The following is a 57,671-nucleotide window of genomic DNA, read 5'->3' on the forward strand; positions in this document are numbered from 1 at the left end:
CTGCTTGTTCCACATCCGAATCTTTGGCAAAACCTGACTTAATCGCGCCCTCAATAAAACGTGGTTGAATTTCCTCCCAGTATGCAGCACCCTTTGGTGTCGCTATTAATTCTCCAATCGTAGATAGTTCGGTCAGCTTTCCAGAAAATAATTTCACGCCATTTACGACTGTAGTTTGTTTGAGTACTTCGTCACGCGCATTTTTGCCTATTACGATATCATACTTTCCACTTTCGACATGCCATCCGTTTAATTGGATATTCCAATAGGCAAAAGAACGTTTATCCAGAACAAAGGTAGTGGTTTTAGTCTCCCCTGGGTTTAAGCTTATTTTGGCAAACCCCTTAAGCTCTTTCACCGGGCGGATGATGACCCCCTTGTGAGGCGCAACATATAGCTGTACAACTTCCTTGCCTTCAACTTTACCTGTGTTGGTCACGTCCACACTAACAGTAAGTGTCTCCGTTTCGGAATCCAGTGTAGTATGACTCAGCTTAAGATTGGAGTACTCAAATGTGGTATAGGACAATCCGTAACCGAACGGGAACAGCACATCGCACTTTTTGGTCTCATAATAACGGTATCCAACAAACACACCTTCACGATATTCTACATTATCATTTTCACCGAAATAGAACAGAAAGGACGGATTATCTTCCAGCTTCTTAGGAAACGTCTCTGCTAATCTACCTGAAGGATTGACTTTACCATATAAGATATTAACTGTAGCGGCACCTACAGCATCGCCGCCAAGATAGGTTTCCACGATTCCCTTCACTTGATCTGCCCATGGCATTTCTACAGGTGATCCGTTTTGAAGAACTACAATGGTATTGGGATTAACCGCCGCAACCGCTTCGATGAGCTCATTTTGACAAGTCGGCATTCTCATATGATTACGATCATAGCCTTCTGATTCAAAGGATTCTGGGAGGCCTGCAAACACAACTGCTATGTCAGCACTTTTCGCCGCTTCAACAGCTTCCGCTTGAAGGACTTCGTTTGTCCGTTCCTGATTATCTTCATAACCTTGGGCATAGGTGACCTCTGTTATTTCTGTAACAGCATCAAGTGCCGATATGATTTTGTATGAATTGATATGCGAAGAACCTCCCCCTTGATAGCGAGGGAATTTAGAAAATTTCCCAATAAATGCAACCTTGCTTTCTTTGGAAATAGGTAGTACACCTTCATTTTTCAACAGTACAATAGACTGCTCCGCTGCTTTTTGAGCTCGGGCAAGACTTGTTTCCAAGTCGCGTTCTTGCTTCACTTTCCCCTCTTTAGCACGGTACGTGACCTCAATAATACGCTCACAGAGATTATCAAGCTGCTTTTCATCGAGATCGCCAGACTTGACTGCTTCTACTAGCTTATAATCATTTTTGGAGTCTGCGGGCATCGTAAGTGCAGTTCCTCCCTTGGCTGCTTCAATCCGGTTGTGAACAGCCCCCCAATCCGAAACAACAAAACCATTAAATTCCCATTCCTTATATAGCATATCCTCAATATACTTGGTATGCTCTGCAGCAAAAGTACCGTTAATTTTGTTGAATGAAGTCATGACGGTCCAAGGCTGAGACTTTTTAATGGCGATTTCAAAATTAGTTAGGTATAACTCTCGTAGAGTGCGTTCATCAACGTTCGAGGACGAGGTCACACGTCTGTGTTCCTGTGAATTAGCGAAAAAGTGTTTTACGCTCGTTCCTACTCCCTTACTTTGAACGCCGTTTATATAAGCTGCTCCCATCTCTCCGGCCAGTAGCGGGTCCTCTGACATGTATTCAAAATTCCTACCGCAAAGCGGAGACCTTTTGGTATTAAGCGAAGGACCGAGAATAATGTCAACGTCTTCTGCCAGACACTCATCTGCAAGTCCTTCCCCTACCTCTTCAGCTAATGTAGTGTCAAAACTTGAAGCGAGAAGGGAACCTGTTGGAAAGCAAATTGCGGGTTTAGAGTTAAATAGATTCGTATCCTCACTCTTTATAGGCTCGATCCTTAAACCATGAGGACCGTCGGCTAATTGAAGTTTCGGTACGCCGAGACGGTCAACTCCTTTCGTGAACCAATTGTCCAAGCCCGAAGTAAGTGCCGCTTTTTCCTCAAGCGTCATTCGGGATACGATCTCTTTTATTTTTTTCTTTTCCAAGATAAATCCTCCTCTTACAAATCATACGTTGCGAGCCTATCTCCCTTATTCACATCCATCAGCTCCGCTGTTGATGCGAACAGTATGCGGAGTACAGCCTTCAGCAGTGATCGTTACGGTGATTGTACCTTTTGCGGTCGGACGCACAACTGCTAATACCTTGCCGTCAAAAGTTGTATGCTCATCATCGAAAAAATCTTCCTCAGAAGCTGGGTTTGCGCTGCCCAATCCCTGAAGCAAGCCTGGTCCGTTAACCTTGACCTTAACCTTGCGATCGGCGGTGTTATACAGGTTCCCATAGTCGTCTACAAGGCTGATCATCACGAAAGCCAGATCGCTGTCGGAAGCTGTAATTTCCGTTCGGTCAGCGTCTGCTTCCAACATGACGCCACCACTTGCCGAATGAAGCGTCATCCGCCCAATTTCTTGTCCACCAATGTAGGCTACCGCTGTAACGTCTCCCGGCTCATAGACGGTATCAAATTCTGCTTTGAAGCGGTTCGCTTCACCTGTAACAGCTTTCCCTACCGATTTGCCATTGACCAGCAGTTCGACTTCTTCGGCATCGGCATACACTTCCACTTTGATCGGTTTACCCTCGTATCCGTTCCACGACCAGCTAGAAATGGAATCACTCCAGCCCCAACTCGACAGAGTAGCCTTTTTGAAATAATGCTGAGGTCTCTGAACTGCGATGTATGGGGCCTTACGAAGACCAAACACGATTTCGCGGTAATACGATACCGATCTCCGATTACCGATAATATCAATGTCACCGACCCAAGCTGTAATCCAAGGATACGTGCTTTGAATATAGTGTGTAACTTCTTCCATATCATACTGAACTCTTCCGACGCCGGCTTCACCCAAGTAATCCCATCCCGCCCAGGCAAAGTCGCCGATCAGATGGTTATTCTTCTTTATAAGATTCCAGCTCTTATCAATCCTGTTTGAAAAAGTTTCACTTCCAACGATAATACGATTAGGGAATAAATCCTTATCCATTAGATATCTTGCATCTCCATAATTGTAGCCTGCAATATCCACGCTGGCGAAAGCCTCGGCTGTTTTCGTTGTACATAATTCACTGGCTACGATATTCGCCATAAGATCACCTAAATCATTCATCATCGTGTTAATGCCACCAGCTTCGTCGGCTTCGGGTTCCATTAATTCCTTCTGCTGAGCCAAATCGCTCATTACAGCAAGCATAAAATTCACAGAATTCGTTACAAATCGCGTAGAGTCCAAGGATCGAATTTTCTCCGACAGCTTACGGCCCCATATCGAACCGATCGGGCTACCGATCTCCGGAATTTCGTTACCAATCGAATACATGATGACGCTTGGGTGATTATAGTCCTTATTAACCATGGCTTCGATGTCTTTTTCCCACCAAACAGGGAAATGCAATGCGTAATCGTTCTCGGATTTGGAACTGGTCCACATATCGAAGCTCTCGTCCATAACCAGCATACCAAGACGGTCACATGCATAAAGAAGGGATTTACTCATGGGATGATGCGAACTGCGCAGTGCATTAAAGCCTGCTTTTTTCAGAATTTCGACCCGTCTCTCTTCCGCCCTGTCGATCGTCACTGCACCGATTACACCGTTATCATGATGGATGCAAGCTCCGCGCAGCTTGATGGTATCTCCGTTGATGCATAGCCCTCGCTCAGAATCCAGTGTAAGCGAACGAATCCCGAAGGACGTCGTCTCTTCATCCAACAACTCATCTCCGGCTGTTACTGTTGTTCTGCACATATACAAATTCGGTTGATCCACGCTCCAGAGCTTTGCATCCCTCACAAGCATACGCTGATGGAGTGTGGCCGATTCTCCTGCAAAAGTCGTAATTGGCGACCGATCGGACGCAACTACAGTGCCATTCGCATCGACAATTTCGCTTAATATATGCGTAGTTACGGTGTGTAAACCTTCATTTTCAATTACGGTTGCTACGCTTACTACAGCACGATCATCATGGATATCAGGTGTATCAATTTTCACACCGTCAAAGGCAATGTGAACCAGATTACCAACAATCAGCTTGGTATTGCGATAGATGCCGGCACCCGAGTACCAGCGGGAATCTTTATGTGTCGTGGCAATAACCTTGATTTCATTCTCTGTCCCGTACTTGAGGAAACGGTCGGCCTTTACATAAAAATGGCTATAACCAAACGGTTGCTGGCAAGCAAAGTCCCCGTTAATGTACACCATCGCTTGGTTGTATACGCCTTCAAATTCAATCGCAACCCGTTTGCTACGATACTCGGAGGGAACGAAAAAACGTTTCTTGTATTCGTATTCCCCGTCAGGATAACAAGCAATATTGCTACTACCGTCTTTCAATCTTTCATTTCCCCACATGGCATCATGTGGAAGCGTAACCAATTTTGTGGATGATTGGTCTTTGGCAAGCTCGGAAAAATAAGTCGTTCTCGGTCCAACCGTCCAGTCGGCATTAAATGATGTTCTAATCATAAAGTGTGTCACCATCTTTTCTTAAAAATTTTTAATTGTATGTCCTTTATGAAATAATAGTATCACCGAACCGCATAAGTACCTGGAACGTGCACGTATTGACGTTCGTCGTACTGAATAAGCCTAAGGTTCATATGAATACTTTGGTTCGTTGTATCATCGGTAAAACTATCAATTCTAAGCCCATTTTATTGGATCTGCCACTATATCCTCTACCATTTCACCGACTTCCGATTAGCACTTTGCCGACCATCCTATTAAAAAAACGGGCACGCAATTGCATGCCCGAATAAGATACAATATAAATGTTATTTACGTGCCTTTGCCCATTCGTTGAGTTGTCTTTGCTTCTCTGCGATGACTTTGTCCATTCCCGCCGATTTCAACTTTGCAATAAACTCCGGCAGAACTCTATCAGGTTCAACGCTCCCTGTTTCAAGTGGAACAGCATATTGGGAGATAACATTCCCCACAGATGCAAACTCGGTCTTAACAGGAGTAGAGTCGAAGGAGAAACCAAGCGCTTTGGATTTATATGCCGACTTGTTAAATTCTTTGATTTTTTCCCATGAGTCAGGGTCTTGCCCATTAAAAACATAAGATAAAAATTGGTTACCGAACAACCATCCTGTATTTAAATAATAACCTGAATTTTGACTGTTTACACCTTTGGGAAAATCAATGACCTTTTCGGATTTGACTACATAATGTCTTCCCTCAATTCCCCAAATCAACAAGTTTGCAATCTCTTTATCTGTGTACATTAGATTAAGGAATTCCATTGCTTTCTCAGGAGTTTTCGAGTTAACCGGGATTCCCCACATTACATTGGTTATCGTTGATGTTGTGGATACTGGATGTGAGAATGCTACGACTTCCATAGGAACGCTGCTGGTTTGCGTTTCACCTTCATATGTTTGAGGTTGGACACGGAGCAAGTATGCAAAAGCCTGTTTTGATCTGATTAAATCATATTTGGGCGTTCTATTAGTTGCGGCATCCTTAAGGATTAATCCTTCTTCATACCATTTTCTAACCATTTGAAGCTGACTGGCATATTCTTCTGTTTCGTAAAGATTAACCAGCTTCAAATTATTATCATAACCAGGCAAAACACCAATTTGGTCAGCAAGAGAGTCATACGTCTGATAGGTTGCGAGTATAGAAGCACCTATAGCTCCCGGAACCAATGGAGCAATATCCGGTTCACCAGCTTTAACCGTTTTTAATACACTCTCTATATCCTGTATAGTCCGAATTCCTGCACCATCAATTTTATACTTATCAACTAAGTCCTTTCGCATCGCAATACCATAAGTGGTGACCATGTCACGTAAGGTAGGAACGCCATAAATAGAGCCCTTAACTTTTGTAGCATCCAAATAGATTGGATCCAACACTTGGGTAATTCCTTTTCCCTGTTTTGTCAGAAGTTCATCTAGAGGAATAAGTTGACCTTTTGATACTAATGAACTGTAGTTGTAAATTGTGGGAATTAAATCAAGCTTTTCATTACTGGAAAACATCAAATTCGTTTGCTGCTGCCAATCCCCAAAGCCGATCGGCAATAGTTTAACCGTAACATTAATTTTCTTCTGGGCGATTTTGTTGATGGCATCTTGAACGAGAGAGATATCCTTCGGTGCAGCACCGAAAATTGGAAATGCGACAGTTAACTCCACTGTTCCATCTGCCTTAGTATCGGCTGATTTTGCCTTTTCAACATCATTACCGCTACAAGCGGATAATATCAGCATTAAGACAAGAAGAGCACTTACTAAGCTCATTCTTTTTTTCATTGTTATCCCCCACAATGTTTTTTTCCACTTCATGAAAGCGCCATCTTAACATGCGGTATTCAATGTAGGTATGTACAGTTTACATTGGTTTTATTCTTAATTTTTTGTCATATTTTTACTCATGTGGACACCTAGAATGAATCCGATTTTGTTCTCGTATTCTTTCTAGGTGTCCACTTTTTAGTCTAGCATCACTTACACATCATAACTAACTAAAAGTTTTTATCACTCCACTGTTTTGTTTACTGTTACCTTTGATGAAAACACCTTTCTTTTTATAATCATTTTCTCACCAACAATACAAAAGTCACCTTTTAATCGAATATCCTGAGATGAAGCTCCAATAAACACTTCTATCTTCCCGGGTTCCACGATCTGATCCATGTTTAAATCATGGAAGGCCAGTTGTTTCATATTTACCTTAAAAGTAACTTCTTTTGTTTCTTGAACATCCAGGCTAACACGAGTAAACCCGACAAGTTGCTTAACAGGCCTTACAACACTGCTGACAGAATCCCTCATATACACCTGTACAACTTCATCACCACTAAATGTTCCTACATTTTTCACCTTAAATCTCAGGCTCAATTCTCCATCGGACTGAACCGTACTGTCCAGACTCAAATCACTATATTCAAACTGTGTGTAGCTTAATCCATGACCAAATGGGTATAGCGGTGTGTTTTTGCTGTGATCAATAAATTCAGCCCAGTCATCTATTTCGACATAGAACGGCAATCTGCTGTTATACATCGGAATTTGACTTGTTTCTTTTACAATAGTTACGGGCAACTTTCCGCTAGGATTGCTTTTTCCTGTCAGAATGTTGATGATTGCTTCTGCCCCGGACTGTGAAGGAAGCCATGAATACAATACTGCTTTACTTTGTTCGCTTATAGAAGGGGTTGCTAATGGTCTGCCATCAATAATAATGGATATAACCGGTTTATTTAGCTTGAATACTTCTTTCATCATTTCCAACTGTGGTTTCTCAAGATGAATATTGCTATTATCTTTATTTTCTCCACAGGTCGCCTCAGGATCAATCATACTTTCTTTTCCACCTAATACAGCAATCACAATATCCGCCTGTAGGACAGCTTCTTTAACTTTATTTATCCCACCATCAATAGGTTGGAGAATATTACACCCTTGTGCATGTAGTACATTATCTTTTCCAAACTCTTCTTCCAAAAAGTCTTTAACGGATTTACAATTCGGATAGAATATTTGCGTGAATTCTTCCGTCGTTTCATACACTTTATTGGATGGAGTATGCTCTCTTCGACCTTGCTTTATTAAATTCATGATAATTTCTTTTTGTTCCGGTGTGGGTTGATCTTCAAATTCGATTCCCAACGGTTTGAACGCATCTTTATGTTCAGTAATGGCGCCAGCATAAGCTATTTTTAAATAGTGATCTTCTTCGGATTTATCGAAATCACTACTTTGGGTACTTGCAGAACCCACCGACGAATATCCTCCGAAAAAGTTTGTTTTGTTGTCTGAAGACGGGCCAATAACTGCGATTTTCAATTCCTTTTTTAATGGCAAAATATGATCTTCATTTTTGACCATTACAATGGATTTCTTCGCTATTTCTTGAGATAAAGCCTCATTCTCTACCTTGTTAATCTCTTCAAAGAAGTCTCCAACTGCATAAGGATTTTCGAAAAGGCCTAGCTTAAATTTGGTTTCAAGAACCCTTCTTACGGAACGATCAACATAAGACTCTTCAATTTCTCCTGAGTTCACCGCTTCAACTAAGTGCTTATAACAATAGTTATTAGGCTGTTCCACGTCCATTCCAGCCTGAAGCGCCAGAATAGCTGTATCTTTCGGGCTTTGTGCCACCCGATACCGTGAATTAGCATGACTGATACTGCCATAATCCGCAACAACTAGTCCATTAAATCCTAATTTATCTCTGAGGACGTCTGTCAGCAACCATTTTGACGTAGACACTGCTTGGTCATTCAAGATGCCATAACTATTCATGACACCCATCAGATTGGATTCATGTATTGCCGCTTCAAACGGGAAACAATACGTGTCCAGCAGTCTTCTTTCTGCGATTTGCTGTTCTCCACCGTTCCTGCCACCTTCGGCATTTCCATAACCGACAAAGTGTTTGGCTGCAGACATCACTTCATTGTCTCCTTGGATGCCGCTAACAAAGCCCACCCCCATTTGAGCAACTAGATAAGGATCTTCTCCATAGGTTTCGCCGATTCTTCCCCACCTTGGATCTCTACCCAAGTCAAAAAGAGGAGAGTGTACGGCCCTAAAACCATAGGACAGCAGCTGCCTTTTTACGACCTCACCCATTTTCCGAGCCAATTCAGGCTCCCAAGTTGAAGCCAGATTAAGAGATTGCGGAAAAGTCGTCGCTCCCGGTATCTGGGCTCCTGCTATCCCCTCATTATGAATGAGCACTGGAATGCCTAATCTTGTTTCTTCCATAAGATATTTTTGTATGCTTCTTAGTTTATTAATATCTTTCTTATTATCGCCAGTTAAGGAGACGTTAAGACAGCTTAGAGTGCCGATTCCGTCCTTCATACTTTCTTTCAGCTTAGCCAGACTGTCCTCTCCATCTTCTACAGTTGCACAAAATAACTGGGCTACTTTTTCCTCTAATGTCATCCTTTCAAGTAAGTTGGTGACCCTGTCATGAATCGACTTACTTGCATCTTTATAGATCATTTAAAAGCCTCCTACTATATTCTAACATTCGATTGATGTACATTCGTTAATTCAGCAACACCATAATTACTCTATTGGACTCCGTCTTTTGGATAAATCATCTAATATTCGCGTATATTGCTTCTCCAAGGAATAAAAGCAAAGCAAAACGGCCATAATTATATACAATACAAGCGGAACATAGATACCCATAACTATAATTATAGAATTTGCTGACTCCGTTTGCACAGCTGCTCCTTCTTGAAAATGTCCCCAGGCTAGAAGCCAGCCGATAAGCGCAGTTCCAAGGGCCGTACCTACCTTATTGCCCAGAGAATTAATACTATTGGTTAATCCAACGATCCGTTGACCATGCTTCCATTCTCCATATTCAATCGTACTGGTTATAAGCGGCATCATGACGACCATCAAGGGAATCATGGCGAACGATTGCAACGCAGATCCAATGACACCAATCGTAATGCTGTGTGGATCAATGATACGAACTACGCTACCTACAATACCTACAATTAATCCGACGACAGCTGTATTCCGTTGACCCCAACGTTTAATAATAGGGACGGAAATGGCAAACACAAAAAGATTTAGGAGAAGCGTTATTGCACCCAGGATTCCCACTAAATTCACATTACCCCAGATGTATTTGGCATAGTACATACCAGATGAGCTAGCCATGCCAAATGAGATATTAGTGAAGAATCCTACCAAAAAAGTGACCAGCCAATATTTGTTTGAAAAAAGTAATTTTGCACCTGTCAGTAGAGAAAGGGTCTTCTTGATCTCCCCTTCTTCCTTTAATTGTTCCGTGTTATATTTTTCCCTCGTAGATTTATAGGCAATAAAAATTCCGACAGATGAAATTAATGCTATTACCGAAGCTAAAAAGATCCATTCTTTTTGCCCTCCACCTAACATATTAACTACAGGAATAAAGGCAATTGTGACAACACCACCCGAAACAAATGAGGCGACGGCCCGAAATAAGCCCATTATAGAGCGATCCTCATTGCTTCTCGTTGTTAATGCCATTAAACTTGCATAAGGGATTGAAGTCGGAGTAATCACACAAATATAGAATAATAGATTCGTTATAACGATGTATGCTATTTTCCCGCCGTCGCTTATATTAGGTACAATGAACACCAGTACAGTCAATACGAACATCGGAATGGTCATCCATAATAGCCAAGGACGTGCTTGACCATGCTTGGAGCGAGTTCTGTCCACGATGTAACCCATACCGATATCGGCTGCGGAGTCAATGACCTTGGTTAATAACAGTATTGTCCCGATAAGACCTGCCGAAACACCTACAACTTCCGTGTAAAAGAACATCAATAATGACATCAACATCGTCACAGCATTTAATGAAAATTGTCCTAAAGCATCTCCAATCAACTGTCTGGTTGTTAGCTCTCGTTCCATTTGTTATTCAGCCTTTCTGCTTAGATGCCTGGTTTATTGTAAAAGCCTTGAGATCAAGAGAGTTCAAAATCGGCTTGTTTCACGTCACGGGAATTCGATCCGATATAAACCTTGAAATCCCCTGGTTCAGCTGCAAGCTCCTTGTCCACGTTCCAATACGCCAAATCTGCTTCAGTAATATGGAAGTGAATTTCTTGTGTTTCCCCTGCTGCTAAGGTCACCTTCTTAAACCCCTTGAGTTCTTTTACAGGACGAACCACGCTACCGTATACATCCTGAATGTACATCTGGACGATTTCCTCACCTGATACCGCTCCAGTATTTGTGACCTTAACACTGGCGACAATCGTCTCCAAAGTAGTCATCTGCTTTTGGGATAAGCGAATCTCAGAATACTCAAATGTTGTATAGCTTAGACCATAGCCAAAAGGGTAAAGAGGTTCATTGGAACCATCAATATATCTTGAAAAAAACTTGTCACTTTTATTTTTTTCTGTGACAGGTCTTCCTGTACTAAAATGGTTGTAGTACATCGGGACTTGCCCTAAATGAGTTGGAAAGCTCATCGTCAATTTGCCGGATGGATTGTATTTCCCAAAGAGTACATCGGCGATTGCATGCCCGGCTTGAGAACCCAGGAACCAAGTTTCGACAATGGCATCCATATGACGCTCGAACCAATCCAGCACAAGGGGACGCCCGTTAGTCAACACAAGTACGGTGGGCTTACCTATCCGCACAATAGCCTCTGCCAGCTCTTGCTGCACCTTCGGCAATGATATGTCCATGCGAGACGCGGCTTCACCGGACATTTCACTACTCTCGCCAAGTGCAAGGATAACGATGTCTGCTTGTTCTGCGGCTGTAATGGCCCGCTCCAATCCTCCATCCATCGCTTCTTCTACATAGCATCCTGCTTCAATCAGCAGATTAGACCCGGAGATTCCTTGTTGTTCGATTCCTTGACGAAGTGTAACAGTCTCTTCTGTGTAGCGTGAATACTGCCACGGTCCAAGCAGGTCTGAAGTATCACCGAAAGGACCAATTATGGCTACCTTCTGATCTGTGCTTGCAATCGGGAGAACATCGTTATTTTTTAACAATACGATGGATTGCTCTGCCAAACGCCGACTTTCTTCCAAATGCTTCGCACTAAAGTGATATTCCTGTTCCTTCTCTGGACGAATGTAGCCAAACGGGTTATCCATAATTCCAATCTTATACTTCAAGGTCAGGATACGTCGTACCGCCTCATTCAATTGTTCTTCTAAAACGACATTCTGTTCAATTAAATCCGCCAACTGGTCATAAGAACGAGTTACCATCTCAATATCCAATGAAGCATCAAGAGCTTTCTTCGCCGCTTCTTTACTGTCCTTAGCGTTACCATGTGCGACAATCTCGTCAATGGCACCATAGTCGGAAAGTAATACGCCTTCAAAACCAAGCTCTTTGCGAAGCAGATCATTAAGGAGGTAGCGGTTTCCAGCTACGGGAACGCCTTGATAAATATTAAAGGAATTCATCACTGATCCGGCTCCGGCTTCTATCCCTGCTTGGAACGGAGGTAAATAGACGTTACGCAAGGTTCCTTCCGAAATGTCTACCGTATTGTAATCCCGTCCTGCCTCAGCAGCTCCGTAAGCGATGAAATGCTTTAAACAAGCGATAATTGTGTCTGGATCAGATAAATCGTTCCCTTGATAGCCTTCAACTTGTGCTTGTGCAATCAATTTCCCCAGGTAAGGGTCCTCCCCTGCGCCTTCTACGACCCGACCCCATCGTGGGTCTCTCGTAACGTCCACCATAGGACCGTGATTGTAGTTAATACCACTGGCACTAGCTTCTTTGGCACTGATGGCACAGGCTCCTCTTATAGCTTCCATATTCCAACTGCAAGACCAGGCAAGTGGCACTGGAAAGATAGTCTGAAACCCGTGTATTACATCAAAGTTAAAAAACAATGGTATCCCATTCGGGGATTGCTCTACGGCGATTTTTTGCAGATCAAACGCACGACTGCTTCCCAGAGCTCCAAGCACAGAGCCAACTCGACCATCTGTAATCAATTTTTCCGGTGGATCGGATTCAATCTCAGACCCCAAGGAAATATTGGAGGCCATACATTGGCTCATCTGACCGATTTTTTCAGTGACAGACATTTTGCCAAGAAGCTCCTCTACAGCCTGACGTATCTCGGCATCATTCCGTTGCTTCACACCCTGCTTACGATAAGTAGCCAACTCGGCAATTAGATCGTCCGCAAGGGAGGGACCCGGTCCTTTAGCTCCTTTTATGGAGAATGCCTCCTGATAGGGAAGTTTGATTTTGCCGTAGAACTCCTGATCTTCGAAGGTAAGTTCAAATTCAATGGGTTCATCAGGTACAAGAGGGGAAGTACCATTAGCTGTTAGAACGTTTTCTTTGACTGTAATTGTATTAATTTCAATCGGCAGTGGAACAGGCTCCACTACTACAGATAATTTATAGGTCGGCTGCTTCTCAATAATAAACTGCATTTTCAATTTTGCTTCTGGTGTTTTGAGTAAAAAATGCCAAGTACCAATCATGTCAATCATCCTTTTTTTACGAATTAGCTTTTAATCAAGCCGAGTGTTGTACCTTAACGAAATACACAGCTTTGTGTAAGCGTTATCAAAATATACATAAATTAAACGGAACATCTCGCCACATCTCACTAAAACACAATTCAGGTTTGCCAGAGAATTATAAATATTCCCCTTCCACCTCTAGCCATGTAAATCATAATATAATCTTATTTTAGTAGTATGGAGTTGTTGCCTCTACTGTTTCGCCGACTTTGGAGTTGCACATTACCGACCACATCTTCTCCTTTGCCAATTATAAAACCGGTCCAATTATCTTGACCGGTTTTATACATCAGCTATAGACTTTTTCGCTCATTTCAGCTAGTTGTTTTGCTCAGCACAAAGATGAAGTTTTAAGCTTTCTTTAATTTTCACACATTATTGGCTATTCATTTAATGGCTTGGCTTATTCCGAGGTTTGATGATACAAATGACGAAATTCATTGGGATTTAAATTCGTATGTTTTTTGAACATTCGCGAGAAATGGGAAAAATTAGAGTAACCGATATGGGATGCAACGACGCTTATAGGCATATCGGTCTTTGTGAGAAGCTTTTGAGCAAGACTCATCCGTTCTTGAAACATATATTCCGATACGGACATTCCAGTTTCCTTTTTAAAAACTCGGGTCAAATAATCAGGATTTAGAAAAACATGATTGGCAATCTCTTCACGGGAGAGATCCTCTGAGATATGAAGCTTGATGAATTGAATTACTTTTTGCACCACGCTCTGGCTCTGCTCAAGAGAACGTACATATTCCTTTGCCATATTTACTATATGTTTCAACCATTCAAGCAAATTGGTCACGGAGCGGGATGCATTTGTAGCTAACTCCTGAGAGTGGGAATCTACAAAAAGTTGATGCGCTTGGATTCCTTTTGAATGAAGGACAAAATGCAACATCTGTTGAAAATCCAAATATAATCGATTCAAAAGATCAGCATTTAAACTTTCCTTCTCGAATCCGTTTATATACTGCAATGCTTCAATCAGCACTTCATCAAACGCGCCCTCCATTAACATAACCGACCACAGATCTATATTGGCAGACTTATAAATGGAGGGATGGGCTTGAGGGCTTGAGAGCAAGAAAACTTTATTGTTGTATGCAACATTGTTTTTTTCCATTTCATTGAGTTTATTTACCATTTCTAACATCTCATGACCATAAACTTTATCTCCAACATAACAGGAAATATCACAATAAAAATATTGCCTGCATTCCTCAATATAATGCTGGCCTGCTTCTTCCACATCCAATAAATGATTTGGCTTGGCTTCCGCTGATAATATGGCAAGCATCCTTCTGTTATTCAACTCAATGATCAAACCATCATGGCTAGGTCCAAGCAGGATTTCTTCCGCAGAATTTCTGAGTCCATACTCCAGTATTTTTTCCTCTCGCTGACTTAAAGGCTTGTGCCATCTTTGAATGCTTATAAGAATCGGTATAAGAAGCTTCTCTTCAATATAAGGAATATTTCGATCTGTCGCAGCGCTTCTTACGGATTTCGAATTTGATGGAACTGTTTGATTCAGTATATCCTGCCAGAAACGTTCGATTAGCATCGGTTGATGCTGAAACCAAACTCGTCCGAACTGGCTGTATTGAGCAATTTCTGACTCCTTATTGATCTTACTTTTCGCTTTTTCTATCACTTTTTCAAGCTCCTCAAAAGGCACTGGCTTTAGAATATAATCTAGACTTCCTAACTGAAGGGCTTGCTTAGCGTATTTAAAATCGGCATGACAAGTCAGGAAAATCGTTTCTGTTTTCGGATATCGTTCTCTTACCCACTCTGTCAACTCAAGTCCTGATGCCTGTGGCATTTCAATATCACAGAGCATAATATCAATGTGCTCTCTCTCAAACAGTTCCTTTGCTTGTTTGACGGTATAAGCAGTGAAGACAGCTGTAATTCCTAATTTATCCCAATCAATACCTGAACGAATTCCTTCTACTGCATGGATTTCATCATCCACAATTAATATTTGATACATAAGTCACTTGACCCACTTTCTAACCTTCCTCCTCATAAGGAAGCTTGATTTCCACTACTGCTCCGTTCGGGTATCCGTTATAACACGATATTGAAGCTTCCTCACCGTATAAAAGTAACAATCTCTTCTTAACATTCCAGATCCCGATATGTTCTCCTTTCTCGTCTATCACTCGATTTCCCGAGCGAATCTCAGCTAATACATCATTTGAAAATCCTTTCCCTGTATCGCGAATAATGATTTCGACATAAGGACTTAAACCCGTTTCCTTTAAGTCCAGACTTACAGATAAATGCAAAGGTTCCTCTAATGTAACACTATGTTTAATCGAATTTTCAAGAAAGGTTTGAATCAACAACGGAGGGATCTGTAAACTTTTCAAAAAGTCTGGACAATCTATTCTACATGTCAACTGATCAGGAAATCGCATTTCCTGAATCCGAATGTAATTTATCACATGCTGTAATTCTTCCTGCAAAGTAACAAAGGAAAGGTTGCTGCGAAACATGAAACGGAAATAATTAACTAAACACAAAGTCATTTCTTGAATAAGCTCATAATTCCTCACTTGTGCCAGGTTAAACAATATGTTTAATGAATTCATAAAAAAATGAGGATTAACCTGAAGTTGAAGGTGCTGCAGCTCCGCCTTCTGCTTGCTCAATTGTTCTTCATAGACATTGATTTTCAATTCCTCTATTTGCGATATCATTTTATCAAAGGTTTGATTTACCATGACAAACTCATCTGCAGCATTGTAGTCATCTATTCTAACATTAACATGCCCTTTATTAATTTTGTTCATGACTGAAACCAAACGTTTAAGTGGCACTAATAATTCACGATGCAGAAATAATAAACTAAGTGGTAATAAAGCTATGGATGCAAATGATATCCATTCTATCAATTGAGTTATCTTTGGCAAGTTTTGCAGAATCTGCTCATTTGGAATAATGGCGACCAGACTAAATTTACCCACCTGAGAAGGTTTACCCACAACCAACCAATTATTCTTGCTTCCGGTTAAATAATATTGTTGAAATCCTCTTGAAAGGTCAACCTGATTATTCTGAAGGAAATTGGCATTAACCAAAGGGTTCCCTTGAGAATCAACGAGCAGTGCATGACCATCAGCTCCTAAATTAATCAAATTCATAGGACCTAGGAGGGTCTGCGCATTTACCCAAGTTCCTATATAGAGGTTACCTGATTTTATGGTACGAAGAATATAGTTCGTGTTCCCAATTTTTTTAACATACCAATCATGAGATGCCTGCTCAGATGAATTTGCAAGCTGATTTAAATGCTGAACGAGATTTTTTTCAACCTGCATTCTTTCTGAGTAGGCAACAGAAGACTGGAAGACATCAAGCAAATCTTGACGATCATGATTAAATACAAAAAAAGCATCAATTGATTTATTAAAAAGAATATTGTTTGATAAATACAATGAAACATTGTATTTCGCAAGCTGATACTCATCTTCAGAGTTAGGCATACCCATGGACTGAATATCATAATTGGTTGTAGCCAGACCGAGTATATTTTTCTCCACAACTTCCAATCGAGTGTCAATCTCCCCCATATACAAAGAAATCAAGTTTTTATTGGAAATTGCCACTTGGTTATGCACAACATTTATACTGTAATGATGGTTGTATATAAGCAGTGCTAGAAGTGGTACTGTAACGACAAATAATCCTACAACCAGCTTTAAACGAATAGAGTTCCAAGAAATATGTGGGAATCGTACGCCCATATGAAGTCCTCCTGTAATGTGAAAAACGCCAGTCAATTCTATTTATTATAGTTATTATTTTTTTTATATGACGGAATGTCAAGCCAAGTGCGACAGTTCTTCTGAAAAAGATTCGTGAGCAGTCTTCCATCCCAAACATTTTCGTGGTCTGTGGTTGATGTACAATCCGTCACATAAAAAAAACCAGAGGCACATCGCTTGCTGCGATGTGCCTCTGCTGAAGCCTTACAACCGACATAAATCCACTCAAGTGTGAAACATGCGACATCTATTTTATTTTGTTGCTATCTCGAATCAGAGCGTAAGACCGCCGTCGGCCACTATGATGGACCCCGTCATATAACTTGAGCCATCCGAGGCCATGAAAGCAACCAGTTCAGCCAGTTCTTCAGGCTCTGCATAACGCCCAATCCGCATATTCGGGAATTCTTCTGGTACATAACCGCTTTCTTGCAGTGATTGAGGAACAGCCGCTGTTAAGGTTGTAGCCACTCCCCCAGGACAGATGGCATTTATGCGAATTCCTTTTCTCACATACTCGATTGCAGCTGCTTTTGTTAAACCTGCAACTCCGTGCTTGCTTGCAGTGTAGGCAGCCAAACTGTGCTCGGCACGTATTGCAGTCGTAGATGCGGTATTGATGATATGACCGTAGCCTTGTTTCTCCATCACTTGCAGGGCATACTTCATTCCAAAGAATATCCCTTTCAGATTAACACCAATCACCCGCGAAAATTCTTCTTCTGAGATTTCATGAAAGGGTTGGAATTTTTGCAAAATACCAGCATTGTTAAATGCCACATCAATTTTTCCATAAGTTTCAATTGCTTTCTGTATATAGTTCTGAACATCCTCACTTCGGGATACGTCAGCTTGAACAAAAACGGCCTCCCCACCATTTTTACGAACAAGCTCCAGCGTTTCTTCTCCTGTAGCAGTATTGAAGTCAACCAGCACCAGCTTGGCCTTTCTTGATGCCATCAGCACTGCGCTTGCCCGGCCAATTCCGCTTCCTGCACCTGTGATGGTGATGACTTTACCCTCAAGCGTAGCATCGTTTTTTCTGGAAGAAGGAGCAGCGTGGGTTTGTGGAGTTTCTTCTGCTACAAACACAATTGGAGCCAAATCATTCTTAATTGCTTCTAGTGTAGAAAGGGGAATGTTCACTTGAGGAAGGGCCACCAGCTGATCCAAAGTGAAATTGGAAGCCATCTTAAATGTTGGTTCTTTTACAAATTCAGGCAAATGTTTTTGCAGTACAGCAAACGCTTCCTCATGGTTTAATAAATTACCAATTTTAATATTTTCATTGTATGCCATTGGGCTCATCCTCCAGTAAAGTTAATATGTTTTTTAAATGATATTATAGCTATCATCATGATAGTAATGATATCATTTTGAGAATGTGGGTGCAACTATACCCAAAGTTATGGCCACGCAGAACACTTCCATATTGAAGAGATACTTAGATTGGAAAAGCTTCGTATCTTGCTGCAGGTCCAACTTTGCTTCGTGAGCCAGGTAAAAGTTAATCTGTGTGCTTCGCTATGTTTAACAAGCATGTTCATTGACAAGCAAGAGGCATCTTTGCTAGCATAATTGAAGCTGAATCCTGTAAGGAGGTCTTCCTCATTCAACCTAGTCAAAGACTTGAACATGAGCGCAGCAATCTGAGATTAACGCGACGCAGAAATATTATTGAAGCAGCCCAGATCGTTTTTACCAATAAAGGGTTTGAACAAGCTACGATGCAGGAAATCGCCAAGGAGGCGAGTTTGGGCGTAGCTACCATCTTCCGTTATTTCCCTAAAAAGGAGCAATTGATTGTGTCCGTAGCTACCAGGATTGTCCAATCCGAATTTGAGGTGTTATCGGAAATTGTTAGGGGCAAAGGCAACTGTTACGACAAGCTGGACAGAATTTTCGGTGTGCTCATCTTTTTTCAGAACACAGAGCATCAACGAAACTCTAAACTTATTGAAGCATTTGAATGTTACGTTGCGATGTCAAAAGAACCTCTGGAAGATATAGAAATCTATCAGGCACAATACAACAAACTGATCGCGCTTTTCAGCGAGCTTGCCTTACTTGGAGAGCAAGACGGCTCCGTAAGGACGGACCATATGACTACCGATACCATCATTACCATGATGAACGTTTTTGGAAATTTTTCCAAGAAAATGGCTATGCTGAATGGCATTGCGGCATTTCATACCCAGGTAGAAGAGGCAAAACAGTTCAAGATCCTGAAGAAATTGTTCCTGGACCAATTAAGAGCGTAAACATCGCCTTTGGGCTTTAGATTGGCTTCAGGATATCGCGGATTCCCAGATTATGAGGACCGATGTGAGCACATATTGAACAGGACAAGTGTACTTTCTCCTTTTGAGTTCATTTTTGTGCGACCGAGCTGCTGATCGGCCTCATTTGTCTGATGGTGTATTGATCGCTCCAGGTCCTTCCCAACTCATGCGAAAAAGGCCAGCCAGTATTCATACTAGCTAACCTCATGAAGTAAAATTAAATTTTTTCCTCACGCCTATTAAGAGAGCATAGTAGTTCCGCCATCAACGCCAATGGTTTGTCCTGTAACAAACTGTGCATCGTCAGATACCAAGAACATGACTACAGGAGCAATATCTTTTTTGGGATCACCTAATCGTTTAATCGGTTGAGGTGCCACTGCTGCGGCATATTCATCAGGGAAAGCCTCTTTCCACATCTTGGATGCCTCAGTTAAATGCACCTGGACAGATCACATTACACGTTATTCCAAATGCCCCTAGTTCAGTGGCACATACACGTGTCAATCCACGAATAGCTTCTTTTTGAGAACCATAAGCAGCAAAAGTCTCCATACCTTTAACGCCGGTTGTACTCGCAGTATTTACGATCCTGCCATATTTTTGTTTCTTCATGTAGGGACTATGTATTTTGTACAGAAGAAAGTGCCTAGCACCCCAGTAGTCCAACACAATTTCATTAGTTCAACAGTAGTATCTTCAACCAATGTCGGTAATGCACTTTTATCTGTTGCTTGAGCGTTATTGATTAATATATCAATTGTCCCATACTTTGAGACGGTTTCTTCAACCATAGACTTAACGCTTTTTTCATCCGCTACATTCGTTTTGATAAAAGTTACATCATAAAAAGCTATAGTGAAAAAATGATAGTCAAAGAATGGATAGTAAATGCTTTGCTGAATTTGATGAAGAACGCTTCGGATCAAGAAATAACGATTACCCAGATCACAATAAAAGCAGGTTTCTCCAGAACGACATATTATAGATAGCTTTATAATAAGGATGACATATTGGAAAGCTATACGGAATATTCGACAGAGGAATTTGCCTCGCTATTAAGACTGCACAAGAAGACTGATAGTAAGCAGTATTTCAACGTTTGTAAACATTTATTACAATAAATACTATGCAGATGCTATTTTTAATATCTTGATCAATTGGTTGCAAAGCGGTGCAATAGAATCCAGCCATGAGATGGGAGAAATATTGGAGAGGGTATTAAACAATAATGCAATCGAACCAACCATTTCTTCATTCGGTGTCTACTCAAACCTTCCACGTGTTCATATGGTCATGCTGGGAGCTGACAAATCTCTCCAGCATGACTTTGCAGTAGCATCTTTGCTTTGTGCTACCAATGCTTTTACTCCAATTTCCATTGCTCCTTTTCTCGCCTAAATCGCCCGTGCAATTTCGTTTGCCTCGGCTACGGCATTCAGCGCTCTGCGAGCTTGAACCGCATCTCCGATAACATGACATGGAATGTGATGCTCTCTGCAAAACGCATTTATATTCTCAAAATTTCGTGATTTGGCACCAATAGCAACCACAACCGAATCACATGGATATTCTTGAAGCTGTCCCTTGCTTTCAATTACAACTGCGTTGTCCTTAATTTCCACACATTTGGCATCCGTTAAGGTTTTCACTCCAGAAGCATAAAGATTTTCCATGACGCATATCGAACGCAGCTGCCCCAAATCCTTGGCTACTTGATCCATCATTTCTACCACTGTTATTTCGGAGGCTTGATCGTGTAAATATTCAGCCACCTCTAAGCCCACCAGGCCGCCCCCGACAACGACAACCTTGCCGAAAATCGTCAGCTTGCCAGCAAGAACATCATGAGAGTTTGTTACCAATGGCAAGTGGCTGCCGGGAACTTTCAATTCCATCGGAGTAGAACCAACGGCAATGATCACTTCGTCGGGCTGAAGCTCCGCAATAAGAGAAGCGGTAACAGGCGTTCCAAGCTTCACATCTACACCTTCTCTGATGGCCTGCTCCCCCATAGCCAAAGCTGCTGTCTTCATCTCTTCTTTTCTCGGTGCTTCGCCGGCAAGTGCAAACTGTCCGCCTAACGCGTCAGAAGCTTCGCATACTATCGGATGATGGCCTCTGCGCTTCAAAATTATAGCTGCCTCAAGACCTGCTATCCCGCCGCCCGCAACCAAAACTTTTTTGGGGTACTCGGTAGTCGTTAGCTTGTATTCGATTTCTCTGCCCAGTGCCGGATTTCTCAAGCAAGTGATAAATGGTATTTCCGTTGAGACAAATCCGTCATAGCAACCTTGATTGCATCCGACACACCGGACAATACCCTCTGCTTTTCCCGCTTGTGCCTTATTGCAGAATTCAGGATCGGCAAGCTGAGCACGCCCAATTACAACCATATCCGCCTTATCACTTGAAAGAATCTCATCCGCCTGAGCAGGATCATTAATTCGGCCTACAGCTACAGTAATCATGCCAGTATCCTTCCTGATTCTGGCCGCATTATCGACGTTGAAGCCTCTGGGCAGATCGATGGGAGGAACCTCGTAAATAATGCCCGAAGAGGAAAAGTTGCCTCTGGATACATCCAATATGTCTACTCCGGCTTGCTTGGCCAGCTTGCAAAATTGGATAACCTCTTCAATGGTCAGGCCGTCTTCCAAATAATCGTCATGCGCGTCAATTCGCATGAACAGCGGCATGTCAGCGGGCATATTCTGACGAATAGCCTCAATGCATTCAATCAGGAACCTTGCCCGATGATCCAAATCCCCACCGTATTCATCCGTTCTCCGATTAAAATGGGAGCTGAGAAAGGAATGAGGAGTGTAATTATGACCAGCGTGAAATTCGATGGTGTCGAAGCCAGCTTCTACTGCCCTTTTGGAAGCTTCTCCAAATGCTTTGACCACTTCTTGAATAGTCTCTAGGCTTGCTCCGGGGATGGTGTGCTCTGTTCCCGGCACCAGTATGGGACTTGGAATGATGATCATTTGCTCAGGATCGCTTCCGACAGCCAGGCCTCCGAGCCAGAGTTGAGCTCCTGCCTTCCCCCCCGCTTCGTGAATCGCATCCGTAAGTTTCTTCAAACCAGGAATGTATTTGTCCTCCGAAATCGCAAGATATTTCTTCGGGGAAGCAAGCTTGTAGACAGAGCATACTTCTGTAATATTTAAACCGCAGCCACCTTCAACCCTTGCTACATGATAATCAATCAACTGCTGCGTTACAAAACGGTCCTCGCTTGCCATCTTTGTTCCCATTGCCGGAAACATAACCCGATTCTTTAGTTCCAACCCTTTAATTTTGATAGGACTAAAAAGAGTGTCGTATACCATATAAATTCTCCTCCTCGATACTACTAAAACCTTTAATTTGTGATTTTTTTCACAACTTTGTTTATAAACATACCAACTTGTAATTCACAATTTAAATATAAGCTGAACAGATAATTAAATCAATTCGTTTAGAACATTTTGTTTGAATTTTTTCATAAAAAATAGACTATCCCAGCATAGTCTATTGGTCTCACGCTTCCTGCACTCCTTAAGTTGATATCAGAGTCCTGATCAGCAGCTTGAGATATGTCATTCTATCCTTTCTTTCGACTAATAGCGTTCCTCCCAAGTCCTCATTGCCATCATACTCAGTCGGATAATTAATAGAAGCGGTAAAAATTAAGTATTTATAATTCAAGTATGTTTCATCACCCAGAATAAGCTGGCGAATTAGCTCTTTCAACCGTTTCTCTATTTCCGCAGATATGTCGATAATTTTTCTTGAGACCTCGTCGATGTCGGCACGCTTTTTTGAATCTCTCAAAATTACCATATTTCCTGGGAATCTCAACGAATATTCCATGATTTCATTGGCCGTCAACACCAACATTTCTTCTACCTTATAATTCTTGTTGTTCAATATAGCTAAAACGGTCAAGGTGTTCTCAATGTAAAACTCCTTGACCAACCTCAGCATTTCTTCTTTTGACCGAAAATAATAGTTAATCGCACTGACGTTTACATTAGCTTCCTTAGCTATAGTCCTAATGGGTATATCGCAGGTTTTGTTAATTCCCATTAGGTATAGAGCCCGATCGAGAATCCGTTCTTCTATGCTCTTAAGCTTTCTCATTTGCCACCTCTGTAAATTGTTAATCTTTAACGTATTATATCAAATCAGCTAATATTAACAATGGAACAACAAAATTAAAGCGAAGTATTAATGATGCTATCCAAAAACATTTCCTCTCCGTTTCAAACAAAAAAGCTGCTGATTGATCAGCAGTTTAAGATATTCATTTTTTGCAGCATCTTCCTCTCTACAATTCATATTTGAAGTAAGCTTTCAGCATGAAGCTGTGTGTAAATGTCGCTAGATTTTCGAATGCTACATCTTTTAAACCGAATTCAGTCGCCTTTTCTTCTCTCACGGTCCAATAGCGGTCGACAGTTAAATTAACGTAAATATATTTTAAGTAAACTTTGGGAGATTCATGAGATAAGTAGAGTAAGATTATCCTCATATGAAGGTTGTTCAAAGTATGTAAAAGTTCTTTCATTTTCTGGTGTTTTTGGAGTAGCAAAGGACTACCTTTAACTGCATCTAACCCAGATGTTCGATATTGCGGTGACGGCGATATCGTCATCACCGCACTGCTCCCCGGCTGAGGCAAAGAATGCAGTCCGCGAAGATCCGACGATTATTTCGCGGAATAGCCGCCGTCGATTGGCAGTTCCACGCCTGTAATGTAGGAAAACTCGTCCGACGCCAAGAATAGGACGCCGTTGGCGATATCCTCCGGCTTACCCAAACGTGGAAGCGGCGTCTGCGATAGGAACCATTGATTCATATTCTCGTCCTTGAACAAATCGACCATCATCGGCTTTTCAATATATCCGGGATGGATGGAGTTTTTAGTATACTCGTCAACATTTTGTATTGCAAATCCGTTCCGTGTATCTTTGCAAATGATATTAATTCACTATAATAGAAAAAGTATCTACTAGACATCGTAGTTAAGAGCTGTATCGAAGCGGAATCAACCTGTAAAACGTGTTCAATATGAATGTAAATAGTTGTTATACCTTTATCATTTGTCTTTGTAGTAATAGATCGTACGCCCCATCAGCTAGAGTTTATTTCAAATTAACTTTAAAGAACTCAAGACCATCAGCCATAACCTCTTCTCTCTTATGGAAATTATAATTGCGGATGTTTGAACTGGGCATGCACGGGCAGATTCTTACGCCTTTCAACACTGCAAAGCAATAGCTCTTACTCACTTTTAATGAGATTGCTCCGTGGTCGTCTTTTGAGTTCCACTAATTTTCCAATGATACGAAAACACCCGATACGGTTGTGAACCGATCGGGTGTTATGTGTCTTGGTAGAAAAATGCTACTCAACGAGTTCTGTCGTGAGATAATTTTAATTTGAATGATAACGGTAACTAAAGTCTAAACAGTCTCATTTCCCCAAATGCTTACTAGATCATTGATTTGAAGCGATACGACCCTTAGGTCTCCGTCAATGGTATAGAGCTCTAGCCCTCTACTTTCCGAATCAGGGAAAATCATGTCTGAAATGATTGTTTTTCCATGATTTCCGAAGACCTCGACACTTGACCAATCCACATAAATGCTCAACTGTATCCGTTCATGCTCTGGCTTCATAGGGGCCTTGTGTATCGCTGTGAAATCGGAATGAAAATCAATGGCGCTCGACTTCGTCCGATCGACGGACAACTCCCCATTCGAGATATTATATCCGATGATCGTCTCCTGATTGGAAGACTTCCGCACTTTGAACCCGAATTCCACGGCCGTACTGATTTCAAATTCTGCAATAATTTCTGCCTTTGCAGCAGAAATATCAGACAACACGTTCATACCTGGCTTAATCGTCAAGTCTTGCAGAGACAAAATCGGTTCTCTTAGCTGACTTAATTCACTTATGGGTGCTTGGATTAAGTGAAGTCCTTCCGGACAAGTCCTAAGCTGTAGCTCACGGGGAATTGACATCTTGCCACGCCATTCCTCTGAAGGTAGCGTGGTAGCATAACGCCAATTGTTCATCCAGCCGACCCAAATCTTTCGTCCGTCCTCGTTTGGAATGCCATTCCAGGTCACGGCCGCGTAAAAGTCTGATCCGTAGTCTACCCATTTAATAGCATCGAAAGTTTCCAGCGCTTCATCCAGAGTAAATGTCTTACCGTCAAAGTTGCCAATGAAATACATCATGCCAGAACCCCCTGCCGGTGGTTCCGGATCGTCTGGATTCACACCATTTCTATCCCCCACACTTAGCATTAGTATCCACTTCGTGGTATTCTCATCCCCATCTACTCGGATTCGAAATACATCAGGACATTCAAATATCCCTCGGTGTATACACGGAATGTCGGAACCGAACTCGCTTGCAAACGACCATTCTTTGAGGTTTGGAGATGTGTAAAATTCTACACGTTCTCTTACGGCAAGAACCATGATCCACATTGACGATTCATCATGCCAAAACACCTTCGGGTCACGAAAGTCTAGCGTTTCCGTTGGGAATAAAACCGGGTTACCTTCATATTTTATCCAGGTTCGACCTTTGTCCTTGCTGTAAGCAATGCTTTGCACCTGCGGCTTGCCGGGCTGAGCCTTGTTGCCCTCATTCGTATAAATGGCAATCAAGCCTGATCCTTCCTCGTCGAAAAATCCGCTGGTATTGTTCTTATCCACCACCGCACTTCCCGAGAAGATCGCTCCGTCCTCTCCAGGCGGAATTGCCGGTGGGAGTTCTTCCCAATTCACCAGATCCTTGCTTACCGCATGTCCCCAATGCATGCGACCAAAGTCAGGACGCGTATCATGGGGCGTATGCTGGTAGAACAGGTGGTACTCTCCCTCATAGTAAACCAAGCCGTTGGGATCGTTCATCCAATTTTTCTCCGGTGAATAATGAAATTGAGGCCTGTATGTCTCCCTATAATTACTGTTTCGTGATCCTTTTCTGCTGCTACTGTCGTCCGTTAGGTGCATGTCTTTAATGGTATCCACTCTCCTATTGATTGTTGATAAGGTGTTAACAGCCCCAACCACCTTTTATATGTTTCAGCCTTGATCTTTAAGATATCTGTCATAGCCTTTCTGTTTGATTTCCAGCCATTTGTCCAGTCCCAGTCTGGAAAGCTCGGCTTTATAATCCGCCCATTCTTCTTCCACTTTGCCTGTTTTGATCCATTCCGCCCGTTTGCGGTTAACATAGGCAAATAAGTCTGTTTCCAAGGTAGAGATCTGCTTCTGATCCTCCAGCGAGAAGAAGACTTTCGGGAAATTGTGGTCAGCCTTCATATAAGGAACAAGTCTTTCTTTCATGAGCTTGAGCCGCCCTACTGCATCATCGGGCTTGGTCGTTACTTTTCCGTAATACTCGTCAAGAATTGCCAATGGACCACCGATATTCGTTTTTTGCCGCAGCTCGACAGGAGCCGTTCCCTTAAGCGGAAGATGCTTCAGCATATGACTCGCTTCATCGTATTCAAAAATGTTCTGCTGAGTTTTGTCGCCGTAGGTGCCCCAGTTGTCCTGTACGGACTGGATAGGATCATACAGTTGGTCAATCCATTTTGCCGTAAGCTCAAGATTTTTGTTGTCACTGGTAATCACCATTCTCCCCCGGTCAAAGCCGAGATTGTTCGTGCGGGTCACATTGACTTTACCGCTTGGCCCCGCGAGCGGATTCATCAATTCATATTTATCGTTGTCTCCTGAAATATTCGCCTTATCCCATTGAAAGTAGAGACCGTATTTTTCATTCTGGCCTTTGGCCAGATACGTATTGTAATCCTGCTCGAATGACTCTTCGTCGATCAGGTTCAGCTTATACAGCTCATTAAGATATTTGATCCCCTCTTTATAACCGTCCTGATCGGCAGTGAAGACCACTTTCCCCTCATTGGTCACTACAGTATGATCACCATTGTCCCCAAGACCGAATGATCCGAACAGAAAATTCAGGTCCTCATTGCCGTTATTGAGTATAAAAGACAGCGGGATTTCATCCGCTTGGCCATTTCCGTTAGGGTCGCCATTTTTAAATGCGAGCAGCACATTTTTTAAATCCTCAGTAGTTTTCGGCATTTTAAGACCCAGTTTTTTCAGCCACTCCACATTGATCCATGGCATGTCGTTTACAGAATGAATGCTCTCCTTCCCGGCCCCCAGCTCCTCAATCCAGGGAAAAGCATAAATATGCCCGTCCTGTGCGGTTATCATGGATTTGTACTCAGGTGCTTCCTTCAATACCTTTTGCAGATTTGGCATATATTTTTGAATCAAATCCTCCAGAGGGATAATGGTTTCATCCTGTCCGAGGTTCAACAAATCATAGTCGGAATATCCGGCATCCAGTATGGCATCTGGAAGATCTCCACTGGCAACAGCCAGGTTTCTTTTTTCAATGAAGGAATCAGAGGTGAAGTTGGTAAAATCGATATGCACACCTGTTTTTTCTTCCAGCCTTTTATAAATCAGCTTTTCATTTGGATCGGAAGGTGCCAGTGGCGAGCTTTGAGTCATAAAATGCAAGGTAACTTTCTCTTTAAGCGGCAGAGTGACATTTTCCAGCTTGTAATCTTCGGATGCCGCAGAATTATTGCCTGAACCGCCACATCCGGCAAGCAGTGAAGTGGAAAGTACCAGCACAGACAAGGTTAGTAATGTTTTGTTCATCTCTATTCCCCCGGTTTGTTATTTGATCGAACCTACCATGACACCTTTTTCAAAATACTTCTGGAAGAATGGATACATGACAATCAAAGGCAAACTTGATATGACAATGGCAGAGTATTTAATCATTTCGGACAATTTCTTAAGCTCCGCTTGCGCCAGCGCATCGGCAATCATACCGGGCTGAACCTGATTCTGTATCAAAATGGAGCGCAACACCAGTTGAAGCGGAAACAGCTTCGGATCATCCAGATAAATCATGGCGTCGAAATAAGAATTCCATTGTCCGACAAAAGCGTATAAAGCTAGAACAAAAATAATAGGCTTCGACAACGGCAGGACGATTTTAAAGAAAATACTGAGCTCGGAAGCTCCGTCTATGCTCGCCGCCTGAAACAGCTCTTTGGGAAGCCCTTGGAAATAAGTCTTTGCCAGAATAATATTGAATACGCTGATCGAGCCGGGCAGAATAATGGCCCACACCGTATTTAACATGCCTAAATCCTTAATCACCAGATAGGTTGGAATCAGACCGCCACCGAAAAACATCGTTATCAGGAAAAAGATCATAATGGACCGTTTCCCTGCCAGCCCTTCAATCGCAAGCGGGTAAGCCGCGAAGACGGAAAACAATACGGTTGCGAACGCAAAGGCTGCTGAATAAAAAATGGCATTAAAAAAACCGCGGATCATGGCACCGTTGCTTAGGATTTTGGCATATCCCGTGAGTGTCCAGTCGGATGATGTAATGGCAAACCCTTTGCTAATCAGGGTATTGGGAGTCAAAAAGGACGAAAGCACCACATAAACCAGCGGTAACAGAATAGCGAGAACAAACAAACCAAGCAGAATATAATTGATGATGATCAGAATCCGGTCCTTCCCGGTGTAATGAATATCCATAAATACCTCCTTCTTTAATACAGCCCTTCCCCTTCGTTCAGCTTCTTGACGACGGTATTTACGAAAATCAGCAGGACCACATTAATCACGGAATTGAATAACCCGATTGCCGTAGAATAAGCATAATCGCCAGATTGCAACCCCACCTTGTATACATAAGTCGCGATGATTTCCGAGGTTGGCGTGTTCAGAGCCGTCTGCATCAGGTAAGCCTTTTCATAGCCGATCGACATGATGCCTCCTGCAGCGAGAATGAATAGGACGGCCATGACGGGTTTGAGAGCTGGCAGATCAATGTGGAAGATTCTCTTCATCAAAGAAGCGCCATCAATTGTTGCAGCGTCATGTAGCTGCGGGTCCACGTTAGCTAAGGTGGCCACATAAATGATAGAGGACCAGCCCGCTGTTTGCCATATACCGGACAATATATATACCGTTCGGAAATAGGCGGGATCAGTCATAAAAGAAATCGGCTTGCCGGTGAAGGTTGTTACCAAAGCGTTCACTATTCCAGTCGGCGATAGAAAAACAAACAGCATACCGGCAACAACAACAACCGAGATGAAGTTAGGTGCGTAAACAATAAGCTGAATATTCTTCTTGAGCTTCGCTCCTCTGATCAGATTTAGCATTAAGGCCAGAATGATGGGTACTGGGAAACCGAGAATAAGACCGTAAGCGCTTAATTTAAGCGTATTCATTAAAATGTCATAAAAATTTGGTGATGAAAGAAACCGCTGAAAATGTTCAAATCCAACCCATTCGCTGCCCATGATGCCTTTTCTTGGACTGAAATTTTTAAACGCAATGATCGAGCCGTACATGGGAACATACTTGAAAATGACGGTAAGAACTATGGACGGAAGCAGAAACAAATACAATATATAATTTCGAACCATGTAACTTAGCCAATGGTTTCTTTTTTTTGTTTCTGAAGCCTTAACTCCCCTTTTTTGAGCGATCGAGTTTGCCAATCTTTTCCCCCCTACTGTTCACGGCTTGTTATTAAAGACAGTTCTAAGCCATGTTACGTCATCTCTCTGACATAATTACGCAAGATGTTTTGCAAATGCCTTACTGGTAATTCACCCACCTCCAACATGACTAGAAATTTACACTTCCCCAAGATGAATGGGTTTACATTTTACATTTGAACATTTTTTCTATTACAATTTAACAGGTGCACATTGAATAAGTCAATACATTTCGGCAACTAAATTCATTAAAAACACATGATTCAAGAGGAATATAATATTTTTAGCACCAATTCCCTTAAAAATGCATCAAATAAACATACAAATGTAAACTTATTTTGTTCATTTGAATAATTTCATTGTTAAAAGCATGAAAATACTATATATTTAGAAATATGAAGAATCTTAATTCGGGAGAATAAGGTGGAACAATATGACGAGAAAGTCAAAGGTTACTATTCAAGACATCGCTGATGCCCTGGGAATTTCCAGAAACACTGCATCCAAGGCGCTTAATGGAGTAGAGAATATTCCTGCCGTAACGAGGGACAAGGTGATCAAAAAAGCAGTGGAGCTTAAATACAAACAATTTTCTTATATGGAAACAGCCTCTGAAAAACAGGGCAATATCGCACTTTTGACCTGTAATCTTCCCAATAGCTCACACTTTGGATCGCAGCTGATCAGCGGGCTGGAGAAGGAAATCAGCAACCAGGGCTATACTTTATCCATTTATTTTGTCCGTGAGAACGATATCAATACGATGACCCTACCCGGTAATTTCGAGCCTTCGAATGTGGCTGGCATCTTCTGCATCGAAATGTTCAGCAAGGAATACAGCAAGCTGATCACGGATCTTGGCATCCCAACCATTTTTATTGATTGTGCTGCAGATATGGTGTATCCGGAATTGAAGGCAGATCTGGTATTGATGGAAAATGAGCACAGCACATACTGTGTTACCCGGAAATTAATAGATCATGGCTACGAAAGCTTCGGTTTTGTAGGCGATTACAATCACTGCAAAAGCTTCAATGAACGCTGGACGGGATTCAATAAGGCCCTGGCAGAAGCCGGAATCACCTTGGACCCTGCCCATAGCATTGTAGCGCCGGACCGCAATTTCTTTATAGAGGAGAACTGGATGGAGCAGCAATTGGATGCCCTGAGGGAGTGCCCCTCCGTCTTTATTTGCGCCAATGATTTTATTGCCATCAGCGTGATAAAATCTTTGAAAAACAAGGGGATTAAAGTCCCGGAAGATGTTGCTGTCTGCGGGTTCGATGATGCTTCAGAATCCCGGGTAGTCGAGCCCCATCTGACTACCGTACATATTTACAGTAGTCAGATGGGTATTATTTCAGCCGAAATGTTATTATCCAGAATCAAAGATAATACCATGCCGTACCGAGTAACCCATGTTGCAACGGATATCGTATACCGGGACTCGACGCCTGTTTTAAACTAAATCTGCCAAGAGGTGAATCAAAGTGAAAAATGTCGGAACAGTTCTATGTGTGGGCGAGCTGCTCATTGATTTTTTCTGTACGGATATTGATGTCAATCTTGCCAAGGGTCAGCATTTCTCCAAGCAGGCCGGCGGTGCTCCGGCAAATGTGAGCGCAGCCGTAGCCAAGCTCGGAGGAAAAGCGTCATTCTTGGGAAAAGTCGGAGCCGATCCGTTCGGCATGTACCTGAAGCAAACTCTGGATGAGCAGCACGTGGATACATCCATGCTCCTTTTTGATCCGGCAACGCCGACTACACTGGCCTTTGTTTCCCTTGCCGCTAACGGCGAACGGGATTTCGTGTTCAACCGTGGAGCTGACCGTCAGTTGTCTCTGCAGGACATTGATAGGGAATGGACCCGACAGGCTGCCATTCTGCATTTTGGCTCGGCAACGGCCTTGCTCGCCGATCCTTTCCGGGAAGCGTATTTATCTTTATTGGACGAGGCGAAGGCCAATGGGCAATTCACCTCCTTTGATCCCAATTACCGGGGGGACCTCTGGAAAGACAGGCTGGAGGAATTTATCGCACTGTCCAGAAGAGGAATACACAATGCGGATTTGGTAAAGGTAAGCGAAGAGGAATTAAACATCATTACAGGGCTGGCTGACCGCAATGCTTCATTGGATCTTTTGCATGGGTTCGGAGCCAAGACGGTGGCAGTTACCTTGGGGAAAGAAGGAACCCTCATCTCAAGCGGTGTCTCCCGTTCGCTAATCGGCAGTATTGCTGTCAAATCAATCGACTCTACCGGTGCCGGCGATGCCTTCGTCGGAGCTATGCTGTATCAAATCAGTCAGCTGAGTCAGCCTAAGGCATTTACCACCAACCGGAAGCAGCAGCAGGAATTTGTAACACTTGCCAATCAAGTCGGCGCCATCGTGTGCACCAAAGTTGGAGCGATTGCAGCCTTGCCGTCGATGGAAGAAGTTAAGCGTTTCGTAGAGCAGGGTGAATCAAGGATTGAAGCGTAAGAACAGCAAAAGGTGTCCGACGATCCTAAGGTCGCTGGACACCTTTTTATGTAGAGATCCATTGCTGTTGTACAACGTTCAAACGGAAGGAATAACGGGAATTATTAAGTAAGAGTCGTATTCCTCCCCAGTATATATGGTGTGCGTTCCCTGATTAATATAGGGGCCACTTGACATTTCAGGAAATTCGGGGCGCTTTAAAAGTTCGACTCCGGTGATAAGCAATTCTAGTTGTTCCCCGGCATGCCATTTCATCCCCATTGGCCAGAATCCAATTTCTACAGGAATAATCTCTCCGGGTTTAAGTTTTTCTTGCGTTTTAAAGCTTTGTACTGGCTTTTCCAGTGTTGATTTCGTTGCATCAAGTTGGCGAAGAGATACTCTCATCCGCCCGCTAGCACCGGCATAATAACTGTCGTTAACCATTTTGATTGGGAGTTCCTTACCACTTGCATCTAGCTTCCTTACAAAAGCGAACACATCCATATCATTAGAATCTTCTGTGGATACCCATAAATGCAGCTTCATGTACCCAACAATTTCTATATCCTGTTCAAAGGATACCTTAAACGATACCCCTTTCTCATCAGCAGTATACTTTAATTGGGCCTTTTTCCCTGCAGTATCTTGGCTTAACGTGCCGAAACTGGCATCCAAGTATAGTTTCATTAATTGTTGTCGTTCTAGTGGGAAGTCCTCCTCCACCCGATTCAAAATATCTTGGTGACCTGGATTGAGCACAGCTAAACGGACCTTGGGGGTGTTGTTCCAGCCATTCTGCTCACCCTTGAGATAATAACCAAAGAATTTTCTTAGATCTTCGACATGTTGTGGATTGTAGTAATCGGGCCATTCGAAAGTGTTATGAATCCGAAGCCACTTTTCCTTAGATGATATTCGTTGCCAGCCCTCGAAGGTACCATAAGTGTGTAGAAGGTTCGTATAGCTAGCAACAATATAGGCAGGCACCTCTATGTTTTCCAAGGTTGGTGCTTTATCTTCCCAGTATTCATTCATTAGCGGATATTTCCGCATCATGGCAGGGATATCTTCATAACTTGTATTTCCGGTAAAGGAGCTAAAAATCGTTTCAGTAAAAGAGAAGTCGGGTACCCCGCCTTTGAAGCAGGTCTCCCTAAATATATCACAAGCGCCTTCCCAGGGGGCAATAGCCGAAAGATGAGGCGGACGGTAAGAAGCAACATTCCATTGTGAAATGGCTAGCCACGAATTTCCCGTTAATCCTACCTTACCATTGCTCCACTCACGTTCTGCAACCCACTCGATTACATCGTATTCATCCTCAGCCTCCTGTTTGCCCCAAGCATGAATGTTCCCTTCTGAGTTAAATACGCCACGTGGATCAGGATGAACGATGGCATATCCATGGTTTACCCAATATCCCGGATTAGGACCTTCAAATTTATTAAGACCATCTTCCTCTTCGGGAGCAACATCCATACGCCCCGGAAATAAATCGAGGGATAAGACACTGCCTCTCTTCCCATAAGGGCTCCATACGACAAGCGTCGGTACATTCTTTTCATCTACAGGACGAAATATATCAGTATAAATAGTCGTACCATCCCTTAATTTCACCGCAACATCACGTTCACAGAGAATATCGCATGGAATAGGCTGTCCATCTGTACGATGCACGGTTCCTTTCTTTATAATACTAGCGCTTGGTTCAAACCCGGGATATTCTGACTGTGAAACTGGTTTTGATTGCCGATATATAATTTCGACATTACTATTCTCTTTGTAAAACATTTCATAAACCTCCATTTATACGTGTGATTTCTTTTAGCATTACTAATTTTAATCTTAAAAATAGATGTATAAATTGAATGTGGTTTTGTAGAATTACTAATCATGAGCTCCTTTTCCACTGTCAATATATAGCGTATAAGGCGATGATTAATCTTTCGACCTTTTATTTATATTTTCAAGATAAGTATGATCTTCTAGACAAGCTCGGGAATCGCATAATAGATGAGTTTTCCAGTTGTATTGTTGATCAATCAGTGTTTTGAACAGGGAATGAATAATTCGTTTCGAATATAGAAATGGTTTACCGCTATATTATTTGTTTCATAGCTTTTAGAAAAATTAAGGCAACCGTCCCCTACAGAATTCTGAGGAACGGTTGCTAATTAATAGATTCTTTTTAGTTTTGTCTAGGTGACAATGGTATGACCATGTCGTCTGGTTTTATAGTTAAGATAGTGTAATTCCATTAACTTCTGTTTCTAAATTTCACCTTTGAATTTAAATATATAAACATCAAACTACAAACTTAGTTATCTTAGATATTGTTTCATAGTATCCTTCTAATACATCATTTATAATATCTTTTACACTCTTAATCTCGGTTATTAATGGTACTATTTGCCCCACCATAATAGCGCCCTTCTCTTTAACATCACCTTCGATCATTGCCCTTTTTAAAGAACTCTCAGAAACTTCTTTTAGTTTTTCTGCTGCCTCTTTTTTGCTGTAATTGTTTTCAATTTGAGTCATTTCCTCTGAAAGCTTGTTCTTCAATTGTCTGCATGGCTCATCAGTAGAATATCCTGTTATCACTGTCTCCATATCACCAGCTTTTAACATGGCATCTTTTACATTTGCATGTACTACTGTTTCATCTGCGCACATAAATATGGTTCCCATTTCAATACCATCAGCACCAAGGGCAATAGCAGCTGCCATTCCTCTTCCATCTGCAATTCCACCAGACGCTACAACAGGTATAGATAAGCAGTCTGCTGCTTGTGGAACAAGAACCGTTGTTGCTTCATAGGTAGTATGTCCGCCACCTTCCCAACCTTTTACAATAACTGCATCTGCACCGGCTTTCTCCGCAGTAATTGCATCTTGAATTGTACTTGCTTTTACGATTACTTTTATTCCTAATTCATGCCATATAGAAAAGTATTTTTGGGATAACTCTAGATCAAGGTCCAATAGTGTATCAGCATAAATCACTGGCGGTTTTTCCTCTGATGCAACTTTTGTTACATGATCTAATAATTCAGAAGTCATAATTACATTGATACCAAAGGGTTTACTCGTCATATTTCTTGTAGCAATAATCTGTTCCTTTATAAAATCTAAAGGAGCAAATCCCACTCCTAATACACCAAGACCTCCACTTTCAGAAACCGCTGCAACTAATGGTGCTGTTGAAACCCAAGCCATAGGTCCTTGGATAATTGGTTTTTCAATCCCCAAAACTTCACATAACCGATTGTTAGACATAAAAAATTCTCCTTTTTCATACTTATGTTTTCTTTTATGGGGTTAGAATGTCGATAGTAGCTTGTAATTAGAATTGATACATACAAAAAAACTCAATGTCAGTCGTTAAATAAGGTATCAGTCTTGCCCCAACACTCCAACCGTTTTATGATTTTAAACAAATATTTGTTTATATTAAGATTATAATAAAGAAAAAAGATCCAGAATATCAGTAAGTTTCCCCCTAACTGTTGCTTAAACAACAGTTTTGATAGCTTGTGTTGTTTTTTAAAAAAATCAAATTAATACTATGTAAAGTTATGAATTGGAGAGTGACATATATTGAATGAGATAACGGATTTACGTGTTGTGAAAACACTTGAAAATATAAAACATGGGTTTGCTAAATGCATTAGTCAAAAAACCTTTTCATCTATTTCCATAAAAGATATTACTACAGCGGCAAGAATTAATCGTTCTACATTCTACAAATATTATGAGAATAAATACCAACTAAGAGAATCACTAGTCAAATCAACATTAGAAGAACTTTCAAATAATATCAATCTAGCATCTTTTAATTTTGAGAAGAATAGAATGAATGAATCTTTGGATGCTTTAAGAAAACAACTCCAATTTATGTATGATAATAAAGATTGGTACCTTATATTGTGGAATAAAAATATTGAGTTATATATCTTTGAAGATATGGCACACACATTTGAAAGGAGAACCAGGGAATGTCTTCGTAAAAATAGCAATGGAACAGAAATTACGAAGAAGGAACTTTCAGAAAAGCAGGAGTTATTAACTCGCTTGTTTGCATCATCTGCAATGACAACGGTTAAATGGTGGTTTGAATATTCGCCCAATATGACTCCAAAGGATGTAGCAAATATTATTATGGATAATATCAAATTTGGAATGCATCATACTTTTTTTCAAGTTCCATGAACTGTTAATAATCGTTAGCCGAACTTCCTCGCTTTCTACATAACAAAAATTGACATTTTACATGAAAATAAGTAATATAATTAGAAACATTTATACTGTAAAAGAGGCTTTTCTCATTCCCATCTATTCAAATTCCTGATCCTACCTAATTTAAGGAGTGAAAATGCTATGTGCGCACGAACGCTAAAAGCGAATACAAGGAATGTAATCGGTAACTATTGCAAATGGATCGCAGTTGGTATGATTTTAACTTTCACGGGATGCCCGCTTGCATCCGCCGCTCCTTCACCCTCATCCTCAAGTAAAACTAGTGAACCCGCCTCCTCCCTAGTTACATTTCAATTGCAAGAGGCTACGATTGCTCAAATGCAGGAAGCGATGAAGTCAGGCGCACTGTCAAGTGTCGAGCTCACCGCCCTGTACCTTAACCGTGTATATGCCTATGATTCTAGTGGCATTCGGCTGAATTCCATCCCTGTTCTGAACCCCGATGTACTAAAAGAAGCCGCTCAGGCTGATCAACTAAGGGCACAGGGTATTAAAACCGGGCCTCTGCAAGGCATCCCCTACACGGTTAAAGACAGCTACAAGGTTAAGGGACTCACTGTCGCTTCTGGATCTCCGGCTTTCAAAAACCTGATGGCAAAGGACGATGCCTTTACAGTAGAGAAGATACGCAAATCCGGTGGGGTGCTAATTGGTAAAACCAACATGCCGCCAATGGCAGCAGGGGGAATGCAAAGAGGCATTTATGGCCGTGCTGAAAGTCCGTACAATCCAGATTATTTGGCTGCAGCCTGGTACTCTGGCTCCTCTAACGGATCTGGCGTATCAACAGCCGCCAACCTCGCTGCCTTCGGTATGGGGGAAGAAACGGTATCCTCTGGAAGATCACCAGCATCTAACAATGGTTTAATTGCCTATACGCCATCGCGGGGCCTAATCTCCATTCGAGGGAATTGGCCGCTCTTCCCTATACGGGATGTCGTTGTCCCACATACGAGGACTGTTGAGGACATGCTCCGCTTGCTTGACGTGATCGTTGTAGAGGATAAGATCACCAAGGGCGATTTCTGGCGAGAACAGAAAGCCGTTCGGCTCCCTTCTGTCAACAGTGTCCGTCCCAAATCCTATTTAGAGCTGCGAGACATTCAAGCTTTGAAAGGCAAACGCATTGGCGTTCCGAAAATCTATATCGGTAAGGACCATGAAACCTCAACTCCGATCAAATTCAGACCTTCGATACAGGCATTATGGGAAAAAGCTGTAAAGGATTTCACTGCTCTTGGAGCAGAGGTTGTGGAAGTTGACTTCCCCTTGCAGGCGAACAGCGAGAAGGACCGGGCAACAGCGAAAACACCTGAAGAACGTGGTTTGATGCCGGCAAAGTGGGTTGAAAAGGAATTCGGGCTGCTTAATCCTTATGCAGCTGAGGAATTCCTTAAAAGTGTGGGCGATCCGAATTTCCCGTCATGGGCTAATATCGACCCTGCAACCGTCTTCCCGAATCCGCCCGGTTCGGTAGATGCCAAACGTGGCAGAGACCTTGGCCACTATGACGTATTCATTGAAACCATAAAGAAAGGCGTCACCCCTTACGAACAAATTCCTCAGTTTCATGAAGGGCTACGGGGGCTTGAAAATGTACGAAAGATTGATTTTGAAAATTGGATGAAGCAAAACAACCTTGATTTTATTGCATTCCCGGCAAATTCGAATATCGGCAAAGCTGACTCCGATGTGAATGAAACGTCCTATGAGGAGGCTTGGGAGAATGGCAACTATTTCTCCAATACGAACTTCATTCTACGCGAGTACGGGATCCCAAGTGTGTCTGTGAGTATGGGCGCTATGAAGGATACCGGTATGCCCGTTAATCTGACGATGGCAGATGCCGCATACAGCGATAATGACCTGCTTCGTTACGCTTATTCCTATGAGCAGGCGACCAAAAACCGTCCTATTGCAGCACGCACGCCAGCGCTTGAGGATGAAACCTTTTCCTATAATCCGCAAACTGCTCTCCCACCCTCTAAACGCAAGGAAACAGGAGCCCCTGCACTTAAGTTGAGTGCTTCGATCAAGGACGATGTTCTCTCTTTGGAAGGTTCAGTCACAGATCAAAGCGATATTGCGCAGCTTAAAGTTTATGTCAATGGCATTCGTGTTGTTATTACAGAAGATAAATCCAATTGGTCAGCAACGCTTCCAACTACTAAATACAAACAGGGTGGTGCCTCCCAAGCCGATACGCTGCATATTCTCGTGCTGGCCAAGGATATTTACGGAAATACCTCTGCTCAAGTCAAGTCTGTCACTTTATCCCAATGACAAAGGACATCATAGAACTCACTATAATTGTGGGTTCCCTGACCGTGAGGTTCTCATTAGGGAAGCTATCGCTGCAGCTGGTCTGAGCGACGGGATAGTTGAGCTTGGCGGGCTGGAGGTTGGTCAGATGAAGCTGTAACTTCCAGCTCTTTAAATTCTAATGCAACTTGGCATGCTGTAGCCTTGCTGTCTTGTTCATCGAACTATCGTTTCTCGATAGCTCAATCACTATTTGGATATTTTTAATCAAAAAGAATATTCATGTATTAGTGACTAACTTAATACAGCCTTGCATTTACCGCAAATATCGTAGGAAATACGCTTCTATCTCAAGAAAAGGGGCGTAACGACAGATTAACGATTAACGGCCGCATCCAATCTCATAATCAGGGAAATAAAGGAGTGACCCAATGTATCATGCAGTTTTTTTCTGATGATAGGCATTCGCTACGAAGCTTACCCATATCCCGATAAAACAAAATAACAGGTTGTCCATCCCCATACTCCAGCTCTGTTTCATGGCGTATCCTTCGTAGGCTTGGAAGATGAGCGGCATCAAAGACACCACGGGAATAATCCAAAATGTCTGCCTGGTCAATAAATAACCCATCATAAGACTGGGAAGCAAGTAATCGGCTTGGACATGAGTTCGGGATGGATAACCAAATTCACATAATATGACCCGCCGAGTAAAATCTCAGCAATACAAAACCACGTTTTGTTCATCTGCCATTGCGGAAACCAAAAAAACATAGGAACAAGAAAGGCTGCCGACAGCCAGATGACCTCCCATTGAACTTGGCCCAAATCTCCAGGTACAGTCAAGATTTGAAAGACCAGTAACAGATAATGATAAGAACATTTTCCACACCCAGCATACGAAATTTAATGAGCTGTCTCCCGCCACAAGAAAATTTTAAGACATTTTGAAACGAAAATATAGGCCTGTTTTGTACGGGAAAATAGGCTTCCAATCCTTCCTATGCAGCTTTGTTGATGGCTCTCCTTATTAAATCAATAGTCCGACTGAGTTTATTAATGATTACATAGCATTGGCTACTGGCCAAGGAAACTGATTAATTCATAGACTTTACTATCATCTAACTCCGAACGCCATCAAAGTTTTGCCTGGATTATATTTTTTCTTGGCTGAAACTCGCGAGGAAGCGCATGAATTACATAAGTCAGCACATGCGCATTTGAGTATGGAGCGCAGACATGCACTGCTCAAGTCAGTGCTTAGCCTTGATTTAAGCAGCTTTGCTTTGGATCATCGCGTAACTGCCGATATGCTTCCCGATCCGAATCAGCCAGTCCGCAGCCGGACACATGCTGAGCTTTTGCGCCAGTATATTATAAACCATCAGCCTACAGTGGAAGATGTGTTGGCAAGGCCCGAGGTCGTCGGATCTGCTCATTGGGTTTCCGTTGGAACGGTTGAGGACGTATTGAACGATATTATTGAGCGGTTTGAGGCTGGGGCTATTGACCGATTTATAGCTCTTCCGGGCGGTTCAGAAGCGAATATGCAGGTTCGACTCTGAGGGCACATTTGGGTATTTAACACCTGATACTGTCGAGGGACAAGAACTTGTACCTATTGCCGTAAAGGACAAGAGATTTAGATCGGATCAGCTATGTATAAATCATTGTGTTGTTTTGAGAATAATATTATTATGCTTCAATGAACAACATAGAATCGCAGCAAGGGAAACCGTCGAATAGTAATTAAAGAGTCCATCAAAGGATCAAACCCAGAATACATTCCATAACCGTTAATCTTCCTTTCATAACTCCTAAAGGCTCCTGATTATTGTTACACATTAAATAATGTGTTTTTTCGATCATCAAATAAATAAGTTCTTAAAGTACACCCCCAAAATTAAAATCATTTGATTTTTTTGGGGTGCTTTGTGTCATAATTGCTTTCGACGTGGTGGTCTGCGTCATTGAACTAACACCTCCATTACTGCAATAGATTTACTGCCAATTACCCAACTAAGATGGGTAGATAAAAGGACGAACAGGGTAACCGCCCTTTTATCCATGACAGGTTGCATTTAATGCTGTCCATTATGACAGAGGCTATTACTTGACGTATTCAGCCATTACAATATTTCGATATACCCTTCTGTTCCATGCACGCGAATTCGTTGCCCATCTTTTATCAGTTTGGTAGCATTCTCCACTCCGACAACTGCTGGTAAGCCATATTCACGTGCGATAACGGCTCCATGGGTCATCAGTCCACCAACTTCGGTGACTAGGCCTTTTATGGATACAAACAATGTTGTCCAGCTAGGGTCAGTAAAGGAGGTGACTAAGATATCTCCATCTTCCAGATCAGCATCTTCCATGTTTAAGATGACACGTGCTCGTCCCTCTATAACTCCGGAAGAAACAGGTAGACCTACAATAGCTTCGACTGGGAGATTTTCTCGTTTGTACTCACCTGTAATGATTTCACCATCTGACGTGATAACACGTGGTGGAGTTAGTTTTTCATAAAACTTGTATTCGTCTTTTCGTTTGCTGATGATCTGGTAATCCAGTTTATTTGTGCGTACGACTTCGCGAAGTTCTTCAAAAGTGAGATAGTATATATCTTCTTTTTCATGAATAATGTCCGCTTGTACGAGTTGTCCAGCTTCTTTCAGTAAAGCCTGCTTATAAACAAAGTAGCGATTAATCATGCCGTATTTTGGATATTCCCGATAACCGCTGAAATTCCGGATTAAGTCGATCATTCGTTTGGTTTCTTTGGTTTTTTGTTCACCATCCGGTAATTGCTTCAATCTATCTAATAATTCTTGTTCTTTTTTCATGGCTTCCTGTCGCCCTTGCTCAAATTTCCGATGGCTGGCATTAGGCTCAAAGTTTTTGATATTACTGAGAATCATGGGGACCAGTGTAGTTAGCTTTTCACTCCAGCGGGTTTTAGTAAGATCGATTTCTCCGCTGCATCGCATTCCGTATTTATTGAGATAAGCATAGATAGCGTCTTGAGTTTCCTGTCCACCATCAAACTTAACCAGTTCATCCAAAAAGTTACCATCTTTTACATGTTGTAAATAATCAATCACTTCTGGATAAGGACGAATCACATCTGCGACATCCAATAGCGCCAGACCCATTTCCGAAGTAATATTGTTTGGTACAGATTGAGAAAGCGTGTCTGCTACGTTTTTTTCACCTAACCACATGTTCATCTTTTCATTGATCCATGTTGAAGCATCCATAGCAGCCATAGTCACACCCAAACTCTGAGGGTCAAATAAAATCTTCTTTAATTGCTGGATATCCTCTAGAATAAAATCAAATAAATCTGATCCTGATTTCGTTTGGATGTTTTGTTTTAACTCTGCTATCGATGTTTGACTACTCTTAATCAAATCAGAAACGATTGTCGGATTGTTTTCGGTTTGTGCTTGAAAACCCGCAGACGGCAACCCTTTATTGCTTTTACTGGGACTCAGTTCTTTTTTGTTATGTGGTAACGTCTTTATAAAATCTCCTCGCTCTATTATGGTCATAAGTGCGTCTTTTATGAGCGGATCGGATTTCCCCAAGGAATCTATTACCATTTTTCTGCTGACAGGCGAAGCCAGATTTTGTGTAACATCAACAAACAACCTCCCGCCAGCTTTTCGCATGGGTGCTGGGGTCGTTAACAGGTAAAAAGACAATCCTAGTGGTTTCATGGGATCCGTCATCATTTGTTGGTGACCGACAGATACGTAAACGTGATTTTCTTGATCTTTCGCTTCAGGGATCGGGTATAAAGTCGTGATTGGACGACTCTGGACAATATAAAAAGTATCATCAACCAAACACCATTCGATATCTTGTAGGCAACCAAAATAAGCTTCGATCTGTCTTCCGATGCGTGCCAGTTGTAAAATTTGTTGTTCAGTAAGTGTTTGAGTCTTTTGCTGATCAGGATCGATCTGTTGTGTCTCTGTTCCGCCCTCTTTCCGTCCATAGATAGCCAATTTTTTGGTTGCTATCCTCTTATCGACGATTTCCCCTTCCTGTACTTTATAACAATCGGCAGATACCAAGCCAGAGACCAGTGCTTCTCCAAGTCCAAAACTGGCATCGATTGATAGCAGCTTCCGGTTGGATGTAATCGGATCAGCGGTAAATAAAATTCCTGAAGCCTGTGGGAAAACCATCCTTTGAACGATAACGGATAAATAAACTTGACTGTGGTCAAATCCATTTTGCATACGGTAGATAACCGCGCGATCCGTAAATAGGGAAGCCCAACATTTGCTGATATGCTGCAAGATTGCTTCTTTGCCGATGATATTTAAATAGGTGTCTTGTTGACCAGCAAAAGAGGCATGTGGCAAATCTTCAGCAGTCGCACTTGAACGCACTGCATAAGCATGTTCCTCGCCAAACTGGGAGAGATAGTGAGTAACTGCTTTCACAACATCGGAAGAAATTTCCACTTTCATAATGATTTGTCGAATCTTCCTACTGATTTCACCAATTTGATCTCGATCTTCTACTTTTAGTATTGTTAGTCGATCCAACAAAGCATGATATGTTTCGTTTTGTTCAATGGCTTTTTGATAACCCACTGTTGTAATACAAAAACCTTCTGGTACTTGTACTCCTTCAATTTTTGATAACTCCCCTAAATTTAACCCTTTTCCGCCAACGAGAAAAAGCTGCGTTTTTTCCATTTCTTGAAAACCGAGAACCAAAGAACTCATTCAGCATTTCTCCTAACCATTAAATTGAGAAAAATCATTTGACAAGAGTTTACCGGCATGGTAAAGTTGAAATATAAGATGTATTAATTATGTCTATGAAAATTATAAAAGTCGTAATCCGATTATATCATCGTGTCTGTTTTATATGCAATATAAAAGAACCTGATAAAACTATCCAGGTTCTTTTTTGGTTTCCTGCTATCATTAGTCACATCAAAAACCATGGTTCGAGCCGAACTCAGTCACTGCATAGTTCCCTAGCGGTCCTATGCAACCTAAGGAAATCCTGAAGTTGCGTCGGGTTCTTATTGAGCTAACCTGCCCGTTAGTTCAGCGAACGAAGCGCGGCTACCTCACTGAATTTTTCTCCTACAGTTCTTCATTTATTGGAACTTTTCAAACTCATCCTGAGCACCTACGATTTCTTATATCTCCATTTTCACTTCATAAAAATCCGTCGGGAATGAGATAATGTTCTTATCACCCGACAACTCTTGGACTTCGGGAAACAAGCAGGATATCGGCCTACTGGATGCTCCTGCTTGGTCACGAGTCCGCTGCTCTTTCGCGAGTTTCTTATAACATTATAAAGACACTAAAAAAGTGTCCCCTTACGGAGGCACCACAACTAAGCCCGAAATACTCGGATCTTTGTTTTTCCGATGGCATAATAAATTTATTGAACCATCCTTAGCAGTCTTATAGTCATTAATCCTATTTCCAATGCTTCTAGTAAATATCATATTATTGTTATAGCATAACAGCGACGTTAACTTTAATGGTTTTCTAAAACCTTAGAGTACAAGATTCTGGCTAACCTGATAATACGAAAAGCCGCCATCGTGGCGACTTCTATGCGATATACCAGATAAAGAAATCTCCATCGATGGTTACAGTGCTTTCAGCTCCTTTTACTGTCAAAACCTGCGAGTACATAAAATCGGGTTTGGATGCGAAGTAACGTTTACATTCTTCCAAGGGTATCGCTCGGATTGGCGGCTTAGAAATTTAATTTTTTACATATTCCTCAACATGCTTTTGAATCAGTTTTTATTCAGTAGTTGGATTATAAAGTACGAACATCGCTATCCTCTGAGATGCGAATGAAATGCTATAGTTAGCGTCGTCCATTTGCACTGACTTATTATAGAATTCAATACGTTACTGAAGCTTATCTAGCAATTCATTCATAATGCGTTGTCTGCCTAAAGGTGTCCAGCTCATCACGAACCAATTGGGAATACGCTGTACTTTTTCATGCCTCACCGCCGGAATCTGTGGCCACACGGACGTTCTCGTCAACTCGTGATAGAGTTTTTCGCTGCCAGCAAGAACATGATGTTGATGGATAAAAAGATGCTCTGTCTCCAATACAGGCATAGATTTCGGTTGCAGCTCCATTCGCCACAGTTCTGCAGGAGCCTGGTTGCCTGGGCGCAGGCCGAGTTCCCCGTATACCAGCTCATTCAGCGGGTGGTTTACCCTCCCCTGAATTCCAATCGTCCGGTGGCTGACTTGCATAATAGTGATGCGCTCCTGGCCCAAAACACGGCGCAGCGTCTGTCCTGTTGTCTCAATCTGCACATCCAGACGTGTCAGCATCTCAGAGGCCTCCCGTTCCCGGTTGACCAACTCAACAATTTTCTCGAAGTTACGTTTCCAGTCCCATACAGAGAAATCCAGAAATACTGGTGCAGCCGTTTGTTTGAACTGCTCCCTGAACTCTGTGTGGTAATGGTCGGCAATGATCATATCTGGATTGGACTGCTCCAATTCCAGCAGCTGGCTATGCAATCGTTCTGCATACTGTTCATTGCTCTGACCTGGATACTGGAAGAGATCCACCACACAGACAGGCTCTATTCCAACCGATTTCAGATGGTCGTCGAATCCCAGCGAGGAAGCTACAGCAACCTTTAATCTGCCCCGCTTCATATATAATGTTGGTGACACTCCCACCATGCGCTGAAACATGCGACTGAAATAAAATTCACTACGAAAACCGACCGCAGCCGCCACTTCCTTCACCCGACTGTTCTTCACATTAAGCATCTGCTTCGCCCGGGTCATACGCACATTGCTCAGATACTCGACTGGGGGCAATCCTGTTTCGTTTCGGAACAAACGTGAAAAAGCAACCCGCGGCATACCACCTGCTGCTTTAGCCAGCTGTTCAATGCTTACTTTGTCCGTATAGTGCTGCTCCATATAAAGGATGCTCCGTTCAACCCGTTCATCCATTAAAGTAGCAAGCTGTTCCGGTTCATTCTGCACGATATCTTGGATCAATTCCTCCAACTGAATCCTCTGCCCCAAGGAATCCCGGCTTCGTTCCTGCCTGCTGTGTTGATACAGCTGAACGATCTGCTGAAGGATCTGTTGAGGGTGATGCACTGCAATATACCCTGGCGAGAGTGCACCGGATAATGATAAGGAAGGTATGGCATCATATCTTCCTTTGGTCTTCGTAAGCCTGATTGGTTCAAACCAAATTCCATAATATTCATACGTACTGCCTTGTTCAGGGAATTCCACGATCATGCCTGGTACGAGCAAGTATAACTGAAGGGGACGAACCTTCTGTAGTGTACCATCAAGCACAATAACACCTTCGCCCTCTGTAATGAAGCATAATATGAATACAGAAACCCGAACATGTTTGGCTTTTCGGGTCATTGGAAACTTCCTTTTACGTACTGAAGATAAAAGATAGATTAGATTGGCTTCGTTCACATAGGACGGCATTAAAAGATGCACCAGCCTTTCTTACATTCTGAATCCTTTTCTTCATTATATAGCTCTGCGCCGTAACAGCAAATAGATCATATAAGGTGCTCCGATGAAAGCAGTAATTAATCCGGCTGGAATCTCATACGGAGCGAACAATTTTCGTCCTGCGAGATCTGCAAGCATTACGATCAGCCCGCCCAGCAACGCTGCTACCGGCAAGCGGATCAAACTACGGCTGCCTACCATATGCTTCGCCATGTGTGGTGCCATTAATCCAACAAATCCAATGGTTCCTGCCATCGACACCGCAGATCCGGCCAGTCCTACACTTATTAGAATGAATAGAACTCGCATCATTTCCACCCGAAGACCCAACCCTGCGGCCGACTGCACATCCAGCAGAAACATATCCAGAACTCTGCACATCCATATTAATAGAAGTAACAGAATGAGTAACCAGGGTAACAAAGGCCAGAAGTGTTCCCACGTTCGTCCATATAGACTGCCTGCCATCCACACAGAGGCCTGGGAGACCCGAAATATTTTGCCCACGGTCAGCAAATAAGTGATTAACGCACCCGCCATCGCGGATATGCCTACACCAATTAGCAGCATGCGAACAGTAGAACTCGCCTCTCCTTTTCTCCATGACAATCCGTAGATTACAGCGGCAGCAAGAAAGGCTCCAGTGAAGGCGATCCAAGGCATATCACGCATCGGAAAAGAAGGAACCAGTACCATGATGGCAACTACCGCCGCTGCTGCACCCGAATTCAGTCCGATAACTCCCGGTGAAGCGAGCGGGTTCCTCGTAATCACCTGCAAGATCGTTCCCGCCATTGCGAGACTGCACCCAACCAGGAAACCAGTGAGCACCCGGGGGAGTCTTAACTGATGAATAGTGAAGTGATATTCCTGATCTCCCCTACCCATCAAGCTCCGCAATACTTCTCCCGAAGGGATAGAACGATCTCCTAAAATAACATTAAGAACAAGTGTTCCTGCATTCAACAGAATCAGAATCAGAATCAGAATGATTGCGATTGCGCGTCGCTTTATAATAGAAGAAATCACATCGATCTTTCCTTTCTTTGGGCTAGATAAATGAGGAAAGGAGCACCGAAGAAGGCTGTGACCACTCCAACGGGAATTTCCTGCCCAGGCAGTACAAATCGCGCCCCAATATCAGCCGTGAGCAGCAACAACGCCCCCAGAACAGCGGAGTAAGGCATTACCCAACGATAGTTACTGCCCGTTATCAGCCTTGCAATGTGTGGAACGGCCAACCCAACAAATCCAATCGGTCCTGCAAGTGCCACTGCACTTCCAGCCAGCAGAACAATGGCGATAATACAGATCATTCTGATCATCATCATCTGCTGCCCCAATCCTTGGGCAACTTCATCTCCCAGACCCAAAATGTTCAACTGGCTGCTTAGTGCAAACGCACAGATCATTCCAATGATCAGATAAGGCAGTACCTGAATGAATAGATCCAGACCCCTGCCTGTCAACGAACCTGCCAACCAAAATCGCATCGTATCCAGGGATTGCTCATTCAGTATGAGAATACCCTGGGTCAATGAAGCAAAAAGTAAATTCAACGTAGCTCCCGCCAGTACCAGCTTTACTGAAGTTAAGGGTTGTCTGCCCGTGGAACTGAGAAGGAATACCAGTATTCCTGCAACCGCTGCTCCCAACAGAGCAGACCATGCAAATAATTGCAGGGATGTGGTTCCCAGCCAAAAGGAAGCAAGTACCGCGGTAAGTGCTGCGCCATAATTGATACCGAACAGTTCAGGTCCTGCCAGGGCGTTGCGGCTGATCGCCTGCATTAAACATCCAGCTACAGCCAGTGAGCTGCCAACCCCTGCAGCGATAATTGCTCTTGGCAGCCTAACGGTTCGAATGATTAGGTGTTCACGGGAACCATCGAACGAATAGAATGCATCAACGACAGCACGCAATGGAATCTGTACGATGCCGAACATGATGCTGAATAGAAACGTGAGAAGTGTTAACAAGATTATAGTCGCTAAACCAGTGAATTTAATACCGGTGTTCGTGTTCATTGTTCGGCCTCCACCCTGCTTGTTGCTTGATTATGTAGTTATAAAAAAACGGATACGTAAATTTTTTCCCTCTATTATAATAGGAGATGAGTATAATGAGAGACGAGCAGTATGCAGAAAAATTGGATCGTCACATTCGACGACCCAATTCTACGGTTAACCTATGACCATGTTAAAGCATGAGCGAAGGGATAACGTGCTGCTTCAGAAATTCATTTTTAAGAAGTGTCTCAGAACGCTTAGCTCTTAATTGGCCACAAACGTATTCAAGTCATCGACTACTTTGTTCACGGCTTGAATACCCAGTCCGCTCATCCAGTACTCCCAGTCAACAGGGTGCACAGCTTGATTCTGAACCCCTTTCAATGTTGCCCACAGCGGACTTTTCTCCAGCTTGGCGAAGGCATCAGGCTCACGGTTGAACCAGAAGATGACGTCACCATCAAGATCGGCAATCTGTTCTTCAGTGATATCTTTGGAGAAGCCTGCATCCTGCTGTACTGCGGGACGAACAATTCCGACGTCTTCCATAATTGTACCTGCAAAGGTTTCTTTCAGATAGACCTGAATTTTGTCTTCACGTGGACGGAACAACGATACTTCCTTGACATCCTTGCCCGCAAGTGCGGACTTCAATTCCTTAATGCGATGCTGATATGTATCCAACAGTTTCTTACCGTCCTCCAGCTTGTTTACAGCATCGGCATGAAGCTGCAGATTTTCCTTCCACGTTACACCCAATGTCTCAACAAACACGGTAGGGGCGATTTGTTTTAACTGGTCATGGATGGCATCATGTGTATCTTTATTACCAATGATCAAATCTGGCTTCAGTGCATCAATGGCTTCCAGGTTCGGTTCATTCACAGATCCGTTGTTCTCGATGCCATCAGTACCTTTTAGATATACCGGGTAAGGATCTCCTGCCGTCAAGATTGAAGGTGCGCCTACAGGCTTGATGCCCATTTCCAGCAGATTATCCAGAGCTCCAATGTCCAGTACAACAATTCGACTGGCTTTCGCAGGGACCTGAACATCCCCATAAGCATCCTTAATCGTACGTGTATCACCAGTATTGGCTACTGTTTCTTCCTGTTTGGTGTCCGTCGGTGCCGTTTCCGCCGCAGTACCCGAACCGAAATTTCCGCAGCCCGCGAGTAGCAGCATAAGTACAGCCAGCATAACCGAATGGACCCACGGTTTAATCCCCATTTCCTGTCTCTCTGCTTGCATTGCAATTCAACCCCTTGATTCTATTTAATAACCCAATTAATAATGATTATCATTATTAAAACAATATCTCATAATTCCAGTTTCTGTCCATGCAATATTCTTTTGATCTCATATACTATTTTTTAAATTCATCCTTATTCAATCCATATTTATACATAAACGTATGTACTAATGGATTCGGAATCTGATGAATGCGCAATTCATCATCTGGAAACAAACGGCGCTTCGTCAATTGCTCTACCCCGATCTTTGGATCAAACAAGGAATACAGCTCGTACCGTTCGTTATATTCAAGGAATCGCAGCTGATAGTCACCAATGATCCCGCGAACCCTGTTCCAGAAGTGATGTTCTGTGACCTGATAATGCTCTTGCATCATGTATAAAATCTTGTACTTCTACCGGTTTATCCGTCTCAAGGAATGAATTGCGGTTCAAACGACGGTGATATTCCAGTACTTCAACAAGGATTGGACAAGAATCCGGATCCGCAAGTGACTTTTTCATAAACCGGATGTCATCGTGAAAATCCTTGAGGGCAATGCGTGAGGGCTTGCCTTTCCTGTGAATGAGCAGCATATTTTGTGCATGCGACTCCAGTGCAATACCTTGAGCGAACAACCAGTGAATCAGCGGTTGTACAGAGGTCTGTAGCAGATCAGACAGCCATTCATCAGTTCCATACTTTTTCACCCAAGGATCAATCACCACCGGGTGTCCATCATGGTCCAGCGTAACCAGCGCATTGAAAGGAATCGCCGACTCGTCAGGTTCAAGCAGAGGATACATACTTTTCCTCTAGATACAGGAAAACACACCATGCGAGAGATGTTTTAAAACACCGGGTATATGGCTAATAAAGATAACCAACCGAAGCTACTTTATAAAGGTTACGAGCATGGCACTTTCGCTTATACGAGTTTTGAGTTCTAAGTGTTACGTAACAGTAAAGCCATCAAGAATTTATTGATGGCTTTTGTTATAACTCACCTACAGCATGTCTTCAAACTCAAGCAAGCCACACCACGATGATGCGATTCTAAAAGGGTTCCTAGCGACAAGTCTACTCTTCTGAACTATCTGGAGCTTCCTGAGATTCCGTTATAAATAAATCGATATTTTCAAATAGCTTTATAACCTTGAATATCGCTTTTCATCACATTTATGAAATAGTAATTTTTCGTTCCCTCTTTTACAACTTCAATCATGTTTGCATCTTTCAAAACCTTTACATGGTGAGATACAACTGGACGAGATAAGTTGGTTTTTTGTAAGTTCGCCAGGTTTTAAGTTCACCTGATAACTTCATCTGCCCATATATTTAATCTGATCTCCACGTAAAGCGGTATGCCAGCCTGTATCAATTAGAACAAGCCCTTTGGGATGTTCAATCAAATAGCAAGAAACTGGAAGTGTGATTTGGTGTTTTTTTAAGCGGAAAATGCCTGTGGCTGCGAGAGGGTTCCATGGTTTCTGCCTGAATGGAACCGCGATATCAACCTGTACTTGTCCGCAATGTAATATGTGAACCTTAATCGAATCGGACATCTTGCGTCTCTCCTTTAAGGCAATAGAGATGGATTGACGTGTTTCACTCCCAATGCTGTTAGGCTTTCGTACAATCGCTAAATTTTTCTACCATGCGTTTAGAGCCTTCTGATTTGTGTATATTGTTCCTTAAGGTTTTTGTCCCTCTACTGCTCCTTTCGAACTCATCTCCAAATGAAGTGTTTTTTATTGCGTATGCTGTACTATTCCTCTTACCTGACGTTATGTGGTGATATTTATGTCAATAACTCATGATGTAGGAACATTTGTTCATTTTTTACGTGACAAAAATTTACCTACATTGAAAAATAAAAAGCCTGCTATTAAGGGCTTTTGGTGTTAAAGATATGTAGGGGATTTTGAGTCATTCGACCTTAATCCCCATATTCCCCCATCTAATTATTAATATTACTTTTATCCCAAAGTGACTTAATATAACCGTTAGCTCCTTTTCAGTACTGTGCAGCCGGCTTTGCTAATATAATCTAAAGACATAATATCACGATGGCTTCTTTATTTTCAGGAAAGGAAGATAAGTATATGCCGATACGTCCGCCAATATTGCAGAGAGGTGATACCGTTGGAATCGTTACCTTGGGTAGCCCGCTGGATGCAAATATAATTAATGCACGGATCGAATCTTTGAGAGGAATGGAGTTCAATGTCGTATTGGGTCAATATGTATATACGCAAAACGGGTTTCTAGCCGGCACAGACGAGCAGCGGGCATCCGATTTGATGATGATGTTTCAAAACAAGCAGGTTAAAATGATACTTCCCACCAGAGGCGGTACAGGAGTGGCAGGAATTCTTCCATATCTTGATTATAATGTGATCCGGAATAATCCAAAAATTGTTACAGGCTACAGTGACATAACGGTAATGTTAAACGTACTGCATCAATATGTGGATTTAATAACATTCCATAGTCTGCTGCTTATTGACTTCAAATCCGAAACGCCCGCCTATAATTTCGACCAGTTTTTTTCCGCTACAACCTTATATTCATTAACCCGGCCGATCCTGAATCCTCCGGGAATTCCGCTGATAAGCCGGGTTCCGGGCAACGTTACGGGTCCGCTTGTGGGCGGTAATCTGACATCGTTTGTCGATACGTTGGGTACGCCTTTCGAAATCGATACACGGGGTAAAATTCTGGTTCTTGAAGAAACACATGAACCTACCAATACCGTCTACAGGTACTTGAATGATTTGAAGCTGGCCGGAAAATTTCGTGACTGCATCGGCATTATTATGGGGGAATGCACAGGTTGTCAGGCGGCATACGGCACATCCTATGAGGATTTAATAAAAGAATTCGTTATACCTCTTGGTAAGCCCCTGATAACGAACCTTGCAACAGGTCATGGTCTTTATAAAGCGGCTTTGCCGATTGGCGCAACGGTTAATCTCAATACAGTCAATAATTCAATAACTGTGGTTGGACCCACCGTCAGTGTATAACCATCGATTCATAGGGGCAGACGAACTGCTTCACAATACGTTAATATTGCCAATATTAGCAACTGTACTAACGAGATAACAGCAAAAGAAATAGTCTATTAACGGCGTTAAAATTGTATTTGAATTCGGGAGACCAATCATTCGAAAAGGTCTTCAATCAAACCCGCAGATACATTCTTTTACCCGTTTTTACATAAACCTCTGAATTGAGCTTTACCTGTTTGTTTGCCGTTCATTTGCAATCAAGCAATGCACTGCAGCCCCCGATTTTCCGACGTCATCCCGCCTTCCGGCAAACTTGCAATCTCCGGGGAAAACAGCATGATCCCCTGAAGAAAGGCTTCTTTATCTTAATAGAACCACTAAGGGGCTAACCATCGCTTCTTGCCATCCCATTTCAATCGCTCAGTGGATGAAAAAGGTAATTGACAAGAAGGTAATCCGTGTTAAATGTAGGGATAGCGAAGTTGTTTGTTCCCCTTTGCCAACATGGCAAGGGATATGGCGGACTCTGCTTCAATTCGTGAAAGAACGCAGCCCAGGAACAAAACTAGGGCTGGTGGTACCTGTTAGACCGGTAGCTCTAGTTCGACCGCCGCTTCGGTCCAACTAGAGAAATGGGAGTCACTAACGTATATTCTCTGTGTCATCTGAATCACCAACTTACGTTGCTTACAAGTCTCTTTGTACATTTTTTTCGTATTCCTTAACACGTCATTAGAACGTAGGCTATTCATTTCGATTCCTGATTTTCTGTGTGGATCACTTTTTCGTTATTGGTTATCGCCAAACCAAATGTTTTCAGTTCCTGTCCGTGTGTCTGTCCAAACGGTAACAAGACGGCCTGTTTGAGGGACAATGGCATTACCAATGTAGTCTCCGATTAGGGGAAGGCCTGCGACGCTAAACGAAGTCGTCGTGATACGGGTATTTGTAAACGTTATTCCACCGTCCCTCGATGTAGCAAGAAAAACGTCAATATCAGGCGGATTTAATCGATTGGTATAATAGGAAACGAACACCGCTCCATCCGTTGGGGAGACGGTGATGGCCGGGAAAAAGCTCTGGGACCCTACCGGACTGTTTGTAATAGGCGTCGGCGCACCCCAATCTACGCCAAAGTTTGTGGAAGTTGTTATAAATATATCGGAATAACCTTGCCGAAAGTCTTGCCACACTGCATAAACATTTCCTTGGGACGTTGGTGCGTTTGAAATGTCCGCTGACAAGGAGGGATACGTTAAGCACCTGAATTGGTATCCCGGTAGTGGCGAAGGTGGAACAACCACCGGAGCAACCATGGTTTCCGTCTTGAATGTTGTTCCTCCGTCTAGTGATGTACGCGTATTAAATTCGGAATTGCCTGGAGGTTGGGTAATCCAACCTACGATAAGAATTCCATCTAATGTGATTGCGATTCCCGGAAATTCTTCAAACTCGGTAATTGAAGATATGAGGCTTGGGCTAGAGTAAGTGTTTCCCCCATCTAGGGAACGATTGAAGAATATTGTATTTCCCGGTATAAATTGCGTGTTGTAATCGTGAGTATAACCCGTGTAAATATTTCCGAAAAACGGGCTGGACCCTGCCTTATCGGCGATAACAACCACCTGATCGTCATTGACAAACTGTCCAAATCCCTGGTTCACAATAACTGGCGGTCCGAACGAAGTTGCATTGTCGTTAGAGGCATAGGACACAATCGTTCCACTGAGACCGTCCGAATCAAAGGCGTGAGCTGCCACTACGAACGAATTGGGGAAAAAATAATCAATATGAGGCGCCTCTATGCCAGCAAACCCGGTCGGTAAAGGGAGTAACGTCGTGCTCCATGTTGCGCCTGCATCAATTGACTTGTATAAGCCAATATTCGGCGGTCCTGCACTGAGATCTACAGCCACCGCCACCATAACGGAGGGATTTAGCCAGTTTACCGCGATGGTTGGCTCAAACTGAGCGCTAGTACTTGGCGAGATTTGGACGTTTACCATAGTTACTCTCCCCTTCTATATTAATGAAACTGCGGTTACTTTAATTTATGGGTTAAGTTGGGCAATTTGAGTGAGTTCTTCTTGCAGCACTTTTTGATGAGGAATTACGTTTCCGGATGAATCCGTTCCGAATACAGTGATGACAGTATCTGTTGGAACAGTGCCTGTAACAAGAAATTGAACTTCGTAAGAAGTATTACCTGCGATGTTGAAACTAAGAATTTGATTAGTATTCGCATTGATCGTCAGGGAATTGGAATAAACCAGTGATTTACTCACCAAGCTATTCCATACGTAGATGTGATAAACAACGTTAGATGAAAAACTAAGATTATCATTACTAATGTTGATTACAAGGTTCGATGCAGGGGTCGTTCCCGTATTTGTAATTATTCCAGTTGTTAAAGCCATGAAATCACTACCTTTCAATCCGTTTTTATTACCATATGAACTCCGGGTCCAAGTGTGTGGACAATGTTACAGGGCTTTCTACCTTTTTTATCTGTTAAGGTTTCCATTGATGCTACGAGCAATCCATTTACAAAAGCTATATTGAGCAGATACACTACTCTAATTGAGTCTTGAACTTTAGCCGAGTCATACAACCAAAATCTGTACCTGTACAATTGAATAGAAGGCTGGAAATGTTGCTTGCTCAAGTATACTTTTCCACTTCTGGTCTGGATGAAATAGGGAATATAGTTAATGAACTGAAAGTTTTGTCACACTCCTGGGCGAAGCGCTGGCGGACCGGTTCGGCCGTCAGAAGTTCATCTGGTTCTCGATTCTGCACACCTCCCCATCCTCCCTTCTGCTGCTTTATGTCGGACCAGTCGGCTCGGTAGTCGTGTGTGGCAATCGGATTAATGAAGGGATAGCAATTTTATGATACACTAGTGTTAATTTCGACTTGGATTAGAATCTCCTGAGAAGTGGTAAGAAAGGCGGAATTCGTCAATGACATATACATTTATAATTGAACCGAAGACATATACAGCATTTCACAACGAGGATGTGCTAATTGAGCAGTGCAGGACATGGGGCCTTCTATCGGAGAAGGCGACCAAGATCAAGACTTTTTATTATAAAGGCAACGACCTGAACGTCCCCTGCACCATAGTGGGGTGTGTTGATTACATGACTACGGTTATTGAGTTCGACAACGGCCAGAAGCACTGCATTCATCCCTCCTATCTGAAAGAGATGCAGGCTTCCAGCTTCGGGGTACGCAATACCAGCGCTGCCGGAACAGACAAGAGCGACGATTCAGTATTCCTATCCACGGCAGCTGCGACGAATACAAGCGAAGCTGGCACTGCCTCCCCTGCAGATGCTGGTTCCATGGACAAGGCGGGAATGGATACATATTCGGCAGCTATGGATGGAGAAGCACCCGAATTGGACCAGCAAGTTGCGAGTGAAACCGACGGCGTGGACCCGTTCTTGGGCGCAAACGCAGGTGACATGGAAGACAGTATGGATGACGGCATAGAGACTGGTGCCGAGCGTTCTGGTTCCGGTTTCAAGGGTGACCCAGATGGTCTGGTGGAAGAATATGTCGGCCCTAGCAGCAAGCCGCTTCTGGAAGCCGCACCTCCAGCCAAAACCACCCGGGCCAAGGCGGCCAAGCTGGAGCTGCCGGAAGGCAAGGTGAAAATGACTGCTGTTGTGAAAGAGTTCACGACAGTACCGAACCATTTTGCAGATAGTGATGACGAAGTGATTATCTATGAAGCGGTATCCATCTTGGAACCGGATGTGCTGGTGGTAGGCGAGGCCTGGTCAAGCCACAGCACCACAATGAAGAAGCAGGAGCTGGAAATAGGCGACACCCTCACTTTCGAGGCTAAAATGATCAAGAAAAAACTTGCCAAGCACCCAGTCGCTATTAAGATTAACAACCCTTCGAAGATCCAGAAAAATGCTTGATCAAGTTCCTGCCATCTGAACATGGCTATGAAGATAGGAAAAGTCAGCACCTTAAGGGTCAATGCCAAAGTGGACTCAGTAGGCGTACTAAAGGATGAACGGCTATTCACAGCCTGAAGCCGATAATTTTCTGATTACGGAATAACATGAGAAAACCTCCAGCCGGTAAAGGGTTTGGAGGTTTTGACGTGTATCCACAGTTGGTATGGAACATGACACCGAATTTATCGGTTAACATGCCTTGGACCGGCTCCAGAAGGTCTTCTGCTGAGGCCCTATAATTAAATATATGTATTTTTATTTAATCATCCAAACGCGTACCAACAAAGCGATGAACATCAAGTCATCCGTGCTCTATCACTTATACCAAAGTTTAAATTTTTCCTCTGCTCGTTTTTGAACTCTCTGTTTAACGTGTTACAAAAAAACACTGATCTGAATGAGCTTTCCATCAGATCAGTGCATAAAAAAATACGAATGATATTCAAGAAATCCAGAAAGTATTATTTATCAGGTCCGAATACAAGATTTGCGGATTGCTTGGCCATCTCAATAACGTTCATAACCTTCTCGCTATGCTCAAGCATGACTGCGACTTTTTCCAAATCATGTTCTTTGATGATACGGTCAAATTCAACGAATTCGTCATACATGCGATGCGGATGCTCTTTCAGATCTACCCGAATTGACTTTTCCTTATTGAGGACATAATCAAAGCATTCGATGACATTCGCTGAACTTGCCATGTGTATATATCCTTTATTGCCTTGAATGTTCACTGCATTGGGGGCTGTACTGTCCTTGGAACCTATGCAGACACACTTAAAATCACCGTAATCCAGCAGCAACATACCTGAAGTATCAATACCACGTTCCATATTTGCCCAATACTCCACCTTCTCAGGGCTCCCGAAGAAACCAACAACCAAATGAATATTATATAAATTAATATCCATCAAGGCTCCACCAGACATTTCCGGGTTAAAGGCAGGTAGGATTTCTCCCGCTTTGAAAGCTGCATATCGTGATGAATATTGGGAATAATTACATTCCACTATTTTGATCTCACCCAACTTAGGCAGATACTCCTTCATGGACAAATAGTTTTTTAGATATTGAGTTGTAATGGCTTCCACT

The 57,671-nt window shown here is 42.6% G+C and carries 37 protein-coding genes and 4 pseudogenes (2 of these 41 only partly in view); 9 read left to right on the plus strand and 32 right to left on the minus strand.

Features of this window, described 5'->3' with window-relative positions:
• The 9 genes and pseudogenes from ABH897_RS13980 to ABH897_RS14020 all read right to left on the minus strand — a co-directional run.
• Positions 1–2,152: the 5' portion of a glycoside hydrolase family 3 C-terminal domain-containing protein gene (locus tag ABH897_RS13980; RefSeq protein WP_283656050.1), read on the minus strand. It extends 155 nt beyond the left edge of the window; the window shows 2,152 of its 2,307 coding nt (coding positions 1–2,152); its start codon is at positions 2,150–2,152; its stop codon lies beyond the left edge, outside the window.
• 45 nt (positions 2,153–2,197) lie between these two features.
• Entirely contained in the window at positions 2,198–4,642 is a 2,445-nt protein-coding gene (locus tag ABH897_RS13985) for a glycoside hydrolase family 2 protein (RefSeq protein ID WP_283656049.1), read from the minus strand.
• A gap of 308 nt (positions 4,643–4,950) precedes the next feature.
• Positions 4,951–6,474, minus strand: a complete 1,524-nt coding sequence (locus ABH897_RS13990; protein ID WP_283656048.1) for an ABC transporter substrate-binding protein — start codon at positions 6,472–6,474, stop codon at positions 4,951–4,953.
• 192 nt (positions 6,475–6,666) lie between these two features.
• The gene (locus tag ABH897_RS13995; protein WP_283656047.1) at positions 6,667–9,147 is read right to left on the minus strand and encodes a glycoside hydrolase family 3 N-terminal domain-containing protein; all 2,481 of its coding nucleotides are present in this window, start codon (positions 9,145–9,147) and stop codon (positions 6,667–6,669) included.
• Between the two features lie 66 nt (positions 9,148–9,213).
• A complete protein-coding gene (locus ABH897_RS14000) occupies positions 9,214–10,572 on the minus strand; it encodes an MFS transporter (protein ID WP_283656046.1) in 1,359 nt (452 codons plus the stop codon).
• A gap of 53 nt (positions 10,573–10,625) precedes the next feature.
• Positions 10,626–13,142, minus strand: a complete 2,517-nt coding sequence (locus tag ABH897_RS14005; protein WP_283656045.1) for a glycoside hydrolase family 3 N-terminal domain-containing protein — start codon at positions 13,140–13,142, stop codon at positions 10,626–10,628.
• A 445-nt stretch (positions 13,143–13,587) separates the two neighbouring features.
• On the minus strand, positions 13,588–15,186 hold the full coding sequence (locus ABH897_RS14010) for a response regulator (RefSeq protein ID WP_283657935.1): 1,599 nt from the start codon (positions 15,184–15,186) through the stop codon (positions 13,588–13,590).
• Positions 15,187–15,205: 19 nt separating this feature from the next.
• The gene (locus ABH897_RS14015) at positions 15,206–16,945 is read right to left on the minus strand and encodes a sensor histidine kinase (protein ID WP_283656042.1); all 1,740 of its coding nucleotides are present in this window, start codon (positions 16,943–16,945) and stop codon (positions 15,206–15,208) included.
• A 294-nt stretch (positions 16,946–17,239) separates the two neighbouring features.
• A pseudogene (locus tag ABH897_RS14020) lies at positions 17,240–17,983 on the minus strand (SDR family NAD(P)-dependent oxidoreductase); the annotation flags it as partial.
• Between the two features lie 659 nt (positions 17,984–18,642).
• Between ABH897_RS14020 and ABH897_RS14025 the strand changes: the two are divergent.
• On the plus strand, positions 18,643–19,227 hold the full coding sequence (locus tag ABH897_RS14025) for a TetR/AcrR family transcriptional regulator (RefSeq protein ID WP_404592364.1): 585 nt from the start codon (positions 18,643–18,645) through the stop codon (positions 19,225–19,227).
• Between the two features lie 260 nt (positions 19,228–19,487).
• Here ABH897_RS14025 and ABH897_RS14030 read toward each other — a convergent pair whose 3' ends face one another.
• Both ABH897_RS14030 and ABH897_RS14035 read right to left on the minus strand, forming a co-directional pair.
• Positions 19,488–19,667 (minus strand): SDR family oxidoreductase, encoded by a 180-nt coding sequence (locus ABH897_RS14030; RefSeq protein ID WP_404529658.1) that lies wholly within the window; start codon positions 19,665–19,667, stop codon positions 19,488–19,490.
• 10 nt (positions 19,668–19,677) lie between these two features.
• Positions 19,678–20,042 (minus strand): annotated as a pseudogene (locus ABH897_RS14035) (SDR family NAD(P)-dependent oxidoreductase).
• Between the two features lie 358 nt (positions 20,043–20,400).
• Between ABH897_RS14035 and ABH897_RS14040 the strand changes: the two are divergent.
• Positions 20,401–20,649, plus strand: coding sequence for a hypothetical protein (locus ABH897_RS14040; RefSeq protein ID WP_283657929.1), 249 nt, complete (start codon positions 20,401–20,403; stop codon positions 20,647–20,649).
• Here ABH897_RS14040 and baiCD read toward each other — a convergent pair.
• From baiCD to ABH897_RS14075, 7 genes and pseudogenes are all read right to left on the minus strand, one after another.
• Positions 20,646–22,583, minus strand: a complete 1,938-nt coding sequence (baiCD, locus tag ABH897_RS14045; protein WP_404592242.1) for a bile acid Fe-S flavoenzyme BaiCD — start codon at positions 22,581–22,583, stop codon at positions 20,646–20,648. The genes ABH897_RS14040 and baiCD overlap by 4 nt on opposite strands.
• Before the next feature lie 208 nt (positions 22,584–22,791).
• Positions 22,792–23,376 (minus strand): TetR/AcrR family transcriptional regulator, encoded by a 585-nt coding sequence (locus ABH897_RS14050; protein ID WP_283656037.1) that lies wholly within the window; start codon positions 23,374–23,376, stop codon positions 22,792–22,794.
• A gap of 568 nt (positions 23,377–23,944) precedes the next feature.
• A pseudogene (locus ABH897_RS14055) lies at positions 23,945–24,157 on the minus strand (SDR family NAD(P)-dependent oxidoreductase); the annotation flags it as partial.
• Between the two features lie 544 nt (positions 24,158–24,701).
• Positions 24,702–26,270, minus strand: coding sequence for a glycoside hydrolase family 32 protein (locus ABH897_RS14060; protein WP_404520234.1), 1,569 nt, complete (start codon positions 26,268–26,270; stop codon positions 24,702–24,704).
• Between the two features lie 72 nt (positions 26,271–26,342).
• Complete coding sequence (locus ABH897_RS14065; protein ID WP_283656036.1) at positions 26,343–27,962, minus strand: ABC transporter substrate-binding protein; 1,620 nt, start codon at positions 27,960–27,962, stop codon at positions 26,343–26,345.
• Between the two features lie 18 nt (positions 27,963–27,980).
• Positions 27,981–28,862, minus strand: a complete 882-nt coding sequence (locus ABH897_RS14070) for a carbohydrate ABC transporter permease (RefSeq protein ID WP_283656035.1) — start codon at positions 28,860–28,862, stop codon at positions 27,981–27,983.
• A 14-nt stretch (positions 28,863–28,876) separates the two neighbouring features.
• Positions 28,877–29,761: an ABC transporter permease gene (locus ABH897_RS14075; RefSeq protein ID WP_283656034.1), complete on the minus strand. Its 885-nt coding sequence runs from the start codon at positions 29,759–29,761 to the stop codon at positions 28,877–28,879.
• Between the two features lie 508 nt (positions 29,762–30,269).
• Here ABH897_RS14075 and ABH897_RS14080 point away from each other — a divergent pair.
• Both ABH897_RS14080 and ABH897_RS14085 read left to right on the plus strand, forming a co-directional pair.
• Entirely contained in the window at positions 30,270–31,304 is a 1,035-nt protein-coding gene (locus ABH897_RS14080; protein ID WP_283656033.1) for a LacI family DNA-binding transcriptional regulator, read from the plus strand.
• Positions 31,305–31,326: 22 nt separating this feature from the next.
• On the plus strand, positions 31,327–32,319 hold the full coding sequence (locus tag ABH897_RS14085; RefSeq protein WP_283656032.1) for a carbohydrate kinase family protein: 993 nt from the start codon (positions 31,327–31,329) through the stop codon (positions 32,317–32,319).
• 78 nt (positions 32,320–32,397) lie between these two features.
• On the opposite strand, the gene ABH897_RS14090 is transcribed toward ABH897_RS14085, so the two are convergent.
• The gene (locus ABH897_RS14090) at positions 32,398–34,092 is read right to left on the minus strand and encodes a CocE/NonD family hydrolase (RefSeq protein ID WP_283656031.1); all 1,695 of its coding nucleotides are present in this window, start codon (positions 34,090–34,092) and stop codon (positions 32,398–32,400) included.
• 513 nt (positions 34,093–34,605) lie between these two features.
• Entirely contained in the window at positions 34,606–35,580 is a 975-nt protein-coding gene (locus tag ABH897_RS14095) for a nitronate monooxygenase (protein ID WP_283656030.1), read from the minus strand.
• Between the two features lie 348 nt (positions 35,581–35,928).
• Here ABH897_RS14095 and ABH897_RS14100 point away from each other — a divergent pair, with 348 nt between their 5' ends.
• The 3 genes from ABH897_RS14100 to ABH897_RS14110 all read left to right on the plus strand — a co-directional run bounded on the left by ABH897_RS14100 (position 35,929) and on the right by ABH897_RS14110 (position 40,388).
• Positions 35,929–36,513 carry a TetR family transcriptional regulator gene (locus ABH897_RS14100; RefSeq protein WP_404592244.1) on the plus strand — a complete coding sequence of 195 codons (585 nt, stop codon included), beginning with the start codon at positions 35,929–35,931 and terminating at the stop codon, positions 36,511–36,513.
• Positions 36,514–36,681: 168 nt separating this feature from the next.
• The gene (locus ABH897_RS14105; protein WP_404592246.1) at positions 36,682–38,844 is read left to right on the plus strand and encodes an amidase; all 2,163 of its coding nucleotides are present in this window, start codon (positions 36,682–36,684) and stop codon (positions 38,842–38,844) included.
• A gap of 1,145 nt (positions 38,845–39,989) precedes the next feature.
• On the plus strand, positions 39,990–40,388 hold the full coding sequence (locus ABH897_RS14110; RefSeq protein WP_404580080.1) for a hypothetical protein: 399 nt from the start codon (positions 39,990–39,992) through the stop codon (positions 40,386–40,388).
• 564 nt (positions 40,389–40,952) lie between these two features.
• Here ABH897_RS14110 and ppsA read toward each other — a convergent pair.
• From ppsA to ABH897_RS14155, 9 genes and pseudogenes are all read right to left on the minus strand, one after another.
• A complete protein-coding gene (gene ppsA, locus ABH897_RS14115) occupies positions 40,953–43,568 on the minus strand; it encodes a phosphoenolpyruvate synthase (RefSeq protein WP_283656027.1) in 2,616 nt (871 codons plus the stop codon).
• Positions 43,569–44,729: 1,161 nt separating this feature from the next.
• Positions 44,730–46,244, minus strand: a complete 1,515-nt coding sequence (locus ABH897_RS14120; protein ID WP_283656026.1) for a helix-turn-helix domain-containing protein — start codon at positions 46,242–46,244, stop codon at positions 44,730–44,732.
• A gap of 114 nt (positions 46,245–46,358) precedes the next feature.
• Positions 46,359–47,372, minus strand: coding sequence for a FecCD family ABC transporter permease (locus tag ABH897_RS14125; RefSeq protein WP_404592248.1), 1,014 nt, complete (start codon positions 47,370–47,372; stop codon positions 46,359–46,361).
• Entirely contained in the window at positions 47,369–48,370 is a 1,002-nt protein-coding gene (locus tag ABH897_RS14130; protein WP_283656024.1) for a FecCD family ABC transporter permease, read from the minus strand. Before ABH897_RS14130 ends, ABH897_RS14125 begins: the two co-directional genes overlap by 4 nt.
• Before the next feature lie 246 nt (positions 48,371–48,616).
• Positions 48,617–49,603 carry an ABC transporter substrate-binding protein gene (locus ABH897_RS14135; protein WP_404592250.1) on the minus strand — a complete coding sequence of 329 codons (987 nt, stop codon included), beginning with the start codon at positions 49,601–49,603 and terminating at the stop codon, positions 48,617–48,619.
• Between the two features lie 115 nt (positions 49,604–49,718).
• Entirely contained in the window at positions 49,719–49,982 is a 264-nt protein-coding gene (locus ABH897_RS14140; RefSeq protein WP_404580081.1) for a ferric iron reductase, read from the minus strand.
• Positions 49,915–50,391, minus strand: coding sequence for an IucA/IucC family C-terminal-domain containing protein (locus ABH897_RS14145; protein WP_283656022.1), 477 nt, complete (start codon positions 50,389–50,391; stop codon positions 49,915–49,917). The genes ABH897_RS14140 and ABH897_RS14145 overlap by 68 nt, the downstream gene beginning before the upstream one ends.
• A gap of 332 nt (positions 50,392–50,723) precedes the next feature.
• The gene (locus tag ABH897_RS14150) at positions 50,724–50,885 is read right to left on the minus strand and encodes an ArsR/SmtB family transcription factor (protein WP_283656261.1); all 162 of its coding nucleotides are present in this window, start codon (positions 50,883–50,885) and stop codon (positions 50,724–50,726) included.
• Between the two features lie 37 nt (positions 50,886–50,922).
• Positions 50,923–51,150 (minus strand): annotated as a pseudogene (locus ABH897_RS14155) (MBL fold metallo-hydrolase); the annotation flags it as partial.
• A 540-nt stretch (positions 51,151–51,690) separates the two neighbouring features.
• On the opposite strand from ABH897_RS14155, the gene ABH897_RS14160 reads away from it, so the two are divergent.
• Complete coding sequence (locus ABH897_RS14160; RefSeq protein WP_283657924.1) at positions 51,691–52,614, plus strand: S66 peptidase family protein; 924 nt, start codon at positions 51,691–51,693, stop codon at positions 52,612–52,614.
• A gap of 773 nt (positions 52,615–53,387) precedes the next feature.
• Here the strand turns inward: ABH897_RS14160 and ABH897_RS14165 are convergent.
• Positions 53,388–54,605, minus strand: coding sequence for a sialidase family protein (locus ABH897_RS14165; RefSeq protein ID WP_283656020.1), 1,218 nt, complete (start codon positions 54,603–54,605; stop codon positions 53,388–53,390).
• Between the two features lie 45 nt (positions 54,606–54,650).
• Positions 54,651–55,016, minus strand: coding sequence for a hypothetical protein (locus ABH897_RS14170; RefSeq protein ID WP_283656019.1), 366 nt, complete (start codon positions 55,014–55,016; stop codon positions 54,651–54,653).
• Between the two features lie 546 nt (positions 55,017–55,562).
• Between ABH897_RS14170 and ABH897_RS14175 the strand changes: the two genes are divergently transcribed.
• Complete coding sequence (locus ABH897_RS14175; RefSeq protein WP_283656018.1) at positions 55,563–56,534, plus strand: hypothetical protein; 972 nt, start codon at positions 55,563–55,565, stop codon at positions 56,532–56,534.
• A 503-nt stretch (positions 56,535–57,037) separates the two neighbouring features.
• Here the strand turns inward: ABH897_RS14175 and ABH897_RS14180 are convergent.
• Positions 57,038–57,671 carry the 3' portion of a Gfo/Idh/MocA family protein gene (locus ABH897_RS14180; RefSeq protein ID WP_283656017.1) on the minus strand. The gene runs 353 nt beyond the window's last position, so 634 of the gene's 987 nt are visible here — the last part of the coding sequence; its start codon lies off the right edge, out of view; it ends in the stop codon at positions 57,038–57,040.

Source organism: Paenibacillus sp. RC73, from assembly GCF_044908085.1.
GTDB lineage: Bacteria > Bacillota > Bacilli > Paenibacillales > Paenibacillaceae > Paenibacillus > Paenibacillus terrae_A.

Coding starts and splice junctions, on each gene's coding strand:
- ppsA (WP_283656027.1), bottom strand. CDS start 43,568: ATGAGTTCTTTGGTTCTCGGTTTTCAAGAAATGGAAAAAACGCAGCTT.
- ABH897_RS14135 (WP_404592250.1), bottom strand. CDS start 49,603: ATGCAAGCAGAGAGACAGGAAATGGGGATTAAACCGTGGGTCCATTCG.
- ABH897_RS14070 (WP_283656035.1), bottom strand. CDS start 28,862: ATGGATATTCATTACACCGGGAAGGACCGGATTCTGATCATCATCAAT.
- ABH897_RS14000 (WP_283656046.1), bottom strand. CDS start 10,572: ATGGAACGAGAGCTAACAACCAGACAGTTGATTGGAGATGCTTTAGGA.
- ABH897_RS14005 (WP_283656045.1), bottom strand. CDS start 13,142: ATGATTGGTACTTGGCATTTTTTACTCAAAACACCAGAAGCAAAATTG.
- ABH897_RS14120 (WP_283656026.1), bottom strand. CDS start 46,244: ATGACCCGAAAAGCCAAACATGTTCGGGTTTCTGTATTCATATTATGC.
- ABH897_RS14080 (WP_283656033.1), top strand. CDS start 30,270: ATGACGAGAAAGTCAAAGGTTACTATTCAAGACATCGCTGATGCCCTG.
- ABH897_RS14030 (WP_404529658.1), bottom strand. CDS start 19,667: ATGTGGAAAGAGGCTTTCCCTGATGAATATGCCGCAGCAGTGGCACCT.
- ABH897_RS14130 (WP_283656024.1), bottom strand. CDS start 48,370: ATGAACACGAACACCGGTATTAAATTCACTGGTTTAGCGACTATAATC.
- ABH897_RS14165 (WP_283656020.1), bottom strand. CDS start 54,605: ATGGTAAACGTCCAAATCTCGCCAAGTACTAGCGCTCAGTTTGAGCCA.
- ABH897_RS14140 (WP_404580081.1), bottom strand. CDS start 49,982: ATGATGCAAGAGCATTATCAGGTCACAGAACATCACTTCTGGAACAGG.
- ABH897_RS14170 (WP_283656019.1), bottom strand. CDS start 55,016: ATGGCTTTAACAACTGGAATAATTACAAATACGGGAACGACCCCTGCA.
- ABH897_RS14015 (WP_283656042.1), bottom strand. CDS start 16,945: ATGGGCGTACGATTCCCACATATTTCTTGGAACTCTATTCGTTTAAAG.
- ABH897_RS14065 (WP_283656036.1), bottom strand. CDS start 27,962: ATGAACAAAACATTACTAACCTTGTCTGTGCTGGTACTTTCCACTTCA.
- baiCD (WP_404592242.1), bottom strand. CDS start 22,583: ATGGTATACGACACTCTTTTTAGTCCTATCAAAATTAAAGGGTTGGAA.
- ABH897_RS14050 (WP_283656037.1), bottom strand. CDS start 23,376: ATGAGAAAGCTTAAGAGCATAGAAGAACGGATTCTCGATCGGGCTCTA.
- ABH897_RS14060 (WP_404520234.1), bottom strand. CDS start 26,270: ATGCACCTAACGGACGACAGTAGCAGCAGAAAAGGATCACGAAACAGT.
- ABH897_RS14105 (WP_404592246.1), top strand. CDS start 36,682: ATGTGCGCACGAACGCTAAAAGCGAATACAAGGAATGTAATCGGTAAC.
- ABH897_RS14075 (WP_283656034.1), bottom strand. CDS start 29,761: ATGGTTCGAAATTATATATTGTATTTGTTTCTGCTTCCGTCCATAGTT.
- ABH897_RS14175 (WP_283656018.1), top strand. CDS start 55,563: ATGACATATACATTTATAATTGAACCGAAGACATATACAGCATTTCAC.
- ABH897_RS14145 (WP_283656022.1), bottom strand. CDS start 50,391: ATGTATCCTCTGCTTGAACCTGACGAGTCGGCGATTCCTTTCAATGCG.
- ABH897_RS14095 (WP_283656030.1), bottom strand. CDS start 35,580: ATGTCTAACAATCGGTTATGTGAAGTTTTGGGGATTGAAAAACCAATT.
- ABH897_RS14010 (WP_283657935.1), bottom strand. CDS start 15,186: ATGTATCAAATATTAATTGTGGATGATGAAATCCATGCAGTAGAAGGA.
- ABH897_RS14160 (WP_283657924.1), top strand. CDS start 51,691: ATGCCGATACGTCCGCCAATATTGCAGAGAGGTGATACCGTTGGAATC.
- ABH897_RS13985 (WP_283656049.1), bottom strand. CDS start 4,642: ATGATTAGAACATCATTTAATGCCGACTGGACGGTTGGACCGAGAACG.
- ABH897_RS14090 (WP_283656031.1), bottom strand. CDS start 34,092: ATGTTTTACAAAGAGAATAGTAATGTCGAAATTATATATCGGCAATCA.
- ABH897_RS13990 (WP_283656048.1), bottom strand. CDS start 6,474: ATGAAGTGGAAAAAAACATTGTGGGGGATAACAATGAAAAAAAGAATG.
- ABH897_RS13995 (WP_283656047.1), bottom strand. CDS start 9,147: ATGATCTATAAAGATGCAAGTAAGTCGATTCATGACAGGGTCACCAAC.